Genomic DNA, 57,671 nt, shown 5'->3' on the forward strand with positions numbered 1-57,671 from the left:
GTGTTGATGTTATGTCAATGGGAATGTTAATGGAAGAAGGTCAAGCTCTTATTTGGAGAGGTGCTATGATTATGAAAGCAATCCAACAATTATTAAGAGATATTTTATGGGAAGAATTAGACATTTTATTTATTGATATGCCTCCAGGAACTGGTGATGCTCAATTGACATTAGCTCAAAGTGTACCTGTAAGTGCCGGTGTTAATGTTACAACTCCTCAACATGTGGCTTTAGATGATTCAAGAAGATCTTTAGATATGTTTAAAAAACTTCATATTCCAGTTGCTGGAATTGTTGAAAATATGAGTGGATTTATTTGTCCTTCATGTAATACAGAATCAGATATTTTTGGAATGGGAACTTGTGAAGCATTAGCAACTCAATATGATACTCAAGTATTAGCAAATTTACCAATTGAACCTGCTATTAGAGAAGGTGGAGATAGTGGTAAACCAATCGTTTATTTTGCTCCTGAGTCAATTTCTGCAAAAAGATATATGATGGCTGCTGATAAATTAATTCAATTTTTAGCAAGTATTGATGATAACATTGATAACTCTGCAATTCAACCAACAACACCTCCAGGTGTTAGTGCATGCTCAACAGCTGCTGCTAAACCAAAAGAACAACCAAAAAGTTCTGGTGAGAGTTGTGGAACTGGATGTGGTTGCCACTAGTAGTATTTAGTTAAAAAGCCTTTTGGCTTTTTACTAAGTTTTAATAAAATAGAAAAGTATTTACTTTTCTACTCTTGAATTTTTTTCTTCAATTCCTGAAATCCCAAATCTTCTTGCTAATTCCTGTTTTACTCTATCTGGACTTATGTTTTTTGATGCAAGTGCAACTAAAACATGATATGTAATATCAGCTGCTTCATAGATGATTTCTTCAGTATCATTATCTTTTATAGCAAAAGTAAATTCACCTGATTCTTCAACAATTTTTTTAAGCATTGAATTTTGTTTGCCTTGAAGAAGTTTTGCAGTATAAGATTTGCTTGGATCATCATTCTTTTTTTCTAAAATAGTATGATATAAAGTGTCTATTACACCATATGCACTACTTGTATCAATTTGGATATCACAAATAGTTTCATTAGTATTTAAATCTGTAAAGAAACAAGATTTTCTTCCTGTATGACAAGCAACACCTTCTTGATTTACTTTTAAAAGAATTGTATCATTATCACAGTCTACTAATATATTTACGATTTCTTGTAGGTGATTTGAACTTTCACCTTTTTTCCAAAGTCGTTGTTTACTTCTACTATAATAATGGGCATAGTTTGTTTTGATTGTTAATTCTAAAGCTTCTTTATTCATATATGCTAACATTAAAACTTCATTTGTAGTAGCATCTTGAGTGATAACTGGAATTAATCCATCCATCTTTTCCCAATCAATTTTATTTACTTGTTCCATAATCTTTTCCTTTTAAAAGTTTGTACCAACATCTAACTTTAAACCGTCAATTGTCTTTAGCTCTTTATTGACATCCACATCAACTCCAAAATCATAATCTGATTTTGTATCTTTCTTTTTTGATTCATTATATTTGTTTATTTCTTGATATTTTAGATTTTCATCATATTTAATTGGAGGTTTTATTTTTAAGATTGAATCTATATTTGTTTCTTGATTAATAAAATGGTCCATAGCATATAAAGATAGGTTATTTAAAAGAAATAAGATAAAAATAGATGAAATAGAATATTTTTTCATATTATTACGCTTTATGATAAAGAAGCAGTTTCCTGCTTCTTTTATTGATTTATAGCTGTGTCTCTTGATTTGTCTTTTGTGTCAACCCAAATATTTGGAGTTGATCCACCAGGTGTTAGGAAGATTTTCGCATCTTTATTTTCTCTAAGTGCTTCGTTGAATTTACCTTGAACTTCAATTTGTTGCATATGTAATAAATTTGGAGTCAAAGATTGAGCTATTGCTTTATTCGCTTCTGATTGTGCTTTTGCTTCAATAGTTACAGCATCCGCTCTACCTTGTGCTTCAATTCTTTTAGCTTCTGCTTCTCCAGTTGCCTGTGCAGCTCTTTTTTCAGCTTCTTGTTTTGCTCTTAAAACTTCGTATCTTACTCTTTCAGATTCTTGGTTTGCTATTTGAACTCTTTCAATTTGTTCTTTAATTTTTACAGGAAGAACAATTTCTCTTAATTGAACTGATTCAATACTAACAGGTTTACCTTCAAGATTTTCAATTTGTTCTCTAATCCCTTGTTCTATTAAAGTAGCAATTTCGTTTCTTTTTGTAGGTAAATCTTCAGCATTAAATCCTCCAACAACATTTCTTACAACATTTCTAACTACTGGGTTTACGATTTTATCTTCCCACGAAAGTCCCCATGTTGCTATAGTTGCAGGTGCTCCTGTTGCTGTTAATCTATATTGAACAGTAAGTTCAATAGAAACAGGTAATCCTCTAGCATCTAGAATATTAATAGCAGGATTAACTTTAATTCCTGAATCAAATCCACTCATCTCCTCAACACTTCTATAGTTTAATAGTCTAACTTTTGTATCAACTATAATAACTTTTTGAAATACTGGAATATATAAATGGAAACCTGGATTTAAAGGCATTTCATCATATTTACCTGTTGTTGCTTTAATTCCAACTTGACCTGATTCAATAATCACAAATGGTTTAAATATGAATAAAGCAGCGATAATAATAATTACTACATATAACATACCTGCTTTTTTCCCAAAGTTTTTAAAGAATTCAGGTGTTTCAAAAGGAGGTTGAAAGTTTCCTCCTCCACCATTATTGTTGTTATTTCCACCACCATTGTTCTGTTGTCTGTTCTTAAAATAGTCGTTATCTATTGGCATAATTTCCCTTGATTTAATTAATTATTTAACTAATAATAGTAAAGATTAGTTAACGTATGTTAAATACTTAACATATTTTTCATTTTTACCAGCTACTACATCGAAATAAGCTGATTGAATTTTTTCTGTTATTGGTCCTCTTGAACCACATCCAATAATTCTTGCATCAACATCTCTAATTGGAGTAATTTCAGCAGCTGTTCCTGTGAAGAATGCTTCATCCGCAATATAAATTTCTTCTCTTGAAATTCTTCTTCTAACAACAGGAATTCCTAAATCAGCCGCCAAATCAATAACAGTTGCTTGTGTAATTGATTCTAAAGAGTTATCATTTGGTGGTGAAATTAATACACCATCTCTTACAATAAAGAAACAAGCACCACTAGCTTCTGCAATATAACCTTGGTCATCTCTTAATAATGCTTCATCATATCCAGCTTCAACAGCTTCGTATTTAGCCATTTGAGAATTTAAGTAGTTTGCAACTGCTTTGGCTTTCCCCATACCTGAAGTATTTGGAGTTCTTGTCATTGATGAAATTTTTACTCTAACACCTTTTTTAAGACCTTCTTCTCCTAAATAAGCTCCCCATTCCCAAGCAGAAACAGAAACTTTTACAGGTGCATCTTTGTGATATAATCCCATAACACCGTAACCTAAATAAACTAATGGTCTAATATAAGCACCTTCAAATAATTCATTCTTTTGTAATAATTCAATTTGTGCTTTATTTAATTCTTCAACTGTAAAAGGTACATTCATAAGTGTCATTTTTGAAGAGTTTAATAATCTTTTAGTATGTTCATTAAGTTTAAAAATAGCACATCTACCATCTACTGTTTTATAAGCCTTAGTACCCTCGATAGCACCGTTTCCATAATGTAGAGTATGACTTAAAACATGCACTTTAGCATCATGCCAAGCTACAAATTCTCCATCCATCCATATATATTTTGACTCAGTCATTTTATTAATTCCTAATGGTTAAATTTAAAAGCTTTATTTTAGCTAAGATTTTATTAAAATTTACTCTTAAGAAAATCCTTGTTAAACTTTTAAGAAAAATAATTTTTATAGGCGTAGTGAAAAATGACATTTAAAAGCATATTATTAATTATTCTACTCTCTTTATTTATTACGTCGTGTGCCACAAAAGAAACAATAGAAGAAGATGTAATACAAAGTGAAGAGAAAACTTTCTTCTCAAAAAAAGAGTTAGGACGAGAAGCGGTAAATGAAGTATTAATAAGTGATATTAATTATATTTTGTTTTTATTAAAAAATGAAGATTTAGATACATTAAATAGTAGATTTATTAACAAAAAATATGGATTATATGAAGTTTTTAAAAATAGTGAAGATAATCGAATATATTTTAAAAGTAAACTACAAATTGATGAAATAAGCGCTAATGTAGATTCCTTTGATATAAAACAAGAAGAAGCTATTTTTAACTGTAGTCCTTATGATGATACATATTATGGTTGGGATAAAGAAGGTATTTTTATAAGTGATAATACTAAACCTTATCTATCAGACATAATGAAAAAAACAAATTTACTAAGTGCAAATAGTTTTAGTGTAGATGAATTAAAATTAGCAGAATATATTGAAAAACATAGCTACGAAGTGGTTGTTCCTTATAATATTGTTTTTTATATTACAAAAATAAATAAACAATGGTATATAACATTAATAGATAAAGTAAAAGATGATTGTAGTGAATGAATTTAATGCAACTAAGTTGCAAGTAAGAATTTAATTGCTAGAATCTTTTTAAAATAAAAAAGTGAATAATTTATATGAATTTAGAAATATCAAAAACAGCAAATCTTCCAACAGAATATGGAAATTTAAAAATAAAATCATTTAAAGAAGGTATAAAAGAACATCTTGTTGTTTTTACAGATACTTTACCTACAATTCCAACAGTTAGAATTCATTCAGAATGTTTAACAGGAGATGTATTTAAAAGTAAAAAATGCGATTGTGGAGAACAGTTAGATTATGCTTTAAAACAAATTTCAAAAGATGGTGGAATGGTAATATATTTAAGACAAGAAGGAAGAGGTATAGGTCTTTTAAACAAAGTTAATGCCTATCATTTACAAGATTTTGGACATGATACAATGAAAGCAAATGAACTTTTAGGTTTTAAACAAGACTATCGAGATTATAAAATAGTTGATGAAATTTTACAACATTTTAATATTGAGAAAATTAATTTAATGACAAATAATCCTTTAAAATTAAATGCATTAGAAAAAACAAAAATTGAAAGAAGAGTTCCAATTGTAATGAATTCTTGTAAATATAACTATGAATATCTAGAAGTTAAAAAAGAAAAAATGGGACATCTTTTATAAAGTAAAATCTTTAAATAGTTTTATTCTTTTTAGAAGATATAATCAAAACAATAAATAAAAAACAAGGGTATAAAAATGAGCCAACAATTATTTTGGAATAATAAATTTTCTAAGGTTGATTATTTTTATGGTACGAAACCAAATGAATTCTTAGCTTCAAAATTAGAGTTAATAAAACATAAGAAAACACTTCTTTGTTTAGGTGAAGGAGAAGGTCGAAACGCAATATTTTTTGCCCAAAATGGTTTAGAAGTAAGTGCCATTGATGCTTCTGATATAGGTTTGAAAAAACTTGATAGGAAAAGTAAAGAAGAAAATCTTAATATAAAAACTTTTTGTATGGATTTAAATCACTGGGAAGCAAAAGAAAAATATGATGTAATAGTTGCTTCATATTTACATATGTTTAAAGATGAAAGAGAAGAGTTATTCAAAAAAATAGAAGATTCATTAAGTAAAGATGCCTATTTTATTGGAGAGTTCTTCTCAACTAAACAATTAGAGTTTAATAGTGGTGGACCTAAAGACTTAGATTTACTTTATACTATTGAAGATTTTCTTAATCATTTTAATTCATGTGAAAAAAATATCACAGAAGAAATAGCAGTTTTAGATGAAGGAATTGGTCACCAAGGTGAGGCTTGTGTTATTAGAGTTGTTATTCAAAAAGTTTAAAAACTTTTGTTTAACAGCTTTTTAACCACTATTTAAGTACACTCTTCAATAATAAATATCAAAAAATAATAATAAAAATACAGAGAAAAAAATGTTAGAAACAATCAAAGATTTAATAAAAAATAGAGTTTTAGTAATAGATGGAGCTATGGGAACACAGCTTCAACTAGCTGATATAAAAAAAGAAGAGTGGATTTATGAAGGTGCTGATTTAGAAGGGTGTAATGAACTTCTAAATCTTACAGCTCCTCATATCCTTGAAACTATTCATGATGCTTATGCAGCAGCCGGTGCTGATTTAATAAGTACAAATACATTTGGTTCGATGCCATGGGTTTTAGATGAATATGATATTGGTCATACCTCTTATGAACTTTCAAAGTTAGGGGCAGAGCTTGTAAAGAAATCTTGTGTTAAATATAGCACACCAGATAAACCAAGATATGTATTAGGTTCTATTGGACCTGGAACTAAACTTCCATCATTAAATCATATCAAATATGATGAAATGTATGAAGGTTACAAAGTTATGGCTTCTGGACTTGCAGATGGTGGATGTGATATTTTCTTACTTGAAACATGTCAAGACCCACTTCAAATAAAAGCAGCACTTCATGCTTTAAATGACACAGCACCACAAATTCCTATAATGGTATCTGTTACTATTGAGTTAAGTGGTACGATGTTAATTGGAACTGATGCTTTAACAATTGCTGCTATTATGGCTCCATTTAATATTTTATCTTTAGGGTTTAACTGTGGAACTGGACCAAAACAAGTTCATAAACATGTTAAAACTTTAAGTGAAGTTTGTAGATTCCCAATATCAGTTCACGCAAATGCGGGACTTCCTCAAAATAGAGGTGGAAAAACTTATTATCCAATGCAACCAACTGAGTTTGTAGAACTTCAAAAAGAGTTTTTAAATATCAATGGTGTTTCATTTTTAGGTGGTTGTTGTGGAACAACACCTGAACATATTGAAGCATTAGCAAAGGCTATTGAGGGAGTAACACCACTTAAACCTTGTGGATTTTTAAAAGCTTCATTAGCTTCACTTTTTGGAACAGTTCCTTTAAAACAAGAACCAGCTCCACTTTTAATTGGTGAGCGTTCAAATGCAACAGGAAGTAAGGCTTTTAGAGAATTATTAAAAGCAAATGATTATGAGGGAACACTTAGCGTTGGACAACAACAAGTAAGAGCTGGTGCTCACGTAATTGATGTTTCTGTAGGATTCGCAGGTAGGGATGAAAGATTTGATATGGATGCGGTTACCGCTCTTTATTCTCAAAAAGTTGCACTTCCTTTAATGCCAGACTCTACTCAGATTTATGCCCTAGAAGCAGCACTAAAACAAATAGGTGGAAGAGCTATTATAAACTCTGTTAACCTTGAAGATGGTGAAGAAAAATTTGATGCTGTTTGTAAATTGGCTAAAAAATTTGGAGCAGCACTTGTTTGTTTGGTTATTGATGAAGTTGGAATGGCAAAAACAAAAGAAGATAAAATCAGAATAGCTGAAAGAATATTTGACTTATGTGTAAACAGACATGGTTTTGACCCACATGATTTAGTATTTGATATGCTTACATTTACAATTGGATCAGGTGATGATGAGTATAGAACAGCTGGTGTTGAAACAATGGAAGCAATTAGAGAATTCCAGATTTTACATCCAGAAGTTGGAACTACTCTAGGACTTTCAAATATCTCTTTTGGTCTTGATACAAAAGCTAGAATTTATCTTAATTCGATTTATTTAGATCATTGTGTAAGAGCTGGTCTAACATCTGCTATTGTAAATGTTAAACATATTATTCCACTAAATAAAATAAGTGAAGAAGATAGAAAGGCTTGTGATAATTTAATATTTAATAATCATGAAAATGGTGACCCATTATTTGCCTTTATTGAACACTTCTCAAATGTAGAAGCACAAGAAGAACAAACAGATGAAGAGTATCAAAATATGCCTCCTCTTGAAAAAGTACAAAAACTTTTACTTGATGGGGATAAAGATAGACTTCTTCCTTTGGTAGATGAGTTAAGACACACTGTAAACCCTGAAATTATTGTAAATGAATGGTTAATTGATGGTATGAAAATTATTGGTGAATTATTTGGAAGTGGACAGATGCAGTTACCATTTGTACTTCAAAGTGCTGAAACTATGAAAGCAACTGTTGATGCATTAAATCCATACTTACCAAAAGAGGAAAAAGATAGTGAAACAACACTGATTTTAGGAACTGTGAAAGGTGATGTTCATGATGTCGGTAAAAATCTAGTTGATATTATTCTAAGTAATAATGGATTTAAAGTTGTAAATATTGGTATAAAAGCTGGTCTTGATACTTTTATTGACAAACTTCAAGAGCATAAAGCACACGCAATTGGAATGAGTGGATTACTTGTAAAATCAACAGCTGTTATGAAAGAAAACTTAGAAGAACTTCAAAGACTAGGAATCAAAGTTCCTGTACTTTTAGGTGGTGCAGCACTTACTAAAAACTTTATTGATGAGTATTGCCGACCTTATTATGATGGTCCTATTTTTTATTGTAGAGATGCTTTTGATGGTGTTGTTTCTATGCAAAGAATTGAAAAGGGTGATGAAAATAATACAGCCCTTGCAGCTGATTTAATAAAAGTAATTGATACAAGTGACAGAGTTGAAGAAGAAGCAGTAGAAATTCCTCCTTATGAAGAGATTCCACTTCCTGCAGCAAATACATTTACTTTCCCTCCACTTTGGGATAGAGTTGCAAAAAGTGGAGCAAAACTAGATAAAGAACTTATTTTTAAATGGATAAATCATAGGGTTTTATTTAGACAAAGATGGGGATACAAAAGAGGAAAGCAAGATTCAGCTAAATTCTTACAATATGAAAAAGATGTAGTTGAACCAACTTATGAAGCTTTAAAAGCTGAATTAATTGATAAAGATATTTTTGACCCAATTGCTATTTATGCTTATTATCCTTGTATCTCCCATGATAATAAACTTTATATCTTTGATAAAAAATATCTGTTTAATACACTTGAAGAAGCAAAAAATGTACCACCATTAGAAGAAGCTATAAAGGTATTAGAATTCCCTAGACAAAAAAGAAAACCGTTTAGATGTATAGCTGATTTCTTTGCAAATGATAGACTTGATGTAGTTGCCTTTACACTTGCAAGTGCTGGACTTAAAATAAGTGATTATGAAAGAAGTATTTATGATAAGGGTGAATTTACAAAATACTATCAAGTTCACGGTCTTGGAGTTGAGTTAGCTGAAGCTTTAGCTGAGGTTTTACACAAACAAATAAGACTTGATTTAGATATAGTTCCAAAAGAGGGACATACTTTAAATGATGTTCAAATGAAACAATATGTAGGTTGTAGATATTCACCTGGATATGCAGCTTGTCCTGATTTAGCGATGAATAGAGATATTTTTGATTTATTAAAACCAGAAGAGTTTGGAATAGAGTTATCTGAAACATTTCAAATGCATCCTGAACAAACAACTTGCGCTATTGTGGTTACTCACAAAGAAGCAAACTACTATAATATTTAAAAAGAAGAGATTTTCATCTCTTCTTATTTTCTCATAGGATTAAAAACTTGTCAAATAATGCTAAAGGTTTAGCTCTTACCTCATTGGGTGTTTTAATAATGAGTTTAGAATCTCTATTTATTAAATTTACTTCAATTTCATCATTTCTTTTCTCTTTTTATATGGGGATTTTTATGTTTATTTCAATGGCTTCAACACTTTTATTTAAAGAGAAGAATTTTGTTAAAAATGCAATAAAAAGCTCTTATGTTGTTTTGATAGTTTGTGCTATTTTAATGGCAGTTTCAAATATACTTTTTATAAGTGCCGTAAAAACAACAACAGTAGCAAATGTGGTGATTATCTTTAGTACAGCAGCACTTTTTTCAGCACTTTTTGCCTATTTATTTTACAAAGAGAAAATCACAAAAAATATCATTATTGCTTCATTTTTTATGTTTGTAGGTTTATATATAATTTTTAATGACCAATTAGATATTGGAAGTAGTGAAGGAAATATATACGCACTTTTATGTACGGCTTTATTTTCAATATTTTTTGTTTTATTATCTAGATATAAAGAAATGGATAGAGTAGTACTAACTGCTTTAAGTGGAGTAGCATTAAGTGTGATTGCTTTCTTCTTTTGTGATGATTTGGCTATTGATTTTAAAACTTTACTTATAATAATGGCAATGGGATTGATTATAAGCCCATTTTCAAGAGTTTTAATAGGAAATGGAGCAATTTATATAAGTGCTAGTGAAGTTAGTCTATTAATGATAATTGAAACAATAATGGCACCTATTTGGGTTTGGCTTTTTTTAAATGAGATACCTAGTTCTTATACATTTATTGGTGGAAGTATAATAATATTAACTTTAATAGTTAATTCATTATATACTTTGAAAAAAGATATATCTTATAAATAAAAAAATAGGGAGCTTATATGTTAGTAGATATTGTAATCATCTCAAAAAATATTTATGATGAAATCATAGAAAAAGAGTTAGAGCAATTAGAAACTAAACTAAAAGTATATATCCAAAAAAATTTACAATAACAGATTTATTGTAAATCGCGACATAACCTTGCAATGCACAAAGTTATAATTTTCTAAATATAAAAATAAAAGGAAAATAACATGGCATTGGTAAAATGTGAAGAGTGTGGGAAAGAGATTTCATCAAATGTGAAAGTGTGTCCACATTGTGGATATAAAAGAAAAAGAGGTATTTGGTTTTATATTATGATTTTTTTAATAGCTATTATTATATTAGCTGTTTTAGGAAGTAATAATGATGATTCTAAACTTGGAACAAATTCAAGTGAAAAATCAAGTTCATCAACCGTAAAAAAAGAACTATATCTAACTGAAATAGAAGCAAATATATTTCATACTTTGATACAAAATCAAACAGAAGCTTTAATAAATAGTGGAGAACCAATATTTTCAAATGATGAGAATATTGTAATACCTAGTGTTGTTTCTGCAAATACAATTCAATTAGAATATGAAAAAAATGAAATTAATGCTGATAATTTGTTTAAAAATAAGTTGTTATTGGTTAGTGGAAAAGTTATAAATATTGGTAAAAATTCATCAAATGAACCTTATTTATCTCTATCAGGTGGAAGCAATCCATATATGACTCCAAGTGCTAAAATGAAAAAAGAGTATATCGATTGGGCATCAAATTTATCAAAAGGAACAGAAGTTCAAATGATTTGTAAAATTAATCATTTCATTATGGGTTCTGTTAAACTACATAATTGTATACCTTTTGATAGTTGGTTTTCAGAACAAGATTGGGGTAAAATAACATTAGATGCTTATAAAAATAATACAAGTAAAAGAGCAGATGAAATGATAGAATTTGTGAAAACCGTTGCATCAAAAATAGATGTTAATAATACAGGTTGTAAAGATGCCACTTTTGATAATGGTGAATGTATAGATGAAATTGGTACTATTAGAGATTTAATTGAAGAAGAAAAACGAAAAACATCTGTAAATACCCAATCAACTGATATAAAAAAATAGAAGGATAGATATGAAAAGTCACGATAAAATTGCAACTAGGTTAGCTCTAATATTAAATAAATTCAACTCAGGTGAAAAGTTTAGTATAAATAATCTAGTTGAAGAGTTTAATGTCACAAAAAGAACTATTCAAAGGGATTTATCGGAAAGACTTTCATATTTACCAATTAAAAAAGAGAATAATCTTTATTATCTTGAAGAGTATTATCTTGGGAAATTGAACTTTGATGATATAAAAAACTTTGCAGTTTTGAGTGGTATAAAAGAGTTGTATCCATCTTTACAAGAGGATTTCTTAAAAAATATCCTTGACGATACAATCTCTAAAGCCTATATTATAAAAGGGCATAACTATGAAGATGTAAGTGATAAAACAAATGAGTTTAAATTAGTTGAAGAATCAATTTTGTCAAAAACTTTTATTAACTTCACTTACAATGATAAAGCAAGAATAGTAAAACCATATAAGTTACTAACTCAACTTTCGCACATAGAAAATCGTAAATTTCCTATATAAAAAAGCTTCCTAAAATCCCATAAATAGGCACTTTTAGCTATAATGGTATCGACCAAAACACCATTATAGAAGGCTTTTTATGGGACTTGACAATTTTATCGAAACAGCTATGAATAAAGTATTAAAAAATCCAATTATTGAAGTTTTAAGAGATATAAATTTTGCTTCTATTTTGAAGCAAAGTAATTTTAAAAAGCGTGATATTGGTGTAAAACCATATATGATAATTTTACAATTTTTATATATGTTCATTATCAATAAAAAAATATCAACTTTTATGAAATACAGTAACGATAGTTATAAAAAAGATGTTTATTATAGACTTTTGAAAAATGGTCGTTATAATTGGAGAAAACTATTACTTTTAACATCTGTAAAACTCTTATCTAAACTTGTATATTTTCAAAATTCTACAGATACAAAAGTTCTTATTATCGATGATACAGTTGAAATCAAACGAGGTAAGTATATAGAGGGTAGTTGTAAAAATCTTTGGAGCAATAAAGAAAAAAGAGTTGTTAAGAGGTTGAATATTGTGTCAATCAATTACAGTGATTCATATACTGATTTAATGCTAGATTTTTCACTAAATTATAATAAAAATCAGATTGTAGATTTTACAGATACAACAATTCATCATTCAAGTAATGCTTACAAACGAAGGATTGAAGGGATTAATGGTAAAAACTTACAAGCTATCAATATGATAAATAGAGCTTTGAATGCAGGAATATATGCTGATTATCTTCTTGTAGATAGTTGGTATGCAAAACCAAATTTTATCAATGAAGTCAAACAAAATGGTCTTGATGTGATTGCAAGAGTTTCAAAATCAAACAAAATTTGGCAATTTATAGGGAATTCAAAAACCCTTGAATCACTTTATAATCAAGCTAAACATCATAAATGTTCAAAACTAGGTAACTATAATTCTATCAAATATAGCTATGTTTCTGCTATTGTTACTCATAAAACACTTGGAAAAATCAAAATAGTTTTTATAAAAACAAAAGATAATCTTATACCAATTGGTAAAGAGGAGAATCGAATTTATGAAGCTTTAATAGCTAGAATAACTCTATCATTCCTTGCTTATAATCTAACAAGCTACATTAACCGAATCAATAATGAACCACAAACTCTTGGTAATCTTTTTAGAGATTTGGAGTGCCAACTTGAAACTTTAGCTATATCAATGGAAATATTCCTAAAAATATTAGAACAATTGATACAATCAGCTCAAATTGTCAAGAGAAATAAAGATTTAGAACAGATTATCCATATGCTAAGGGTTTACACCAAAAAACAGTTAGGTTTTATGTGCGAAAGTTGAGTTACTAAATACTAAAGGTATTTGGTATCTTATAGCAACTCAAGAGGATGAAATTAAAACTTTTAGCTTCAAAAAAATCACTAAGCTAGAAAAAACATCTCAAACTTTTCAAATAGAGCAAAGCATAATTGATAAAATTAATAACGATGATAATGTTTGGTTTAGTAATAGTGAAATAGAAGTAGTATTAAAAATAAAAAAAGAAGTAGCCAACTATTTTTTAAGAAGAAAAATCATTCCTAATCAAATAGTTTTAAAAGAACTGGATGATAAAGGATTACTAGTTTCTTGTAAAGTATCATTTGATGAAGAGATACTAAAAATAGTTAGATACTGGATACCAAATGTAGAGATTATCTCACCTGATTATCTAAAAGAAAAACTTGAAAATGGTTTGAAAGAGTATTTGAAAATTTAGAAAATTATTTTGACAAAAGAAAATGATTGTAATATAATCGAACAAATAAAAAAGGAGTAATTTATGCCACTAAGTGAAGATAAAAAATCTAATTTTATAGAAATAATAAAATCTCAATTATCGCAATTCTCTGAAATCTCAAAAATAGTTTTATTTGGCTCTTTTGTGAAATCATCAGAACCAAATGATATAGATATAGCCATAGTACAAAATTCAAATGATAATTATTTAAAATTATCTTTGAAATATAGAAAAGTTTTAAGAGATTTATCAAAACAAATTCCATTGGATATTGTTCCTATAAAGCAAGGAGCAAATGGTATTTTTTTAAACGAAATAGATAAAGGTTTGGTTATTTATGAAAGATGAAACAAAACTTTGGCTTGATTATGCAAAAGAAAATCTTCTTTCTGCTCAAATACTTTTGGAAAGTTCCCTTTATAATACCGTTTTACAAAACACTCAACAATCTATAGAAAAAGATTTGAAAGCTCTTTTTATAGAAAAAGGTATAAAACTACAAAAAACACACAGTATTTCATCTTTAGTGGAAACCTTAAAACAAAATAATATTATTATTGATATTAGTGAAGATGATATGGATTTAATTGATTCAATTTATTTATCATCGAAATACCCTTTTGGTTCTGTACTTCCTGATTTTGAACCTGATAATAGTATCTGCGAAACCTGTATAAATATAGCAATAAACATAAAAGAAGATGTGAAAACTTACCTTTAAATCTAAAAATGACACAACCTTACTCTTCTCATTGGTAAAATTATAATAGTAGAAGAGAATAAAGGAAAATAAATTGAAAATCTCAAAATTGAGTACATTACTTAAAGTCTGGCTTAAAAATAATAGTTTTTCAATGGCTGATATATGTACTAATTCCAAATTTGAAAAATTTAAAGAAAATAATATAGAAGAACAGGTATTTAAATTAGATTTATTTACAAGGAGTGATAGTGAAACTATACCTAGATGATATACGAATTCCTAAAGATGATGATTTTATCATTGTTAGAAGTTTCCAAGAAGCTGTAAAATTTGTACAACAAAATGGAATACCAAATTATATATCTTTCGACCATGATTTAGGTTGTGATGATTTAAATAATATCTATCCTAGTGGATATGACTTTGCAAAATGGCTAATTGAAATGAATTTAGATAATTTGTATAAATTTCCAAAAGATTTTAAATTTAATGTTCATTCAGCAAATCCAATTGGAAAAGCAAATATTGAGGGGATATTGAATAATTATTTAAAGAAATTTTAAAAATTATTATTAAAAATCAAGAATGAGTCATTTGTGAGTCATTTGGTGGGTATAATTATTTCAAAGGTTCAAAGAAATCACAAATATTGACATCTAAAATTTGTGATATTTTTAGTAGATGTTCAAGATTAAAATGTTTACCATTGTAATAAATTTCAGCACTTGAAACAATAGATACTGATTTGTAGACCATTTGTAATGAAAGATCAAGTTGTGATAAGCCTTTTTCTTTTCTTATTTTTGCTACATTTCCCCAATGATTTGGTAAAGCTAATCCGTTGAGCTATTTTGTGTGTTATGTTTATAGTCTACATTTATACAATGTATAATAAAAAATAGGAGAATTAAAAATGGAAATAAATAAAGAACAAGAAGCATTAGCTAAAAAGAAATTTGAAGATGATATCAAAAATGTTGATTCAGATGATGTTGATTATGCATCTAAAAAGGGAAAAACAAAAATTGATGAATTGGATAAAAATCCTCCTAGCGTATTAATGAAAGTATGGAATGATTTAAAATTAATGATAAATTTAATAATAGATTATGTAAAAGGAGACTATACGAATGTTCCTTGGAATACAATTGCTGCGATTACAGGTGCAATAATTTATTTTGTTTCACCAATTGATGTAATTCCAGATTTTATACCTGTAGTAGGATATGTTGATGATTTAACTGTGATTAAATTTACATTGGATTTAGTAAGTGAAGATTTAATAAAATATAAACAATGGAAAAATAATTAATACATATTAAGGAAAATATTATGCCAATACCAAAAGTAAAAACTGGACCAACAGCTGGGCAAGAAAGAAGTAGAAATAATTATGGGGTATGGAGAAGAAAGAGAAGTGATACGGGTTCAATAAGAGAAAAAAACGATTATTCATCTTCTGAAAATTCTAACACATTGCAAAATATAGTTGCAATAGTTACTACGGTAGGTATGGCTGTTGGTGGAATAGTTAAGTTTATAAGAAGATTAAAAAAATGAAAAAATACTAATGTAATATTATTTTAGGATAAGAAAAATTATGAATGAAAATTTAGAAAAAATAAACCCGAATAAGCTTATTATTGGGACATTACTTGTTATATTTTTAGTAATAATGATTTGGAAAATATTGTACATACAAAATAGTTATTCTTTACTCATTCCCTTTTTTGTGTTGATTACTATAAGTTATAGTTTTATTGAAATAAAGATTTATGAAAGAAGTTGTTTTATTTCTTGTTATTTTAATGAAAAAACATTATTAGCAACAATTTTAACTGGACGCATATTTTTAATTCTATTATTTGTTATATTTTCAATTATGATGACAATAAGTTTGATGTATAGTTTAATAGATTATGAGATGAAAATGTGGATTTATTTAATTGTTCAGATAGTATTTATGGTAATTTTATATAAATTTTTTCTTAGAAAATTCAGCAAAATTATTAAGGAACATTTTTTAGAAATATTTGTTAGAGAATTAATAATTAAAATCTCCCATATTTTTTTACTGGGATTTGCTATTTATTTAATAATGAATGGATTTGAACCAGATTACTTAACCCATGATTTACAAAGTTCAATCTCAAATGCTACAAATTCTATAAGTTCTAAATCTGAAATAACTGAATATATTTTTAGATTAAAAAGAGAAATAGATGCAATTTTTTGGTGGAGTATTGTTAATTCAACAGAAAAAATGCAGGAGGGGGTTTATAAAACTTTGATTTGGTCTAGTTTTATAATAATAAATTGTTTGGCAATATTAGGAATTAACCGATTTATAGGTCAAATAATATATTTATTGAATAAATTATTTAAGGAAAAGAGATAATAAATGGAAAAAGATTCTGAAATGAAGCAAATTGAAGATGCAAAAGTTGATGTAGTTTTTGAAAAGAAAAATTTTTTTTCAAAAATGTCACTCTTTGAGAAAATATTTTGGTTAGTAATAATTATTATGTCTATTATTTATTTGGCAGCTCAATTAGTAGCATTTAAAAATATGGAAAGAATTAGTGATAAAAAAATACCAATTATTACTAAATATGTAGCAAAAGAAAATTTAGAAAAGTATAAAGATAATATATCTATTGACTTACAAAATAGAGTATCAATAATGGAAAGTACAGTAGATAATGAAATAGATAGATTATTCAATAGGGTAGAGAATAATTTAGATAATTTCTTAGACTTTCATTATTCTATAAAAGGAGAATATATTGAATTATCAGCAATGATAACGGAGGATATTGGAGAATTGATAACAGATAAATTGTTTGGACAAGAATTTAATGATGAAGTACAGAATTCGTTAAAAACAATGAATGATATGTATAAGTTAAATATGAAAGAACATTTAAAATTAATTGATAATTATGCTTTAGAAAATGTAGATTTAGAATTAAATTCAAATTCATTACAAACATTACGTGATGAAATAAATACAAATAAAACTATACAAGAAGGAAAAGCTGGAGTTCTTCTTCTTGCTGGATTTAGTTCCAAAGTTATTCAAGCGATAACTACAAAACTGGCTGCAAAAGTTGCTTCTAAAGTTGCTTCTAAAGTTGCAATTAAAACTGGAAAATTTGCGGCTTCATCTGTTGTAGGTGCTTCTGGAATTGTATGTGGTCCTCTTGTTGTAGTATGTGCACCAACTGCTGCAATTATAACTTGGTTTGCAACTGACGCAATAATAATATCAGGAGATGAATATTTTAATAGAGAAGAACTGAAACAAGAATTATTAAAAGAATTAAATGAAAATAAACTAATATTTAAACAACAGTATAACTCTATATATTTTGAGACTATGAATCAAATATCGCAAGAGAGTAAAAAAAGCTATGAAGATACAAAAGTTTTAGTAAAAGATAAGTTTTAGAATAATAAGGAGCAAATATGGGAAAAAATGAGAATTTATCAAAAAAATCTAAACATGAAGATATAGGAAGAATAGTTGAATTTAGCAAAAGATTAGAAACTTTTTTACAAGAAAATTATAAAGCAGAAGGTAAAGGATTACACGAAAAGATAAGTAGTATAGAAGATAAATTATTAGCAGATTTTATTGAAGTTAGAATATTAAGAAAAATAGCTACGATAAGAAATAAAATAGTTCATGATGATAATTTCGAATTTGAAGGAATAATTGATGAATTTGAAGATTTATTTCAAATAGTTTTTAAGCAATTAGAAATAGCAAAAAATAATAAAGAAAGAAAAGTAAATAATCGGAATAATCCAGAAGATAAGTTTATTAATAAAAATAAATTAAAAGATGAAGATAATAAATATTCAAAATTTATAAAAATATTAATAGGAATTACAGTTGTTTTATTTTTATATTATTCTGTATTTAGTGAAAATCCTGAAATAATAAAAGAAAATATAAAAGAAATAAATAAAATAATATTATTGGAAGAGGAAAAACTAAATAATCTACATAATAAATTAAAAAAAGAACAAGAAAAACAAGGTACTCTTCGAACATTTTTTTATGATAATGAAGTAGTAAATGATTTAGAAAAACAAATTAAGATGCAGAATGATAACTTGAATATATTTATAAAAGAGCTGAATAAAGAAGAAAAAAAATTATAGCTTGTTTGATTTACTATAAACTCCATTTCATAATAAACCTGATTTTATTATAAACTATATTTTATAATAAGAGAAAAACATGGATTTAGCAACACTTCAAAAAATAACAAAATCCACTTTGGCTTATGGGATTTTTATATTAATATAAAAAACAACTAAAGGTTTTTTAGTTGTTTATCGTGATATTTTCGCAAAATTATAAGTGCTAAAATAGAACCAAATAACGCCCAAAACATATCGCTTTGTGTATCCCAAATATAACCTTGTGTTCCTAAAAAATCATTTGCTGCCTCATTTGTAAAAATTGCAACCCACCACTCTATTAACTCATAAAATGCTGAAAATGCTAAACAAAAACAAACTATAAAAAAATTTCTCCAAGCTTCTATTTGAATTATATTTTTTCTAATGATAATTTCCCTTGCAATCATCGCTGGAACAAATCCTTGGGCTAGATGACCTACTTTATCATAGTTATTTCCTGACTTTCTCATTTTTATCAAAAATCAATTTTTCTAAAAGTGATATCCCTTATTAAAGGGCTTTATAGACTATAAAATTCATAAAAGTGTGTGTCCTATAGTCTAAAACCTGCTACAATTTTAGTATGAGTTTACATATTAGACAGAAGAAAAATAGTAGTGGAACAATCAGTATTCAGATTATCGATAGAGTTCATAGGAAATATAAGGTTATAGAAACTATTGCTTGTGTAAAAAATGATTTAGATTTACAAATTTATTTAGATGTTGCAAATAAACGTTTAGAAGAACTGCGTCAACAAATGTATCCTACTTTATTTGATGAAAATAAAAATGAAGAGTTAATATTCATAGAACTTGGAAATAATGATTTAATACCAATAGGTGATGAATTAATCTATGGAAAATTATTTGAACGATTGGGATGTTCTAGTGTAGATTTGGATTGTAAAAGACTTCAGATGTTTAAAAATCTTGTTGTATCAAGATTACTGTATCCTGGTAGTAAATTATATTTGATTGATTATCTTGAATATTTTAAAAAAGAGAGTGTAGATAAAAATGCTATCTATAGATTTTTAGATACACTTTATGAAGAGAATTTAAAACTACAAATTGAAAAATGTGTATTTGATCATACTTATGCAAAAATGAACCAAACTATTGCATTTACATTTTATGATGTTACAACCCTGTACTTTGAATCTGAGAGTGAAGACGATCTTAGACGTATTGGATTTAGTAAAGAGGGTAAATTAGCACGTCCTCAGATACAACTGGGATTGTTTACAACACTACAAGGATATCCATTAAGCTTTGAGGTTTATGAGGGTAATAAATATGAGGGACATACTTTAGTTGATGTACTTAAAAAGTTTCAAAATAAATTTCAATTAAAAAATAAACCTGTAGTTGTAGCTGATAGAGGAATGCTAAACAATAATAATCTAGTATATCTTGAAAATAATGGATATAAATATATCCTTGCAGCCAAAATAAAAAATATATCAAATGATTTAAAAGAGCAAATATCAAACTTGATATTTTTAAATGATGGAGTAACTCATACACTTAAATTTAATAAAGATATACCATATACTGATGAGAATGACAATAAACAATCCATAAATATCAATCAAAGGTTAGTTCTTTCATATTCAACGGCAAGAGCTAAGAAAGATAAACATAATAGAGATAAAGCACTTGAAAGATTAAAGAAAAAAATTGAATTCTCAAAATCTATCACAAAAAAAGATTTAAAACTATCATACTATGCTAAATATCTTAACATCGATGATCATAAATGTGATATCACTTTTAATATCAATAATCAAAAAGTTGATAATGATTCAAAATTAGATGGTATAAAAGGTTTTATTACAAATGATTTTACACTAACACCAAGTGAAATTATAGAACACTATAATAATCAATATGCAGTAGAACAAGCATTTAGAATATCAAAAACTGATCTTAAAATCAGACCCATATACCATAGGCTAGAAACCAGAATAAAGGCTCATATTCTTATTTCATTTGTATCATACTCAATTTATAAAGAGTTTGATTCAAAACTTAAAGAAAATAATATTAAATTTAAATTCTCACAAAAACTTTTAAGAGATATAATTAAACATATGTTTGCACTTAGAACAAATGGAAAATTAGTCTACTTGAAATTTGATGAAATTCAACAACAAGTTTATAATGCAATTAAAAATAGTTAAAAAGTGTGTGTCCATATGAGAAAGTCAGGAGAAAAACATGGATTTAGCAACACTTCAAAAAATAACAAAATCCACTTTGGCTTATGGGATTTTTATATTAATATAAAAAACAACTAAAGGTTTTTTAGTTGTTTATCGTGATATTTTCGCAAAATTATAAGTGCTAAAATAGAACCAAATAACGCCCAAAACATATCGCTTTGTGTATCCCAAATATAACCTTGTGTTCCTAAAAAATCATTTGCTGCCTCATTTGTAAAAATTGCAACCCACCACTCTATTAACTCATAAAATGCTGAAAATGCTAAACAAAAACAAACTATAAAAAAATTTCTCCAAGCTTCTATTTGAATTATATTTTTTCTAATGATAATTTCCCTTGCAATCATCGCTGGAACAAATCCTTGGGCTAGATGACCTACTTTATCATAGTTATTTCTGTCTTGATTAAAAACCTCTTTTATAAAATCAAATAAAGGAACTTGAGCATAAGTGTAGTGACCACCAATCATTAAAATAATACAATGAACTAAAATCAAAGAATAAATCAAAGTTGTTAGTTTGAATTTTCTATAAGTAAGTACTAAAACAATCAAAGCAATAATTGCTGGGATTACTTCTAAAAACCAAGTGAAGTAATCTTTTGGATTGATTGCAGACCAAATAAGAACTGCAAAATATAAAAGAAAAAATATTTTCATTATTGTTATCCTTTGTAATTCAAATTATCCTATAATATAGATTAAAAATTATTATAAAGGATTTTATTTGGAGTATTCATATTATAACCCAACTGCTATTCAGTTTGGAAAAGGTCAAATTAAATCAATCGTAAATTTTATTTCTAAAGACCAAAAAGTGCTAGTAGTTTATGGTGGTGGTTCTATTAAAAAAAATGGAGTTTATGATCAAGTTGTAAGTGCCCTTGATGGTTATACTTGGAGTGAATTTTCTGGAGTTGAACCAAATCCTAGCGTGGAAACTTTAAATAAAGCTGTTGAGATTATAAAAGCTGAAAAAATTGATTTTATTTTAGCAGTTGGTGGAGGTTCTGTTATTGATGGTTGTAAATATTTAGCAGCAGCTTCACTTTATGATGGTGATGGATGGGATTTTTTAGAAGGTAAGCAAGTAGAAAAAGCTCTTCCTTTAGGAGCTATTTTAACACTTCCAGCAACAGGAAGTGAATCAAATGTAAATAGTGTAATTTCAAAAAAAGCAACAAATGAAAAAAGATATTTTGGGTCACCACTTCTATATCCAAAATTTGCAGTTTTAGACTCAAGTGTAATGAGTACACTAGATGATAGACAACTTGCAAATGGTTTGGTTGATGCATTTGTTCATACTTGTGAACAATATTTAACATACCCAAATACTTCACTTTTACACGATGGTTATGCACAAACTATTTTAAAAGGTTTGCACACCTTAGCTCAAGATTGGTCAAACAGAAAAACTGAACTTTGGCAAGAAAATCTTATGCTTTTAGCAAATCAAGCATTAAATGGTTTTATAGGTTCAGGTGTTCCACAAGACTGGGCTACACATATGATAGGACATGAAATTACAGCATTTTATGGACTTGACCATGCACAAAGTTTAGCAGTTGTTCAGCCCCATCTTTTAAGAGTTATGATTGAAGATAAACAAGAAAAATTAACTTTGATGGGAAAAGAAGTTTTTGATATGCCACATAATTATGAAATGGTTATTGAAGCAATAGAGTATATGTACCAAAGTATTGGAGTTCCTACAAAATTAAGTGCTTATAAAACAGATGATAATGTAATTTCAAATATCACAAAAGCTTTAGAATCACATGGTATGACAGCTCTTGGAGAAAAAGGGAATGTTACTTTAGATAAAGTATCTAGAATTTTAACAATGTCTTTAAAATAATTGAATGCAAACTATTTTCTAAAAGAGAGTTTATCTCTTTTGAAATAGTTTATTTTACATGCTCATTAGCTTTGTGCTTCTTTCTTATTTGTTATTTGTTATATTTAACGGTAAAACCAGCTCAAACAAAGCACCTCTGTATGTTTTAGAATTAAATATAAAATCAATATTTTTAACTGAAATCTCTCCAATTAAATGTTTTTCAACAATTAATTTACTCATATAAAGACCTATTCCTGTGCCATTAAATTGGTGTTTTGTTGTAAAGTATGGTTCAAAAATTTTATCTATTATTGAAGAATCTACACCACCTGCATTGTCTTTGATTTTAATAACTAGATTATCTTCAATTTGTTTTATTACAACAATTATTAGTTTCTCTGATTTTCTATTTGCTAAAGCATCTTTAGCATTAATAAAAATATTCATTAAAACCTGAATTAATTCATTTTCATATGATGTGAAGTTAATATTCTGAATATTTCTTATTAGTGTAATTTCTTCTTTTGCTAGAGTTGAGCTCATTAAATCAATTGTTTTATTTAAAGTATTTCTGATATTTATATTTGAAGGAATTTTATCTTTAACAAAAAAGTTTCTAAAATCATCAATTGTATTAGATAAATATTGTGTTGCATTTTTTATATGTTTAAGAGAATCACTCAATTCTTCATCATTTAAGATATTTAACTCTTTTTTGATCTCAATTCCTGATGCAGCAACACTTATAGTTGATAATGGTTGTCTCCATTGGTGTGCAATATTCTCAAGCATCTCTCCCATTGAAGCCATTCTTGATTGTTGAATTGAAATTCTAGTTTTTTCTTCATTCTTTTTTATTTCAATTTTTATTTTTTCATTGAGTTCTTCATTCATCTTTTTTAAAAGATACTGTCGATAAAATAAAATAAAAATAAGAATAAATCCAATAATAATAAATAATAATTTACTCAACTTTCGCACATAAAACCAAGTTGCTTTTTGGTATGAATGCGTAAAACATTGATAATAAGCTCTAAATCTTTATTTCTCTTGACAATTTCTGTAGTTTGGAGCAAGTTTTCTAATATTTTTAGGAATAGTTCCATTGAAATAGCAAGGGTTTCAAGCTGACACTCTAAGTCTTTGAATAAGTTTCCTAAAGTTTGTGGTTCATTATTGATACGATTGATATAGCTTGTTAAATTGTATGCAAGGAATGATAGAGTGATTCTAGCTATTAGGGCTTCATAAATGCGGTTTTCCTCTTTACCGAATTGAAAGTATTCCCTTAGGTCTTTATATCCTTGCTCAATATTCCACCGTTTTTTGTATGTATTTATAATCTCTAAATCTGATAAATGTATATTGGTTGAAAATATTGGTATTAGATTTTCTTTGGTTCTTATAAATACAATCTTTACTCTTCCAAGTGTTTTATGTGTAGTGATAGTTGAAACATAGGAGTATTTGATGGAATTATAGTTACCAAGTTTTGAAGTTTTATTTTGTTTTTCATGATTATATAGAGCTTCAAGTGTTTTATATTTCCCACTAAACTGCCAGATTCTATTGCTTTTTGCAACCCTTGCAATCGTATCCAAACCATTATCTCTAACCTCTTTGATAAAATTTGGTTTTGCATACCAGCTATCGACAAGTAGATAGTCTGCATATATTCCTGAACTTAAAGCTCGTTTTAGCATATTTATTGCTTGGATATTTTTACCGTTTCTCCCTTCAATTCTTCGTTTATAGGCATTGCTTCTATGGTGATATTTATTATCAATAGAATCTATAATTTGATTTTTATTATAGTTCATGGAAAAATCTAGCATCATATCGGTATGAGTATCACTATAGTTTAGTGATACAATATTTAAACCCTTAACTACTCTTTTATCTTTATTGCTCCATAAATTCTTACAACTGCCTTCTATATATTTTCCACGCTTAATTTCAACTGTGTCATCAATGATAAATACTTTTGTATCAGTTGGCTTTTGCAATGATGAAAGTTTATTGATTAAGTTCACGGATGTGAGCAACAATAATTTTCTCCAGTTGTATTTACTATTTTTTAGTAATCTATAATAAACATCTTTCTTAAAACTGTCATTACTATATTTCATAAAGGATGAGATCTTTTTATTAATAAGGAACATATATAAAAATTGTAAGATCACCATATACGGCGGCACACCTACATCACGCTTGATAAAATTACTTTGTTTTAAAATACTGCTAAAATTTATATCTCTTAAAACTAAAACTATAGGATTCTTTAACACACTCTTCATAGCAGTTTCGATAAAATTGTCAATACCCATAAAAAGCCCTTATATATTAATGTTTGTGGTGAACAATTATAGCTAAAAGTGTCTATTTATGGGGTTTAATGAAGCTTTTGAATATAGTGAGTTTATGATTTTCTATGTGCGAAAGTTGAGTAATTTATTTAAAGAATCATAATTAGTTTCTTTTTGATAATTTACATATACCCATTTATTGTAAATCTCTTCTCTTTTTTCTGAATCAATAGAATCTAAAGCTTTTTGGAAAATAGAGTTTAATATAGGTTCGTCATTTCTTGATGAAATTCCAGCTTCTAAAGTTTCATTAAGTTTAGCAATAATCTTTATTTGTCCAATATAATTTTTCTGAATTGCAAATCCAATTGTTGTTAGATTTTCTATAAAACCAGAAATCTGTCCTTTTTGTATTTGTTCAAAGCCATCTTTCATATTTTCAACTTCTACAAAATTTAAGTGTGGATATTTAGCTTTTAAGATTTCTCCAAATGCGTAATCTTTTGAAATCCCAATTTTTTTATTTTTATATTGATTTATATCTTCGATAAAAGAGTCTTCAATTCCTCCTGCCATAACTAAAGGAAGTTTTATATATGGTGATGTAAAGTTTAGATATTTATCTCTATTATCTGTTTTTACAATAAGAGGAATAATATCACAAACTCTTTCTTTTGCCTTACTTAGACTTTCACTCCAAGATTTTGTTTGAACTAATGTAATTGGAACATTTAGTTTGCTTTTAATTATATCTACGTAGTCAGCAGAAATACCAATATGTTTATTATCTTCAATTTTTTCAAAGGGCATCCAATCAGGATCTATACAAAATTTAATCTCTTTTTTGTTTTCCAAATAATCACTTTCTTCTTTACTTAAAGTGAATGAATTATTTAAATGTTTCGTATAGATTAAATCATCAATATCAATAGAATTTTTCATTAATCCTAATACTTTGTAGGTATTTATTATTAAATTAATTCTTTCTTTTGTAATAGTTCCAATTCTATTCTCTTTGTCATAAACTAATTTTTTCATTTCCTTTGCTTCATCAATCAAACTAGCTAAACTTTTATTTTGAGGGTTGTATTTTTCATAAATTAATTGAGCTGTTTCATCAATATTTTCAAAAGCATAATACCACCCTGAAATTGATGCATCGTAAAAATCTTTTACTAGTTTGGGGTTATTATTAGCGAATTCTTTTGAAGTAAATAGTATCTCTTCGTAGAAATCAAATCCATAATCTTTTGGGTGAAATATCTGACTTTCATATCCTTTTTCCTTAAGTAAATAGGGCTCATTTGTAGTATATGCCATCATAAAGTCAGTTTTTTTATTTATTAAGTCATCAACATTAAAAGAGTGATCTATTAAATTAATACTTTTTAAAGATATATTCTCACTTATTAACATTGATTGTAAGGGTGCAGCTTCGTATTGCTCACTTGTCATCATAAGCTTTTTATTTTTTATATCATGTATATTTTTGATTCGTGAATCTTTTAAAGCAAGAATAATTAAAGGTGAAGATTGAAAAATTGAACCCAATATTACAATATCTTTCCCAAGTGATTTTTTTATAATTAAAGAGCTTGAATTTACGCCAAAATCTGCTCTCTTTTCTAAAACTTCATTTAATACATTTGTAGATAGATTATATTTTTTTATTTCTACATCTAGTCCTATTTTTTCATAAAAACCTTTTTCTTTTGCCATATAAAAACCTGCAAATTCAAACTGATCCACCCACATTAACTGAATTGATGTTTTTTGCAAGTTTTGCGAATATGCAGATGGTAGTAAAAACATTGATAAGAGTATTATGATTAATAATAGTTTTTTAATTATAAGACCTTTTTTAGAAATTTTTTATACTTAATTAACACAACATTATAACAAAGTAAGATAAAATATGTATCATTAAATTTAGGAAAATATTATGTCTAAAGAAAAAACGATTAAAAATAAAATATTAGAATATGTTTACACAATATCAAAGCAACCAATTTTACTAAAAGATTTACTTATTGCTAATAGACAACACTCAGATGGAATGCATGTTGATCCTGCAAAACTTGGATTTAGAATAAGATTAGTTCGTGCATATATTGTTTATATAGGTTTAGTTTTAGCTGTAGTAGTACCAATCTCACTACTAACACATAAGCCTTTAGCAAAGATTGATGCACATATCTCAATTATTGGAGCTATGATAATTACAGCTGCAATTTTTATTGGATTTAATTTTTTTCGAGATAGAATGAGAGATAGTATTACTAAAGAGTTGATAAAAAGATCTTGGAAGTTACATTTCCCATATTTTTCATATGAAGAATATTCTGAAAAAATTGAAGAGATATTTGAAAAATCTATAAAAGAAGAGATTTCAAAAAGAGATTTAGAAAAATATATTAAAGATAACCTTTCAAAATAAAAAAGTAGAAAAGTAGTTTACTTAAACTACTTTATCATACAAAGCCACAGCCTCTTTATTTCTCTGTTTTTTTAAATCCATATCCACAAACTTTCCAATTGTTTCTTGCTTTTGTTTAAAAGCTAATGTGATTTTTCTTTTAAGTGGTCTATGTTCATAAATATAAAAAGAAGCTTCATTCATAGATAGCCTAATAGGCGTGGCAATTGCATAAGAACTCATAACACAATCATCTTTACAAAGCTTATAAATATCATCAAAATACTCTTTTGTCCATAGCTCAAAATTTACATCACTTGAAAATGCATCTTGATAAACTATATCAAAAGAGTCAAGATTTAAGCCTTTAATATGCATTCTGGCATCACCAATATAGATTTCTATATTAATTTTGTCATCTTTATATTGCCCTGTTTGTGCTACAGATTTTATTATATGTTTTATATTCTCAAACTCTTTTGGAAAATCAAAGCTATCAAGTGAGTTCACAAGTTTTCCATCAAGTTCAGGTGAATAAATATTTAACTTTATATCAAGATTGTTTTGTAAAACATAATAAATAGTAGAGAAAGTGTTATATCCAATGCCAAAACAAATATCTAAAATAGTTAGTTCTTTTTTATCTTTGTGAAATGTAAAAGCAGGAATGATATGTTTACTCAAAGCTTCGTTTATAGCTCCATCATCAGGATTATGATAGTGTTGATTATAAAGTTTTGAAAATAGGGTATTTGAGCCATCTTTTGTGGCTACTATTGAGTTTATATTGTTTTGCAAAATTAGTTATTCACTTTACTTTTTTTGATTTAATTTTTTGATTTTATAGCCCATTGTCCCAATGATGCATTTTTTTAGCTGTGAAAATATATGTATCATCAAAAAGTTCAATACAATTTGGTGCTTGAAAACCAATATTTTCTAATAAGTCTAATAATTCATATCTATTATCATTTGATATTTTTTCTAAGATAATTATATTTCCTGAGTTTTCAATGGCTTTATACATAAGCTTTAAAATAGCTTCTTGATTAGAACAGTATGTTAGTATATTTCCTAAAACTATATATTCATATTCTCTTGCAGTTGCTTTTAATTTTGCGCTATTTTCATCAACAAAAGGAATATATCTTATATTCCCTTCATTTTGCTCTCTTACTTCTTCAAGTGCTGAATCAACAAGTCCCAAAGAGTTATCAATATGTAAAATAGCAATATTTGTATAATCTGCAAATAACTCTTTAAAAAGTTTTAGCTTTTGTTGCACTTTTTTAGTTTCCTAAAGCGTTTAGTTTTTCATCACTAAGATATAACTCTTCATTTGACATAACACCAATGTCAGATTTTAAAATATCTCTTGCAATATCTTTTGCCTCATCAAGTGAATGCATTGCACAAGTTCCACATTGGTAGATATTTAATTCTGGAATATCTTCTTGTTTCTCAACAGCTAGAACATCTTCCATCGAAGCTCTCCACGCTGCTCCCACAGTTTTTTCATCTGGATTTCCAAGTAAACTCATATAAAAACCAGTTCTACAACCCATTGGTGAAACATCGATGATTTCTACCTTGTCAGAGTTCAGATGATTTCTAATAAAACCTGCAAATAAATGCTCTAGTGTGTGAATACCTTTTTCACTTAACATAGATTGATTAGGTACACAAAATCTTAAATCAAAAACTGTAATAATATCTCCCGATGGTGATTTCATAGTTTTTGCAACTCTTACTGCTGGTGCTGGCATGATAGTATGGTCAACTTTAAAGCTATCTAATAATGGCATATTTATTCCTTTTTTATTGTTTATAAAATTTATTCAAATTTTTGTTTTTTATTAAGTGCTGATTGTATCAAAAGTTATATGAATAGGTGGTGAAATTTTTTTAAGAAAGTTGTTGAGGAATATTTTTAAGTTCTAGTTTGTATCCTATCCCTGAGTAGTTTTTTATGATATTTTTAAAAGTTTTTTTTCTTAAATCTCTGATTAGTGATTTTAGTGCGGCAGTTGTACACTCGTTATTCCAAATATGATATTCGATTTCTTCATAGGTGATTATTCTTCCTTGGTTTTGAATGAATAAGTTAATTAATAAACTCTCTTTTTTATTTAAAACATATGATTCATCATTTTTTATAATACTTTGAGTTTGGAAGTTAAAAAAGATTCCATTTGCAAGTTTGAAATTACTATATATTCTTCTTTCAATAATTTCCATACATTTATTTAAAGCTTCTATTAGTTTATCCTCACTAAAAGGTTTTATGATATATTTTGTGATGTAAAGTTCTAATAACTCACTTAGATATTGGTTATTTTTGTTTTTTGATAAAACAATAAAGGCAGTTTTTATATCATCACTTCTTAGCTTGATTAAAAAATCAATAATATCTCTATTTTCAAAATCACTATCAATGATGATTAAACAAGGTGATTGTTTGATGTATTGTTGTTTTGATTCAAGTATAGTTGAAGTACAAGTTACTTTATTTACAGTATTGCAAAGAAGAGAGTATAAATTCTCTTCTTTATCTTGATTATCCATGATATAAAGTACAGATAAATCACTTAATTCCATTTTACGCCTTATAATAATTCTAAAATCTCATTTGTTGTTTCAACTTTTGCATAAGCAAATTGAAGTGCTGCCATGAATGCTGCGTGTGCTATTGCTGCTTCAACTTTAATACTATTAAATTCCACATCACTTGTAGTACAAGCATCGTGAGCTACAAAACACTTATATCCAAAATCACTAGCTGCTCTTGTAACTGCATCAATACACATATATGACATTGCTCCTACGATAATAACATTTGTAATATTAGAATCATCCAAGATTTCTTTTAGATTTGTATCTTTAAATGCATTAACATTGTGTTTTAAGATTTGAGATTCATTTTCTTTTGGTGTTAAAGTATCGTGAATTTTTGCACCTTGTGAGTTTGGGGCGAAAAATGGTGGATTCTCAATAGCAAATTCATGTCTTACATGAACTATTTTCATGTTCTTTTCTCTAAATTTAGTCAATATTTTTAAAGCATTTGAAGCTGCTTTTTCTGTTTCATTTAGTTGCCATTTTGCACCTTCAAAGCTTCCAAAGTAGTCGTTTTGTAAATCTATTAATATCAATGCTGTATTTTCCATAATCAATCCTTTTTTTGTTTATACAAAAGTATATAAACTAATAGAAGGAAAAAAGAGGGATTGAAAATAAATTTAGTTTATGGTTTATATATTTAAACTTAAATAGTGGATTTGTAATTGTGTATCAATTCTTTCAATTGTTTTGTTGCAACAAATTTTTGATAAAAAGTAAAACCAATAACCAAAATGATTCCCAATCCATAGGTTAAAAGGATTGATAAGATTATAAAAATAGTTAATAACAAAGTATCGTGAAGTTGACCATTTACTGTGATTTCTGAAATATTGTCTTTTTTATTTGTTTGGATATTTATGTCTAGGTTGTATCTTAGTAAAGTATTTATACGACATTTTTCTATAGTTAATGTACTTTCTTCTATTCTATTTTGATAAGTTTTATTTTTTTGAAGTTGTTTTTTCAAAAATTCAAATAGATGAATATTTCCATAACTTGATTTAATTTTATTACTAAATTGAATATCAAACATTCCCATAACTAAAACCTACTTTTTATTTAGATTATATCTAAAAGTTGAAAATTGATAAGCTAAAATTTGTTTAATTAGTACACAAATGTATATAAATTCACAGATTATCATAAAAGAGCATTTAAATAAGTATTTAACTATGATTAGTAATAAAATAATACAAAAAGAGTTTTTATGGAATTAGTTTATCTTTGGGTTGAGGATTATAAGAATATACAAAAGCAGGGGTTTAATTTTTCGCCTAGGTTTAGGTGTGAGTATGATGAAGATACAAAAGAATTAAAAATTGTTGATAAAGAAGAAACTGGAGAATTTTATCCTAAAAACTTTTTTGGTGATAATATAAATATTACTGCTATTGTTGGAGAGAATGGGAGTGGGAAGAGCAGTATATTTGAAGTATTATCAAAAATACTAATAGTTAATAGCGGGTTAGAAGTATTTAACTATTTTTTTGTTTTAAATGATGGTTTGAAAAATATTTGTTATACAAATAATATAGATATCTTAAATACAGATATAACTATAGAAAAACATATTCCAAGACAACTAGTAGATGGAAAATTAAGTCGTGGAATAACTAATCACAATATAGCTTTAAAAAAATATTTTGATGTAAGTTATCTCAACATATCTCATTTAGAAAGAGATGGCATTATAAAAAATGACTATCCAAGCCCCGATGACCTTATAAAGTATTATGGTATTTATAGAAAAAATGATTCTGAATTATATAAAGAAGATAGTTTGTATCCAACTTTTTCAGGATTTAAACTTTCACAATTTAACTTTTTTCAAACTTTTGCAATAGGTAATTTATTGATTGATGATAAATACAAAAAGCTTTTTTTTGAACTTTTTAAAATAAAACAGCCACATAGTATTAAAATTAACTATGATAAAACAAAGCTTAATGATATAAAAATTTCTAATACACCAAATGGTGATTCAGCAAGAGCAATAGATGCAAGTGTCCCTGATAAGATTGATAAAATAGTAGAGTTTTTAAACAAAATAAAAGACAATTTAATTATTGAAAGTGATGATTATAAAACTTTTTTTACATTGATTTCATCTGTATATAATTTAGAAACAAATTTTCAATTAACTTTTCAAACAGAAGATGGTAAAGATATAAAATTAAGTGCAGGTGAAAAAACAATTCTATTTTATTTGGAAAGAATAGATTTGATGTTATCAAGATTTGAAAAAGATAAATGCAATATATTACTTTTTGATGAAATAGAATTATATCTTCATCCAAATTGGCAAAAACGAATTTTAAAAATAATACTTGATTTTATTAAAGAAATAGGATTGTCGAAAAAACTACATATCATTATAACTTCTCATTCCCCATTCATCCTTTCAGACCTACCAAAAGAAAATGTAATATTCTTAGAAAATGGAAAGCAAGTAGATGTAGATATAAACCCATTCGGAGCAAATATTCATACTTTACTTTCTCATGGTTTTTTTATGAAAGATGGACTTATGGGTGAGTTTGCGAAAAGTAAAATTGATGATGTGATAAAATATTTAAACAATGACAAAAAGAATACCATAACAACTGATAAAGATGCTCAAAATATTATAAATATAATTGGTGAACCAATCATAAAAAGAGAACTTCAACGAATGCTAAAAAATAAAATGGAGTTGTCAAATAAAACAGAAATTGATACAATAAAAGACAAGATAAAACTTTTAACTGAAAGATTAGAAAAATTAGAGCTAAAGGATGATAAATGAGTATAAATGATATTTATGAAAAACTAAGACTTATTAAACCAATTCTTTCTAATGATGGCATAAATATTCTTGGAGTTTTTGGTTCGTATGCTAGAGGTGATTATACAAATAATAGTGATATAGACATACTTTATGAGATAAAAGATATAAAAGAGTTTATGGAAAAATACAAAGGTTTTAGTGCATTTTCAAAACTTGCAGATACAAAAGAGTTTTTAAAAAAAGAGTTAAATAAAGAAGTTGATTTTGTGGATAAAGACTCCTTAAATGAGATAGGAAAAGAGTTTATTTTAAAAGAAGTGAAATATGTCTAATCTTTCGGTTTATGCGAAAACAAAATTTATCTTAAAAATGATAGATAATATTAAAAGAATTATCACAAAACATGGTGGAATAGTAAAAGCTTTAGAAGATGAACTTGAAGCACAACCTGCCATTTTAATGGCCTTACTTCAAATTGGCGAAAGTCTAAATAAGATTGATAAAGAGGTAATCAAAAAATATGATTTAGAACAAGAAGCCAAAGGCTCTTATGATGTAAGAAACTTTATAGCTCACGATTATGAAAGAGTTAGATTAGAAATAGTTGAAGATATTTTAAGAAGTGGTTTAGAAGAACTTGAAGAGAAGATTTTAAAACTTAGTGCTGATTTTGAGTAATGATTAAAATAAACCTTGAAAATGAAGAAGAGATTTTAAAAAATCATGTAGAAAAAGTACAGCAATATATAAATTATGAAGCTTTACAAAATAGAGAAAAATCTTTTATAAAGCAAAACATTGAATATATTTTAAAAGCTAAACCTGAAGAATTTGAAGATGTTATATTTAAAATCAAACAAAATAATATTGATAATAATAGATTAAAAAAAGCATTTGTTGGCGGAAAAGATTATGGTGGAAGTTTTGGATACAGTAAATTTTCATCAAAAGGTACGACTACTTATAATGCTTATAATTTAGCTCGAAAATTAAAAGTAAATGTTTGTCCTTATTGTAATAGAAATTATACTTTTACAATAAAAGATAAAAATAGTAAAAGTACTAGACCTGATTTTGACCATTTTTATGACAAAGGAAGCCATCCTGTTCTAGCCTTGTCTTTTTATAATTTAATTCCATCTTGTATTTTGTGCAATTCACGATTAAAAAGTACGGCAAAATTTTCAACGATTAAACATCTTCATCCTTATAAAGATAGTTTTAATGATTATGCAAAATTTAAATTAAAAATTTTAAATAGTAAATTCTTTTACGATGAAAATGGATTTGATTTAAAACTTGAAACAAATAATTTAAAAGCTGAAAACATAAAAAAAGATTTTGCTTTAGAAACTTTATATCAAGAACACAAAGACATAGCCTTAGAACTAATCCAAAAAGCACAAATCTACAATGAAAGTTATATAGATGAACTTTATCAAAAATATGAAGGAACACTATTTAAAAATCGTGAAGATGTTTTACGACATATAACAGGCGGTTACATAGACGACATCGATATAAACAAACGCCCACTATCAAAACTAATCAAAGACATAAGCGAAGAGTTAGATTTGATATAAAATCACAACATCTCGAGATTTTTTCTAACCATATCCTTATAAGCTTTCATATGAATTTTTAGCATATTTGGGATTATCTCTTCTTTACATGCGTGAACAATACTTGCTAGTTGGGGTTTTGAGTAGATTGTTTTTCTATCTCTTGCTGATTTTATAAGATGATTTACATCATCATCTAAGTTTATATCGGCTCTATCACAAAGGGCATCGTAGATATTGAAAAAAACTTCTCTATCATGAGAGTTCATTTGACAGCAATCATCCAACATTTTAAGTGCTAATTTAGAAGCATACTCTATATCAATATCTTCAAAATCATAAGTTGATGCCCAATCATAGGCTTTTTTAAATAAGTTCATGGTTTCTCCTTTTTAGTAAATTTGTATATGCAATTTTTATACCTTTTTATAAACACTCTTTTAATGCAATTAATGCGAACTATATGCTAAAATCTAAAATAATATCCATGTTTTAGTTTTGATGGAAGGATGAAGTTTTTTATGAGAGATTATGATTTTGAAATAAAAGAATTAGCTGATAATAATTTTGAACTAATATTACTAAATACTTGGAATAAAGAGACTCTTAATAAAAATATTCAAGCTTTAAATAAATTAAATATTAAAAAAAACTCAAAACTAATAGTAAATTTTCAAAACCTAAAAGAGTGTGATAACTCAGCAATAATCTATCTTATATCTTATTTTAAAACTTTTCAAGAAGAAAACATTACATTAGAAAACCTTTTAAAGCATGAAAGAAAATATAAATTTTATGAAAAACATTATCAAGATAATAAGCTAATAGAAAAGAAAGAGATTCATTTTATAGAAAATATTGGTAGAGCAGCAAACGATATTTTTTTATCTTTTGTGGATTTTACAAAATTCTTAGGAAAAATATTTTATTTTTTCATATATTCTTTATTTAATCCACGTAAAATGAGAATAAAAGCAATGTTTAAATACATAGATAGCTCTGCTGTTAATGCTTTATTTATAGTTGGAATCACCTCTTTTTTAGTGGGAGTTGTTATTGCTTATCAAGGGGCTGTTCAGCTTGAAAAGTTTGGTGCAAATATTTTTATAGTTGAAATGATTACTATTACTATGTTTAGAGAAATTGCTCCTTTGGTAACTGCAATTGTAATAGCAGGGCGAAGTGCTAGTTCTTACACTGCTGAAATTGGAGCTATGAAAATAACCGATGAAATAGATGCTATGAGAACTATGAATTTTGAACCAATGCTATTTTTAACACTTCCTCGGATTTTTGCTTTAGTAATATCTTTGCCATTATTGGTTTTTTTTGCTGATATTGTGGGAGTATTTGGTGGTATGGTTATTGCCTATATTGATTTAGATGTGACTTTTAGAGAATTTATTATACGAATTGGAACAGAAGTACCACTAAAACACTTTTTACTTGGAATATTTAAATCAATATTTTTTGGAATGGCAATAGCAATAATTGGATGCTATAGAGGGTTTCAAGTACAAAACAATACTACAAGTATAGGAAAATTTACAACTATTAGTGTGGTAAATGCGATTTTTGTGGTTATTGCTTTAAATGCAATTTTTTCAGTAATCTTTACTCAGATAGGTATATAATGGAAATCATAAAAGTAGAAAATTTATCCACTATATTTGGTGAAAATATTGTTCACAATAATATTTCGTTTTCAATAAATGAAAAAGAGATATTTGGAGTATTAGGCGGAAGTGGTTCGGGTAAAACTGTACTTGTAAAACAAATAGTAATGCTAAGTGGAATTCAAAAAGGTAGTATTAAAATCTTTGATAAAGATATTTCAAATTTAAATTTAGAACAAAGCCAAGAAGTAAAACAGCAGTTTTCTTATCTTTTTCAGTTTGGGGCTTTATTTTCTTTTTTAACTGTTATTGAAAATATTGCAGTGATGCTAAAAGAGTATACAGATTTACCTAATGATTTAATAGAACAAATAGCATATACAAACCTAGAAATTGTAGGACTTCCAAAAAATTGTGCAAATTTATATCCTTCTGAAATAAGTGGTGGTATGAAAAAAAGAGTAGCACTTGCAAGAAGTTTAGCCCTAGAGCCAAAGATTTTATTTCTAGATGAGCCAACAAGTGGTTTGGATCCTGCTAGTACTCAAATGATAAATGAATTGATATTATATTTAAGGGATGTGTTAAATATAACAATAGTTATAATAACCCATGATTTAGAAACAATAAAAACCGTATTAGATAGATTTATAATACTAAAAAAAGATATTATCTTTGATGGAAATATCAAAGATGCTATGAACTCAGATAATGAGTTTATAAAAGATTTTTTAACAAATAAAAAGGCTTTATAATGGATACTAAAATTAATTTTTTTAAAATTGGAATGTTTATAGTCATTTTTACAATAGCACTTTTAGGTGTTATATTTTGGTTAGGAAAATATGGTTTTGAAAAACAAAAGTTTGATGAATACTCAATCTTTTTTGAAGAATCAATTTCAGGTTTAAATATTGGTTCATCTATTAAGTATAAAGGTTTTGAAGTAGGAAATGTAAGCGAAATCAAAATCAATCCAAATAATTCAGAAGAAATCCAAATCAATGTTCTAATAAAAAAAGGAACTCCTATAAAAGAAGATAATTACGCAATGTTAGGAAATTTAGGAATTACAGGACTTAAATATATTGAGCTTAAAGGTGGATCTAATGAATCTGCATTACTAAAAGAAAATAAAGATAGAGTAAAATTAATACCTTCACGAACATCTGCATTAACTTCTTTATTTGATTCAACACAGGATATTACAACTGAAGTTATGTTGGTTTTAAATCAAATAAAAAAAGTTTTAGATGATAAAAACATAGATAAGTTCTCACAATTTTTAGTAAAAGGTGAAAGTAGTCTTACAAATATTAATCAATTAACAGAATATTTAGTTGCCAATGAGAAAAAAATAGATGAGTTATTAGATGAAGTTTCAGGATTGGTAAAAAATGGTAATAACTCTTTAAAAGGTGTAAATAAAACAGCTGATAGTTTAACAAAAACTGCAAATTCTTTTAAAGAATTATCAACAGAATTACAAGCTGAATTAAAAAAAGGTTCATTTAACTTAAAAGAATTATCACAAGAGAGTTTTGATAAATTGGATAATGTTTTAAATAGTTTAGATGAAACTCTAATTCAAACACAAAAATTTGTTGATGATTTAAATCAAAGTCCAAGTGATTTAATCTTTAAACAAAAACCTATAAAATATGGTCCAGGAGAAATAGATGAGAAATAGTATAAAGATTTTTATTTATATATGTGTAATAGGTCTTTTAAGTGCTTGTAGTTTAAAACAAGAGACCTATGATACAAACACTTACGCAATTGATTTTAAAGTAATACAGAGCTTTAAAAATAGTGCAAAAACAATATATGTAGAAAACCCAAATGTAAATAAGAGTTTTAATTCAAATTCAATTTTTTATACAACAAAGGCTTATTCATTTGAAGAGTATGCTTTAAATAGATGGATAGATAAACCATCTTCTATGCTTCATAATAATATTGCTCAAACACTTGAAACTAGTAATATATTTAAAAATGTTTTAAAAGAAAAATCAGAAATAAAGTTTGATTATATGCTTAAAACAAATGTAGTTAGTTTATATAATAGTATTGAAAGCAATAACTCTTTTGCTGTATTATCTATAAAATTTGATTTAGTATCAAATGGTGAAGTTCTAAAAACATATACTTATAATAAAAAAGTTTTATCACAAGGTAATAAACCTTATGATTTTGTGGTTGCTATGAATAAAGCTTTTGAAGAAGTTGCAAGTGATTTGAATTTTCAAATTTACAACTTAATCAAATAAAATAGTTTACAGTCCAAAAGTAACTAGAAGTTCTGAATCCTCAATTTTTACATCTTTAACAAAAGAGCCTTTAAATGAGGATTTATCTATTGTATAAACAGGGATATTTGAGAAAATACTATCTATAACTGGTTTCATATTAGTAAATAGCAAGTTAGTAAGATTTTTATCTATATTCATATTTGAAAATTTTAACTCTTCAATTTGAATATCTTTTAAGAAAATTGCTGATTTCTCTTTATCAAAGTATGGATTACCAGATAGGGTAAATGTTCCCGCAGCATTTGGAATAAAAATAGTTGATAAGTTTATATTCATATTTGCATTTAGTCTATTTGTATTTGATATGAAAATATTTGGTTGCTTTATATCAATATTTGCAAATACAAAATCTTGTTTTATTGGAAAATATTCTGATGTTTTGTTTAGTTCTCTCTCATCAATCTTAAGTGTTAATCCATCCGTATCAAACTTCTTTATACATCCAGAAAATAGTAAAATCAAAGATAAGATAGTGAAAATATAAGTTTTTTTGAATAAATACATGAAAATCCTTTTTATAATTAAAAAGATTTTACACTATTCTTTGATTCTTTTAGCTAAAAGAGGAGCTATATTCATAACAATAAATAGTCTAACTATGTGATGAACGGTAATATATGGAATATTTGCAGCAACTAAAATAGCTATTAGATTTATTTCTGCTTGTCCTCCTGGACTAAAGGCTAGAAGTACTGAAATAATAGGAAAATCAAAGGCAAAATAAACAATAGATATAAAAATAGCACTTACAAGTGCAAGTATAACAAAATGGCCAAAAGTTCCAATTAGAGTTTTTAATATCACTTTTAATGTAACACCTCTAAATGTAAATCCAATAATTGTTCCAAAGATTACTTGTACAAACTTAATTAACTCATCGGGTGGTTTAGAGTGAACAAAGCCACTACTAAAAGCGATAATACTTAAAACCATAGGGCCTATTAAATAAGCGGCTGAAACATTTAGCTTTTTTGCTGTGTATGCTCCAATAATTCCAATAATTCCTAAATAGAAGAAATCAGGTAAATATACCTCTCTTAATGGAATAGTAATTAATCTGTTTCCACTTATATCTATATGAAAAATATATTGAATAATAAAAGGAAGAGTCAAAACTATAAATAAAAGTCTAGAAGATTGAACTAGGGTGATTTTAGAAGTATTTGCTTTTAACTGCTCCCCTAAAATCACCATTTCAATAACACCACCTGGCATTGAAGAAAAAAAGGCCGTTCTTTTATCAAAGTGTAAAACTTTATAGTAGTAATACATTCCTGCAAATGCAACAATTATAGTATATGGAATAATAAGTAAAATACTAAAAAAATATATATGAAGATTCCCTAAAATTTCCGGAGTAAAAGCACTTCCAATAGTAAGTCCAATTATAATTCTAGCAGGAGTAGAAAATATTTTAGGACTAAGTATGGGAATATTTTGAAATCTCATAGCAATTGATGAGGTAAATATGGCTCCTAGTAACCAAGGAAGTGGCAAGTGAAGATAAATAAACAAAATAGAACCTAATGCACCTATAATAATTGCAAGAAGCATTTGTCGAAGGTTTTGCATGGTCGGCATTTATTTCTTTCCTAGGTGTTAATATTTCAAGTCTTTTATATAGAATTTATAAATGAATGTAATGTAAATAGAATTAAAAAGAGTTAAATTTCTATAAGAAATCCAACTCTTTTTTGTAAGGATTTTTAAGCTTCAATACTTTTTAAAACTAAGTCTTGAGCTTCTTTTATAATCAATTCTAAGTGCTTTTCATTTATAAAACTTTCTGCATAAATTTTATAGATATCTTCAGTTCCTGAAGGTCGAGCAGCAAACCAACCATTTTTTGTTGTAACTTTTAGTCCACCTATACTTGCATTGTTTCCACTGGCTTTCGTATAAATATTTTCAATTTGCTCACCTGCTAAAGTCTTAGATGTAATATCTTTTACACTAAGATTTTTTAGTTTTGCTTTTTGCTCATAGTTTGCAACTGCATCAACTCTTTTGTAATAAGCTTTTCCAAATTGTTTTTCAAACTCTTGATAAATAACACCTGGATCTTTTTTTTCTTTTGCAGTAATTTCAGCAGCTAAAAGATTTAAAATAATTCCATCTTTATCTGTTGACCAAACACTTCCATCTTTTCGTAAAAATGAAGCACCAGCACTTTCTTCTCCACCAAAAGCCAAGCTTCCATCAAATAAACCTTCAACAAACCATTTAAATCCAACAGGTACTTCATAAAGTTTTTTATCTAAAGATTTAACAACTTTATCAATCATTGAACTTGAAACTAAAGTTTTACCAACTCCTAAATCATTTTTCCAAGATTTTCTATTTGAAAATAAATACCAAATAGCAACAGTTAAATAATGATTAGGATTCATAAGTCCTACACTTTTTGTTACAATCCCATGTCTATCAAAATCAGGGTCATTAGCAAAGGCAATATCATATTTGTCAGCTAACTGAATAAGTGAAGCCATAGCATAAGGAGAAGAACAATCCATTCTTATTTTTCCATCATGGTCGCATGACATAAAAGAGAAAGTAGGATCAATTATTTCATTTACAATATCAAGATTAAGACCATAAATTTCATTTATTTTTTTATAAACATTTAATCCAGAACCACCCAATGGATCTACACCAATATTTAGATTTGCATTTTTTATAATATCCATATCAATAATAGTGTCTAAAGCTTTTACATAAGGTGTAATAAAATCAGCGACTTCTAAAAATTTAGATTCAAATACATTTTCTTTAGGGATGAACTTAACATCTTTTAAACCATCTTTTAATATTTCATTTGCTCTTTTTTCTATAACAGATGTAACATCAGTATCAGAAGGCCCACCATTTGGAGTGTTGTATTTAAATCCACCATCACATGGTGGATTGTGAGATGGAGTAATGATTACACCATCATTTAAATCTTTTGAATTTTTATTTGATTCAATAATTGTAAAAGACATAACTGGCGTTGGAGTGTATTCGTTTTGTGCTGCAATTTTACATTGAACTTCGTTTGCTAAAAAAACTTGTAATGCTGTTATTTGTGCAGGTGTAGACAAAGCATGAGTATCAATTCCTATATGCATAATACCACTAATAGAAGCACCTTTTCTATATTCACAAAGGGCTTGAGTGATTGCTAAAATATGATCTTCATTAAAACTTGATTTTGTAGAACTTCCTCTATGTCCAGATGTTCCAAAACTAACTTTTTGACTTTGAATATTTATATCGGGCTTATTAGTATAATAGGCTTCGATTAATTTTTCAATATTTTCTAGTATTTCTTTAGGTGCTTTTTTACCTGCTAATTCATTCATCAAGTTTTCCTTTGCTATTTTAATTGCTTTATAAAAAGATTTATTATTTTATCGAAATTAGCCTTTTATATGATTTTTAATTATCTATTTTTTATTCATCTGTTTAAAAAAACTAAATTTCTATAAAAAATATAGCACCATCAATTGAATTTTTCGCATATACTAAACCATTCATTTTATCTTCAACAATCATTTTTGTCATATATAATCCAATTCCTGTTCCATATTCATACTTAGTTGTAAAATAAGGATCAAATATTTTATTTATAATTTCTTCATTTATACCACCTGCATTATCTTCAATGCAAAGGATATTTTTCTTGTTTTTTTCTAGATAAATTTTTATTTGAGGATTTTTAATGTTTTTCTCTATTAGGATATCTTTAGCATTAGAAATTATATTCATAACGGCTTGAGAATATTCATTTTTAAAACCATTTATTTTAGAAGATTCATTAATTTCGATATCTAATTGGATTTGATAAAAATCAAGATTTGATTTAACAATTCTTACAGCATTTTCAACTGCTTCTTTTATGATAAATTCTTCTTTTATAGAGTTTGGATTAAAGAAATTTCTAAAATCATCTATTGTTTTTGACATATATTCAAGTAAATCATTAGCTTCTTCAACAGTATTATTTAAGTACTTTTTATCTAACTCTTTATAATCATAAGCTGATTTTATATCAAAAAATAGCCCAGATAATTGACTTAGTGGTTGTCTCCATTGATGGGCAATATTACCAATCATTTCTCCCATAGAAGCCATTTTTGACTTTTGTATTAAGATATTATCTTGTTTTTGTTTTTCTTCTTTTAGTAAAGTTCTTTCTGTTATATCTCTAATTGAAGCAAAGACAATATTTTGTTTATTCTCTTCATATATTATAATACTTACCTCAATAGTTTTTATAAAGTTATGTTTTGTTTTTAATTTTACAGTATCTAAAAATGCTTTTTCTTTTAATATTTTATTTATATCAATATTTATAAATAAATCAAATAAGTTTTTATCAATCAATTCTTCGTCATCATACTGAGTAACCATAGATGCAGTTTGATTATAACTAGTTATTTTAAGATAATTATTTTCTTCTAGTTGTGAAATAATAAATGCATCGTTACTGTGATTAAAAAGCATTCTATATTTATCTTCATTTAGAATTACATTTTCTTTATATTCTTTAAAAATATTTTCAATTCTTTTAGTAAAGAGTAAAGAAAATATAAAAAATATAATAGTCATTATAAAAATAATAATGCATAATACAATGATATTCTTGTACATATTTTCTAAAGAAATATTTCTTTCTTTATTTACTATTTCATAAATATTTGAAAGTCTTACTCCCATTGCAATAAAATATCTATAATCACTTAAGTATGTTCCATAAATGAGTTTCTGATTATTATTATAAAATAGATATTCATTTCCTTTGTAATTTGTATTTGTTAAAAGGTTTTTCATCGCTTTTATTTCAGATTCATCGGGCTGTATCAATCTTTTTGTAACTAATTTATTTTCATTTATAATATCATTTAAACTGTTGATTTTATAAATAAAAAGATACTCTTCTTCATTGAAATTTTGGTTCTTAATTTTTTGAATAAGTTTATCTGTTACTTCACTACTTTGTTTTTCAAGAAAAGTACCTGAGCCAATTATTATTCCTAATTCTTTTAAATGTCTTGAATAAGTAATCTTTTTACTTGTAATACTACTATTGGGTATATACCAAAAGTAATCTAAAAAATTTTGCTTTTCTTCTGTTTCTTTTATCATTTCATTAATAAATTTCTTTCCATGTATATCTTCAAAATTATAAAAATTCTGTGATTCATCAATTTCATTCTCACTATTTAAAATAAGTTTTCCACTTGTATCTAAAATAAAATAGTTTATATCATTTTTCTTTTGGGCTATTTGGTTTATGGAAGTTTTTATTAAGTTGATTTGTTCTTCTTTACTTAGATTTTTAGTCTTTTCATAAAGAGAATAAGCAAGATTATAGGCTACTATTGATTGATTTTTAACTCTATGCTTTTTATTTGTTATTATTGAAATTTCTTCAAACTTTATGTCATTTTTTAGATTATCAAGAGAATTTTTTATATAAAATTTTTCTCTTTCAATTAGAGTTGTTTTAAAATTATTTATATGATTTTTGAAATTATCATATTCTATTTTTATTAAGTTATATCCTGTAATTGTTGCAACAATTAATATGATAATAGTTGAGCTAAGTAAGGTGGTTTTTTTAATACCTTGTTCTAATTTGAGATTATAATTTGTTTTCAAGATTTAATTTATAACCCAGATTTGAGATGTTTTTTATACAATTAAATGGAATTTTCTTTCTTAAAAATCCAATACTTGTTCTAAGTGAATTTAAACTCATATATTCATCTTGCCAAATATTTTGTTCTATCTCTTCATAAGAAACAACTCTATCTTTATTTAAAGTTAGAAGTTTTAAAAATAGTAACTCTTTTTTAGTAAGATTTATAGTTTTATCTTCGTAATAAAATAAAGAAGTTTTATTATCAAAATAAAAATCATCAGATAAGAAGATTTTAGAATCTTTTTGCTCTTCAAGTGATTCTACCGCTTTTATAAGAGCAGGCATTAAGTTCCTACTTGTAAGTGGTTTAATAATATATTTTTCAAGGTTTAATTCAATGGCATCTAATAAATAGTTTTTTTCACTAAAAGCAGTTGAAATTATGATTTTTGTAGTTTTGTCATTTTCTCTTATTTTTTGTGCAAGTGAAATGCCATCCATTTTTGGCATTTTTATATCAGTTAGAATAATATCAGGATGATATTTTTTATATAAAACTAAGCCTTCTTCTCCATCTTTAGCCTCATATAATTCATTGAACATACGATTTAAAAAACGTGAATTTATAGTTCTTACACCTTCATCATCTTCAATATATAAAATAGTGTATTTTTTAAAGTCATCCATTGTAACCTCTTTTTATAAGAGAAAAGAGATTAACTCTCTTTTCTTTTTTTCATTCTATCTAAAAACTCACTTATTATTGGCATAAGTAATAATATAAGGGTAAGAATTAAAATTGATAAAGTAATAGGTCTTTCCCATAAAAATGAAAGTGAACCATCACTAATTGTTAGAGCTCTTCTTAAATTGTCTTCCATCATTCCACCTAAAATAAATCCTAAAATCATAGGAGCCATAGGGAAGTCAACAATTCTTAGAAATAGTGCAACAACTGCAAAAGTTGTCATCATATAAATATCAAAATTGTTAAATGTAACTAAGTAAACTCCAACAAGAGAGAAAAACATAATTAGTGGTAATAACAACTGTTTCGGAACTGCCAACAATTTAGCAATATATGGAATCAATGGTAAATTCAAAACTAATAATACAAAGTTCCCAATATACATAGAAATAATTACAGACCAAAACAGTGCAGGATTATCAATATACATTGTAGGACCTGGTTGAATTCCATAAGACAATAATGCACCTAAGATAATAGCTGTAGTTCCACTTCCTGGAATTCCAAGTGTTAATAAAGGAACAAATGAACCCGTACAAGCAGCATTATTCGCACTTTCAGGAGCTGCTAATCCTTTTAAACTTCCTTTTCCAAAACCTAATTTATCCTTAGCGCTTGCAAAACTTCTTTCCATTCCATAGGCTAAGAATGAAGCAATAGTAGCACCTGCACCGGGAAGAACTCCAACGAAGAATCCTAAAATAGAAGATCTCCCAATAGTTGGTACAATCTCTTTTACTTCTTCTTTTGTTAACTTTAAAGTACCAATATCTTTTTTTAATTCATCTTCTTCTTCTTTTGAAACTTTATGGTTTTCCAATACGTTCATCAAAGCTTCTGATAATGCAAAAGCAGCCATTGCTAAAAGTAAGAATGAAATTCCATCAATTAAGTCCATTCTTCCAAAAGTAAATCTTGCAATTCCTGAATCAGAATCAGTTCCTACTGTTGCTAACATTAAACCAAAAACAGTCATAATTGCTGCTTTTAAGAACTTACCTTTTCCCGCAAATGCAGCAACTGCAGTAAGACCTAAAACCATTAAAGCAAAATAGTCAGATGATTGAAAACTTAAACTCACCGATGCAAGTGCAGGTGCTGCAAAAAGTAAGAAAATAGCTGCAATTGTTCCACCACTAAAAGAGGCATATGCTGCAATTGCTAGAGCTTTTCCAGCTTGTCCTTTTTGTGCCATTGGATAACCATCAAATCCTGTAGCCACAGTTCCAGCAACTCCTGGAGCATTAATTAAAATAGATGAAGTTGAACCTCCAAAAATTGCACCATAATAAACACCTGAAATTAAAATTAATCCAGATGATGGGTCCATCCCATAAGTTATTGGAATCATAAGTGCAATTGCAGATATAGGTCCAAGTCCTGGAATCATTCCAATAAATGTGCCTGCAAAACATCCTATAATTACCATCAAAATATTATACATAGAAAATGCAGTTGCAGCTCCTAATAAAATACCATCCATCATGATAAGGCTCCTACTAAATTATCAATTAAAGTACCAGCGTCTATATAAACACCCATTACGTTGTTTAATAGTAAATAAAAGCCTACAGATACACTAATTGAAATTATAAATATTCTTTTTAAATTCTTTTCTTTTAATATTAAAAATCCTATTGCTAAAAATACTGTTGTTGCAATAATAAATCCCCATGCTTTCATAGTGTAACCATAAAAAAACATCGCGATTATAAAATATAATGCAGTTTTTAAATCTAATGATTTTATGTATTGTAATGATAATTTAGCTTGATCTTTTTCTATAAATGACAATATTATTAGTATAATTGATATTATAATTCCAGTAATTGCAATATAAAAAGGAAAAGTTGAAGCTGTCATAATTTCAAATTGATTTCCTGGCATCTTTTTTATACTAAAAACTCTATAAAAATAAAAAGTTGAAAAAGCTAAAAAGAATATTGATCCGATTCTGTTTTTTGTCATAATTAATCCTTTATACAAATAGAGCAAAAGCTCTATTTATTTTATAGGAACCCCATTTCTTTCATTAAAGATGAGATACCTTCTTCTTGTTTTTCTAAAAATGTTTTAAACTGAGTTGTAGGTTTATATAAATTAGACCAACCATTTCTAGCTCTAACTTCTTCCCATTCTTTTGTTTTATACATTTCTTCAAAAACTTTTGCATAAGCATTAATTTTTTCTTCTGCTAAATCAGGTGCACCAAAGAATCCTCTCCAGTTTGCAAAGTACGCATCAGCTCCCATTTCTTTGAAACTAGGAATTCCATCAATATCTTCATCAGATGTAACACCAATAATTCTTAATTCACCTTTTTTATGTTTTTCTAAAACTTCACCAAGTCCAGTTGAAAGAATATCAACTTCACCTGTTAATAGTCCTGCAAGTGCTTTCCCTCCTGCATCATAAGGAACATATCTTACATTAGTTGGATTTCCACCTGCTGCTTTAAATATTTGTGCAGCAACTAAATGGTCCATACTTCCTCTTGAACTTCCTCCTGCAATTTTTAATGCAGTTGGGTCTTTTTCAAAAGAAGCTTTCACATCAGCCCAAGATTTGTATTTTGAATCAGAAGCAACTACAAGAACTCCATAATCAGCAACAACAGCTGAAACTAAAGATAAATCTCTAAATGATTGAGGGAAAACACCTTGTAATGATCGAATTACAATAGGAGTAGAATTTATCATTAAAGTATTTTCTTGTTTTCTAGCAGTTTCAATCATATAAGCAATAGCGGTACCTCCACCACCACCTGACATATTTTCATAAGATGTTTCACCAACAAGATTAGCTTTTTTTAGTGCATCTCCAACACCTCTTGCTGTTCCATCCCATCCACCACCTGCACCACCAGGAATTAAGAAATGTATTTTTTCAACATTAGAAGCTATTGAAGAGCTTGCAAACCCTGCAACTAAAAAGCCAGCTAATGCAACACTTTTACAGATTTTTGAAAATTGATTTTTCATTTGTGATCCTTTATTGTTTATCTATTCTAATGGTAAAAGAAAAAAATGTAAGAAAAATAAAATAAATAAAAGATTTTGAAATTTAGAAGAAAATCCCCATTTCAAATAGGAGGCAAAAATATGAAATGGGAATAGGAAAAATTGTTAGTATTTATTGTAAGTCGTATAAAAAAAACAGGAGGGAATTTTAAATAGACAAGATTATAGTAGTAAAAAAAAATGTAGTATAAATGTAAGAAAAACAGAATCTTTAAAAAAGTTCCTATTTCTCTTTCATTTAATTAATTACATTCTAATTTCTTCTCTTTTTTGTAAGAATGCCCATCTTTCGTCGATTCTTTTTTGCCATTCTTCAATTAAGTACTCATATTCAGGTTTAAATAAATGTTTAAATCTTGGTTGTGCACCTAAATAATCTCTAACTGGAACAATGTTTTTTGGTCTATAAGTGATGTTTAATTCTCTTCCATCAATAATTTCATATAATGGGAAAACTAAAGAATCAACTGCTAAATCAGAAACTTCAATAGTTTGATTTGGGGCAAATTTCCACTCAGTTGTACATGCAGACATTGCATTTATAAATACAGGCCCTTTTGTATCAAAACCTCTTTGGATTTTTTTAACCATATCTTTCCATTTATTTGGAGCAACTTGTGCAACATAAGGTGAACCATGTGCTGCCATAATTGAAATAATATCTTTTTTCTGTCTTTTCTCACCATAAGAGTGAGTTCCAGCTGGTGCAGTTGTTGTACTTGAACCAATAGGAGTTGAAGATGATCTTTGACCTCCTGTATTTGCGTAAACTTCGTTGTCTAAACAAACATACATAAAGTCATGTCCTCTTTCAAAACAACCTGAAATCCATTGGAATCCAATATCGTAAGTTGAACCATCTCCACCAAAAGTTACAAATTTTGGTTGAGGAGTATCTTCACTTATTCTTCCTTTGTTTCTTAATGCTTTATTCATAGTTTCAACACCTGCCATTGCAGTTGAAGAGTTTTCAAATCCAATATGAATCCAAGAACAATCCCATGAAGTATGAGGATAAATAGCTGTACAAACTTCTAAACATCCTGTAGAAGCTGATACTACTAGGTTATCATTAGTAGCATTTAAAACTTCTCTTACAATAATAGAGTGAGCACAACCTGGACATAAAAGGTGTGAACCTTCAAATCTTTCAGCAGCTGTTGAGAATGCTTTAAGATTTTTAATTTCTTTTTGTGTATTAACTAATGCACTACTCATTTTTGTACTCCTTGCGCTTCATAAAAGCTAAGTTCTGGACCTCTTACTCCAACAAATCTTTGGATTTTTCCAGCTAGTTTACCGTCTTTTGCTTCTTTATCTAATGTTTTAAAAATATTTTTTAATGATGCAACTGTCATATCTCTACCACCTAATCCATAGATTAAGTTAGATACTGTTGGTCGTGCAGGTGAATTAATTAATGCACCAGAAACTTCATTAAATAAAGCCCCAACAGTTCCTCCAGGAGCTGATCTATCCATACAAGCAACTGCTTTAACATTTTGTAAAGCCTCTGCAACTTCTTCAAGAGGGAAAGGTCTAAATACTCTAGGTGCAACAACACCAACTTTAATACCTTCTTCCTCTTTGATTTGATCAATAGCTAGCATAGCTGTTTCAAATGTAGAACCTAAACAAACGATTGCAACATCTGCATCTTCCATTCCATAAGATTCAACAAGTTTATATTCTCTACCTGTTAATTCTTTAAATTGTGCAAATGTTTCTAAGATAACTTTTTTAGAACCCATTAATGCAGCATGTTGTTTTGCTTTATGTTCAAAATGCCAATCTTGCTCAGTTTGTACACCATGAGTTACCGGTTTGTCAAAATTTAATAAGGCATTTACTTGTAAGTAAGGTCCTACAAAATCACATGCAACTTTATCTTCTAAAGGTGTAACATTTTGTGCAGTATGAGAAGTCATAAATCCATCTTGATTAGAAATAACAGGTAATCTAACAGCTGGATGCTCAGAAATTTTAAATGACATTAAAGTCATATCATAAGCTTCTTGAGGATTAAATGCATCAATTGAAATCCATCCTGAATCTCTTGTTAAGTATAAGTCAGAGTGGTCACCATTTACATTTAAAGGTGCTGCTAATGCTCTATTAACTAAACATAAAACAACAGGAATTCTCATTCCAGATGCTTGGTATAAAACTTCAATCATAAGTGCTAAACCTTGAGAAGAAGTAGCAGTTGCAACTCTTCCTCCAGCAGCTCCTGCTCCAACACATGCAGACATAGCAGCATGTTCAGATTCAGTCATAATTACTTCACCATCAACATATCCATTTGCATGGAACATACAGTAATTTTCAACAGTAGCCGTTGAAGGTGTAATAGGATAAGCAGCAATAACATCTACATCAGCTTGTCTTAAAGCTTGAGAGTTTGCCATGTTTCCATCCCAAACTTCTACTTTTTTTAATTCCATTACTCTTTTATTCATACTTATTCACCTTTCTTTTTTTTCTCAGGCCATTGTGAAAGTGCATCTTCCACTGTTTCAAACTCATTGAACATTAAAAGAGATTTTGGATTTGTAGGACAAACACTTACACATAATCCACATCCTTTACAGTGTTCATAATCTACACCTTTCATCTCTTTATTTCTAGCGATAATCGATGTATCTGGACAGAATATCCAGCAATTTTGACAGTCAATACAAGTTTCAGAATTCCAAACTGGTTTTATAACTCTCCAGTCCCCAACAGACATACTTTTTGAACTAGTTTCTGAATACATTCTATCTTCTGGTTGAATATCTGCAATATTATAATCTATATTTCCATCGAATGTGTAAAGAGCAGCACCAGGTACTAACTCATCCCATCCCATTTCATTAATTGGTTTACTCATTTTTTATCCTTCTACTGAACTTCGTCGTAAGCTCTTTGGATTGCTACCATATTAGCTTCAATCAAATTTGGTGGTAATTTTTTTAAAACACTTACCATTTTTTCTTTGAAATAATCTAATTCGTACATTCCACTAACTTTCATAAATGCTCCAAGCATTGGAGTATTAGGAATAGCTTTTCCAATAGTATCTCTTGCTATTTGAAAACAGTCAAGAATAAATACTCTGTCTTTAATATCTTCTAATTCAGGAACTAAAGATATTAATTCTTCTTTGCTAAGGTGTGTTGTAATAATATATTTTGTTGTATCTTTACCATTAGCAGTAAAATCATCTGTTAAAGCAAGACCTGGATCAAGTATAAATACATAATCTGGACTCATATATTTTTCGTGGTTTAAAATTACTTTATCGTCTATTCTATTGTAGGCTGTCATTGACGCACCTCTTTTAGCTGAACCATAGAATGCAAATGCTTGTACTTGTTTACCAGATTCGGCAACAATTGATCCAAGACCCTTAGCACCTGTTACAGCACCTTGACCTGCACGGCTATGCCATCTAATTTCTAACATAGTGGCTCCTTAATTAATATTAAATTTGACTTAAAAAATTTAATTAGTCTGTAGTATTATAGATAATCTTAACTTATAAGGTACTTTTATTTAATATAAAATGAAATTCATGTAACTTTTTGAGACACTGATTCTTAGTAAAAAGATTATTTTTTCGAAAAAATGTAAAAAATAAAAAGAATATCATATATCTTCAAATACCAAAAAATAGACGTTCTTTATAATATAATGAAATAATTAAACTTAAAATAATTATAGGAGTAAAAACTTAATTAAATATATTATAAAGTAGCTAACAACATAAGTTAAGCTATATTTAATTAGTATTTAAAGTATTTTAATTTTGATTTTTTAGATTTTTAAGGAAATTAATGGCACTGAATGCATCTTTTTGAATAAAATTTGTATATTCTCTTAACTCAAGTTCTTCACCATATCCACATAAAAGACCAATTGAATTCACATTAGCAGCATTTGCAGCAATCAAATCAAGTTTTGTATCTCCTATCATCCAAACATCATGTAAATCTTTATTGTAATTCATTTGTTCAAGAGTTATTAAAATAGGTTCAGGATGTGGTTTTGGATTTTCTACATTTTCTCTACCTGTAACTATCTCAAAAAAATGTGCTATTCCAAAATGCTCAAGTAAAGGCATAGTATACATTCTTGTTTTTGTTGTAACTACACTAACTCTTCCTATTTGAGATGCTAGTTGTACCGCTTCAAGAGCATTTTCTAAAAGTGTTGTTTGTTCTTTTGAAATAACTCTATATCTATTTTTATATGAATTAACAAATTCCCAAACTTTTTCATCTTCAACACCTAATTCTTTGTACATGATATCAAGTGGATAACCAATTAATGATTTAATATCATCTATAGAATATTTAAAATCAAAATCTAACTCTTTAAATGTATGCAAAAAAGTTGAGATGATTGCATCTGTTGATTCGATTAATGTTCCATCTAAATCAAAAAGTATTATTTTATTTTTACTCATATTTTATTTTTCCTTCAATGCAATTATTTATTGTTCTAATTCCCAATCTTTTTGGTTATGCATAATACCAATGAAACTTGGTTCTACATTTTTTATTTCTTTATTAACTACTGTGATTCCATCTGGAATATATAAAAATAAATATGGTAAATCATCAGAAATGATTTTAAAGATTTCTTTATATATTTTTCCTAATTCCTCTCTATTTATTGTGTTTATTCCATCTTCAATTAATTTATCAACTTTCTCATTTTTATATGATACTAAATTAAATCCACCCAGTTTATCACTTGAACTATGCCACAATGGATAAGCATCTGGCATTAAGCCTAAAGACCAGCCAAGAATTACTGCATCAAATTTTTTTGGATGAACAACAGTATTTAAAAACGCTTGCCATTCCATAACTCTTATTGTCATTTTAACACCTACTTTTTCAAGCTGATATTGTAAAATTTGTGCTGTATTAATTCTTGTATCATTTCCGGTATTTGTAACAACTTCAAATGTAAAAGGATTGTTTTCATCATAACCAAGCTCTTTTAGTAGCTCTTTTGCTTTTTCTATATTTTGAGTAATTGGTTTAATTTTTTCATTATATGCAAAAGAGTCTGGTAAAAAAGGTCCATTACATATTTTTCCATAACCAAAAAATAAGATATCAACTAATTCTTGTCTATCTATTGCTAAAGATAATGCTTGTCTAATTCGTAAATCTTTAAATTTCTCATTATTTAAATTAAATCCTAAATATGTATAAGCAAAACTAGGTTTTTGAATTATTGTAAATTTATTTTTAAAATCATCATCAATTTGTCTATCAATTTGAATGGGAGTTAATCCTCCAATATCTAGTTTCTTTTGTTTTAGATATAAAAATGAAGTATTAGGATCAGGAAGAAATTGATATAAAATCTTATCAATTTTTGGAATTCCTTCAAAATAGTTCTCATTTGCAATTAGTTCTATATCTTGAGCTGTTTTAAACTCTTTTAGTTTATATGAACCTGTTCCTATTGGATTTTTATTAAAAGAGCTTGTCATTAGATTTTCTTCATCTTTTAAAAGATGATAAGGTAATATTCCAACCATCCAAGTTTCAATTGCTTTAAAGTAAGGTTGTTTATAGATTATTTCAAGTGTAAAGTCATCTATTGCTTTTACACTTTGTACTTCTTGAAAATTTGATTTAATAGAATTAAATACTTTTGGATCAATTATTTTTTCATAAGTAAATACAACATCTTTTGAAGTAAATTTTACTCCATCATGCCATAAAACATTGTTTCTAAGTTTTATAATAAGTTTTGTTGGTGTTTCAAATTCATATGATTGCGCTAAATCAACTGTATGATTTCCATTTTTATCATATTTAAATAAGCCATTAAAAAGCCAATCAGATATTTCACTACTAGCACTATCGTTTGCTAATATAGGATTTAATCGACTAGGACTTGAACTCATTGATAGATTCAATGTGCTTGCACTAAGGTATGTAATAAGTAATAAATAGTAGGTTAATAATTTCATAGGGTATTGTATAGTTTTTTTATATAAATAAGCATAAAAAAGTGCATAAAAAAAGGAGCAACAAAGTCGCTCCTTTTTTTGAGAACAGTAAGAAATACTCTTCGAAAATACCAATTATCTTTTTGAGAATTGAGAAGATTTTCTTGCTTTTTTCTTTCCGAATTTTTTTCTTTCAACAGATCTAGAATCTCTTGTTAATAAACCAAATGGTTTTAACACAGCTCTGAACTGCTCATCAAAAGCAACTAATGCTCTTGAAATTCCGTGTCTTGCAGCATCAGCTTGTGCAGAATATCCACCACCAAGAGTTTTTACTACAATGTTTACAGAAGTTTCTTGTTTAGAAACATTTAATGGTTGCATAACTCTTTTTTTGATTGATTCATGACCACCAAGCCATGCGTCTAAAGATACACCATTAATTGTTAATTGACCATTACCATTTTCTAGCCATACTTTAGCTACAGCTGTTTTTCTTCTTCCAGTTGCGTATACTTTTGCCATTACTCTTATCCTTTAATTTGCGCAGTATGAGGGTGTTCGCTACCTGCGTATACTTTTAATTTTTTTAACATAGCTTTTCCAAGAGTTGTTTTTGGAAGCATACCTCTAGCAGCTAGTTTATATAATTTTTCTGGATTCTTTTCAAACATTTCAGACATTTTGTGAGTTTTTGTACTACCAAAATAACCTGAGTGTGTAAAGTAATTTTTAGTTTCTAATTTTTTACCAGAAAATTTTGCTTTTGATGCATTTATAATAACAACAAAATCTCCGCAGTCTACATTTGGTGTAAAACAAGGTTTGTTTTTCCCTCTTAAGATAGTAGCAACTTCTGTAATAATTCTTCCGAATACTTTATCAGTTGCATCAACTACTATCCAATCTCTTTCGATTTCGTTAGCATGTGCCATTTGAGTAAATTTCATTTATTTTCTCCGCTTTTTTAATGAGGTGGAATAATAGTGTAGTAATACTTAATTATTACTTAAATTAAGTATATATTAATATTTTATGCAAAATTTAGAACCTTTTCCAAATTCTGAGCTAATTTCAAGGCTAAAATTATGTAAAGAAAGAACAGCTTGTACAATAAATAGTCCAAGACCTAGGGAATTATTCCAACCATTATTTGATACCCTATAAAATTTGTGATTTATATTTTCTAATTCAAGTTCTTCTATTCCAATACCTTTATCAATGATACAAATTGAATTTTGAGAAATTTCAACTGTAACATCATCCTCTGAGTATTTTAAAGCATTTTCAATTAAGTTAGATATTGCCATGGAAATTAGAGTTTCATCAACTTTTAAAGTTATATCATCTCCTGAAATTTTAATCTCTCTATTTTTATATTTATCATTTAAATCACTTATACAATTTTCAACTAAAGTTTTAATAGAACAAGGCAATAGCAATATTTCTTGTTTACCTTCTTCTAGTTTTAGCGTGAGCCTTAGCTTATCAATTATTTGTGACATTTTATTTGCATTTGTATGAATTTTATTTAAAAATTTTTCTTTCATGGGCTGAGGCATTTGCTCATCATTCAAAATGGTTTCACTATAACCTGAAATAATTGCAATTGGATTTTTAAATTCATGGGATAATGCTGAAATTATTTCATCTTTTTGTCTATTAGCAAGTTTTAATTTTGCTGTTTGTTTTGCTTTTTGTTTTTCTTTCTTTTGGAGTTTTTCACCTACTTTATTTAGTAATTTAGCAATTTTATTAAATTCGTATGTATAATCTGAATTCAGTGTAAAAGATTGTTTTTTATTTGATAATTGTGTTAAAAAATATAAGATTGTATCAGTCTCTTTTTTTATTCTTAAACTAATAAAATATGTTGCTATAAAAACTATTATTAAGAAAAATGTAATAAATGAAAATATCTCAAGAGAAAGTTTTGTAAATTGATTATTTATTTTATCCGTATAATCAGCCATTCTAATAAAATATATTTTATTCTCAATAATGGTTTTTTTTGCAACATAAATTAAATCTTTTTTTACAGTATCAGATAATCTAGTATCTTTTCCTAAGCCTACATTTCTTGCTTGAATGATTTCTACTCTATTTGCATGATTTTTTATTTTTGAAATATCTTTGTCACTTTCAGCAATTACCTCTCCATCTTCAGCAATGATTGTAATTCTTAAGTTTAATTTAGAGTGCAATTCTTCAACAATGTTTGTAATATTGTGAATATCTTGCTTATCTTTTAACACAATGGATAAGGTATCAATATTTTGAATAAGATTTTTTTCTATTTGATCAAGATAAAGATTCTTTGTCCAAAAATATATTAAAAGACTTAATGTAATTAGGATTGCAAAAAATATTGAAATATATGTTCTAAAAAAAAGTTGATGAATCTTTAACAAAAAATATAACCTTCCCCTCTAACTGATTTAATATACTCTTTTGTTCCATCAGGATCGATTTTTGCTTTTAATCTTTTTATTGCCACATTTACAGTTTTAACTTTTTTATCAAAAGAGTCTTTCCATACACTATTTAATAAATGCTCTCGTGACATTAAAATATCTTTGTTTTTTACAAATTCTAATAATAAATCATGCTCAAGGTGAGTTAAGTCTATTTCATCATTATCAATATAAAATTTTTTATTTGATGCTTTGTAAACTATATCTTTTACTTTTAAAATTTCAATATCATGAGAAGTTCTTTTTATAACGGCTTTTACTCTTGCAATTAATTCTTTTAAGTTAAATGGTTTTGTTATATAATCATCAGCATGTGAATCAAAACCTTCTATTATATCTTCATCATTATCTTTAGCAGTTACATAAATAACAGGATTAGAATAACCTTGTTTTTTTATTTCATTTATAAAAGTAGTTCCTTCAATTCCTGGAAGGTTTCTATCCATTAGTATTAAATCAATTTGTTCTTCATCTAATACTTTTCTTACGTTATTATCAATAGTTAAAAAACCTATTGTTTCATAACCTTCTTTTTGAAGTGTATATTCAAGTAATTCTAAAATATCTTCTTCATCTTCTATTATTAATATAAGTTTATTATTCATTCGAATTTGACTCTTTTGTTGTTTGAATTGTTTTACTAGGTCTATCATCATCATATTCGATTACTGTATCTTTAGAAATTTTAATAATGCCTGGTGAGAATTTGATTGCAAGTATTCTAAATATGAAAAAGACAAAAATTACAAATAATAAAAAAGATATATCAAAATAGTCTCTATTCTTATTTGTTGTTAGAATAATAACATCTCTAATTAAAAAAATGATAAAAATATCAATTACATATCTTAGTCGTAAAGTTTCTCTTTTAATAAAATCTGAAATCATTTTTACAACTTCCATAATAACAATAAATTCTAACATCAGGATAATTGCTTTATAGAAATCTATACCTGCAACAAGAATTCCCATAAAAATTATTGTTGCAGCTAGTACCTCGAAGTTTGTGCTAAAGTAGTTTTTTATTTTATTTATAGCTTTTTTCATTCCTAAAGTATATCATAAAAATTATGATTGTACTATATCTCCTCCAACTTGAGCAAACTGTAATAGATTAGCTATAGATACAGCTCTATCAGCTATTTTCTCCAGTCTTCTTAAAGCACTTAATATGTCAAAATATTCTTTTGATAAGTCTAAATTTTTAGAGATTAGTTTTAAAATATTTTTTTCAACCATTAGATATAAATCATCTGTTTTACTCTCTTCAACTATAACTCTATGATATTTTTCTTCAATATGTTTAGAGTTTGTTTCATCAATAATTGATATTGATGTTTGTAATGACAATAATGCAGATTTTAATAAAGGAATTGCATATTCTAAAATTGTACTCGTATTTAAATCTTCACTAAATGATTTTTTAAATTGTTTTGCAAAATCTTTTGCATTTGAACCTGTTCTTACTAATTCATTTGTAATCTTTAAAAATGAAACCAACTGTCTTA

General features: G+C 27.3%; 66 protein-coding genes (2 of these 66 only partly in view). 30 read left to right on the top strand and 36 right to left on the bottom strand.

All coding sequences use genetic code 11. The features are described 5' to 3' along the window. A protein-coding gene (locus AACT_RS00910) for an Mrp/NBP35 family ATP-binding protein (RefSeq protein ID WP_172124104.1) crosses the window boundary here: on the top strand, nt 1-677 show its 3' portion. The gene continues 499 nt to the left of window position 1, outside the view; only the last 677 of its 1,176 coding nucleotides appear in the window; its start codon lies off the left edge, out of view; the stop codon is at nt 675-677. Nucleotides 678-737: 60 nt separating this feature from the next. Here the strand turns inward: AACT_RS00910 and hisIE are convergent, their stop codons facing one another. The 4 genes from hisIE to AACT_RS00930 are packed head-to-tail and all read right to left on the bottom strand — an operon-like array spanning nt 738 to nt 3,814. Next, a complete protein-coding gene (gene hisIE, locus AACT_RS00915) occupies nt 738-1,421 on the bottom strand; it encodes a bifunctional phosphoribosyl-AMP cyclohydrolase/phosphoribosyl-ATP diphosphatase HisIE (RefSeq protein ID WP_172124106.1) in 684 nt (227 codons plus the stop codon). 12 nt (nt 1,422-1,433) lie between these two features. Continuing rightward, nucleotides 1,434-1,721, bottom strand: a complete 288-nt coding sequence (locus AACT_RS00920; RefSeq protein WP_172124108.1) for a hypothetical protein — start codon at nt 1,719-1,721, stop codon at nt 1,434-1,436. 41 nt (nt 1,722-1,762) lie between these two features. After that, complete coding sequence (locus AACT_RS00925) at nt 1,763-2,848, bottom strand: SPFH domain-containing protein (protein ID WP_172124110.1); 1,086 nt, start codon at nt 2,846-2,848, stop codon at nt 1,763-1,765. A gap of 45 nt (nt 2,849-2,893) precedes the next feature. Further along, the gene (locus tag AACT_RS00930; protein WP_172124112.1) at nt 2,894-3,814 is read right to left on the bottom strand and encodes a branched-chain amino acid transaminase; all 921 of its coding nucleotides are present in this window, start codon (nt 3,812-3,814) and stop codon (nt 2,894-2,896) included. A 123-nt stretch (nt 3,815-3,937) separates the two neighbouring features. Between AACT_RS00930 and AACT_RS00935 the strand changes: the two genes are divergently transcribed. From AACT_RS00935 to AACT_RS01020, 18 genes are all read left to right on the top strand, one after another. Further along, nucleotides 3,938-4,576: a hypothetical protein gene (locus tag AACT_RS00935; RefSeq protein WP_172124114.1), complete on the top strand. Its 639-nt coding sequence runs from the start codon at nt 3,938-3,940 to the stop codon at nt 4,574-4,576. A gap of 74 nt (nt 4,577-4,650) precedes the next feature. Beyond that, complete coding sequence (gene ribA, locus AACT_RS00940) at nt 4,651-5,214, top strand: GTP cyclohydrolase II (protein ID WP_172124116.1); 564 nt, start codon at nt 4,651-4,653, stop codon at nt 5,212-5,214. Between the two features lie 75 nt (nt 5,215-5,289). Continuing rightward, entirely contained in the window at nt 5,290-5,889 is a 600-nt protein-coding gene (locus AACT_RS00945; protein WP_172124118.1) for an SAM-dependent methyltransferase, read from the top strand. Nucleotides 5,890-5,980: 91 nt separating this feature from the next. Further along, nucleotides 5,981-9,457, top strand: coding sequence for a methionine synthase (gene metH / locus AACT_RS00950; protein WP_172124120.1), 3,477 nt, complete (start codon nt 5,981-5,983; stop codon nt 9,455-9,457). Nucleotides 9,458-9,504: 47 nt separating this feature from the next. Then, the gene (locus AACT_RS00955; RefSeq protein WP_172124122.1) at nt 9,505-10,368 is read left to right on the top strand and encodes a DMT family transporter; all 864 of its coding nucleotides are present in this window, start codon (nt 9,505-9,507) and stop codon (nt 10,366-10,368) included. 212 nt (nt 10,369-10,580) lie between these two features. Further along, a complete protein-coding gene (locus AACT_RS00960) occupies nt 10,581-11,480 on the top strand; it encodes an OB-fold protein (RefSeq protein WP_172124124.1) in 900 nt (299 codons plus the stop codon). A gap of 10 nt (nt 11,481-11,490) precedes the next feature. Further along, the gene (locus tag AACT_RS00965; protein ID WP_172124126.1) at nt 11,491-11,997 is read left to right on the top strand and encodes a DeoR family transcriptional regulator; all 507 of its coding nucleotides are present in this window, start codon (nt 11,491-11,493) and stop codon (nt 11,995-11,997) included. A gap of 79 nt (nt 11,998-12,076) precedes the next feature. Continuing rightward, nucleotides 12,077-13,330, top strand: a complete 1,254-nt coding sequence (locus AACT_RS00970) for a transposase (protein WP_172124128.1) — start codon at nt 12,077-12,079, stop codon at nt 13,328-13,330. 175 nt (nt 13,331-13,505) lie between these two features. Beyond that, nucleotides 13,506-13,748 carry a WYL domain-containing protein gene (locus tag AACT_RS15755; protein WP_488153809.1) on the top strand — a complete coding sequence of 81 codons (243 nt, stop codon included), beginning with the start codon at nt 13,506-13,508 and terminating at the stop codon, nt 13,746-13,748. A gap of 63 nt (nt 13,749-13,811) precedes the next feature. Continuing rightward, nucleotides 13,812-14,117, top strand: a complete 306-nt coding sequence (locus AACT_RS00980; protein WP_172124130.1) for a nucleotidyltransferase domain-containing protein — start codon at nt 13,812-13,814, stop codon at nt 14,115-14,117. After that, a complete protein-coding gene (locus AACT_RS00985; protein WP_172124132.1) occupies nt 14,107-14,490 on the top strand; it encodes a HEPN domain-containing protein in 384 nt (127 codons plus the stop codon). Before AACT_RS00980 ends, AACT_RS00985 begins: the two co-directional genes overlap by 11 nt. Before the next feature lie 73 nt (nt 14,491-14,563). Next, a complete protein-coding gene (locus tag AACT_RS00990) occupies nt 14,564-14,740 on the top strand; it encodes a hypothetical protein (RefSeq protein ID WP_172124134.1) in 177 nt (58 codons plus the stop codon). Continuing rightward, nucleotides 14,721-15,035 carry a cyclic-phosphate processing receiver domain-containing protein gene (locus AACT_RS00995; protein ID WP_172124136.1) on the top strand — a complete coding sequence of 105 codons (315 nt, stop codon included), beginning with the start codon at nt 14,721-14,723 and terminating at the stop codon, nt 15,033-15,035. Before AACT_RS00990 ends, AACT_RS00995 begins: the two co-directional genes overlap by 20 nt. 350 nt (nt 15,036-15,385) lie before the next feature. Continuing rightward, complete coding sequence (locus AACT_RS01000) at nt 15,386-15,784, top strand: YkvA family protein (protein WP_172124138.1); 399 nt, start codon at nt 15,386-15,388, stop codon at nt 15,782-15,784. Nucleotides 15,785-15,804: 20 nt separating this feature from the next. Then, nucleotides 15,805-16,032 carry a hypothetical protein gene (locus AACT_RS01005; protein WP_172123745.1) on the top strand — a complete coding sequence of 76 codons (228 nt, stop codon included), beginning with the start codon at nt 15,805-15,807 and terminating at the stop codon, nt 16,030-16,032. Nucleotides 16,033-16,072: 40 nt separating this feature from the next. After that, complete coding sequence (locus tag AACT_RS01010; protein ID WP_172124140.1) at nt 16,073-16,870, top strand: hypothetical protein; 798 nt, start codon at nt 16,073-16,075, stop codon at nt 16,868-16,870. A gap of 3 nt (nt 16,871-16,873) precedes the next feature. Next, nucleotides 16,874-17,923, top strand: coding sequence for a hypothetical protein (locus AACT_RS01015; protein ID WP_172124142.1), 1,050 nt, complete (start codon nt 16,874-16,876; stop codon nt 17,921-17,923). Nucleotides 17,924-17,940: 17 nt separating this feature from the next. Then, entirely contained in the window at nt 17,941-18,642 is a 702-nt protein-coding gene (locus AACT_RS01020; RefSeq protein WP_172124144.1) for a hypothetical protein, read from the top strand. Nucleotides 18,643-18,797: 155 nt separating this feature from the next. Here AACT_RS01020 and AACT_RS01025 read toward each other — a convergent pair whose 3' ends face one another. Then, a complete protein-coding gene (locus AACT_RS01025; RefSeq protein WP_172124146.1) occupies nt 18,798-19,136 on the bottom strand; it encodes a DUF2238 domain-containing protein in 339 nt (112 codons plus the stop codon). Between the two features lie 113 nt (nt 19,137-19,249). Between AACT_RS01025 and AACT_RS01030 the strand changes: the two genes are divergently transcribed. Beyond that, nucleotides 19,250-20,851 carry an IS1634 family transposase gene (locus tag AACT_RS01030; RefSeq protein WP_172124149.1) on the top strand — a complete coding sequence of 534 codons (1,602 nt, stop codon included), beginning with the start codon at nt 19,250-19,252 and terminating at the stop codon, nt 20,849-20,851. 113 nt (nt 20,852-20,964) lie between these two features. On the opposite strand, the gene AACT_RS01035 is transcribed toward AACT_RS01030, so the two are convergent. Further along, the gene (locus tag AACT_RS01035; protein ID WP_172124151.1) at nt 20,965-21,552 is read right to left on the bottom strand and encodes a DUF2238 domain-containing protein; all 588 of its coding nucleotides are present in this window, start codon (nt 21,550-21,552) and stop codon (nt 20,965-20,967) included. 67 nt (nt 21,553-21,619) lie between these two features. On the opposite strand from AACT_RS01035, the gene AACT_RS01040 reads away from it, so the two are divergent. Continuing rightward, nucleotides 21,620-22,753, top strand: a complete 1,134-nt coding sequence (locus AACT_RS01040) for an iron-containing alcohol dehydrogenase (RefSeq protein WP_172124153.1) — start codon at nt 21,620-21,622, stop codon at nt 22,751-22,753. Between the two features lie 84 nt (nt 22,754-22,837). On the opposite strand, the gene AACT_RS01045 is transcribed toward AACT_RS01040, so the two are convergent. The 3 genes from AACT_RS01045 to AACT_RS01055 form a co-directional block, all read right to left on the bottom strand. After that, complete coding sequence (locus AACT_RS01045; RefSeq protein WP_172124155.1) at nt 22,838-23,707, bottom strand: sensor histidine kinase; 870 nt, start codon at nt 23,705-23,707, stop codon at nt 22,838-22,840. Further along, complete coding sequence (locus tag AACT_RS01050; RefSeq protein ID WP_172124157.1) at nt 23,704-25,062, bottom strand: IS4 family transposase; 1,359 nt, start codon at nt 25,060-25,062, stop codon at nt 23,704-23,706. Before AACT_RS01050 ends, AACT_RS01045 begins: the two co-directional genes overlap by 4 nt. A gap of 102 nt (nt 25,063-25,164) precedes the next feature. Beyond that, nucleotides 25,165-26,853, bottom strand: coding sequence for an ABC transporter substrate-binding protein (locus AACT_RS01055; protein WP_346726245.1), 1,689 nt, complete (start codon nt 26,851-26,853; stop codon nt 25,165-25,167). Between the two features lie 130 nt (nt 26,854-26,983). Between AACT_RS01055 and AACT_RS01060 the strand changes: the two genes are divergently transcribed. Beyond that, entirely contained in the window at nt 26,984-27,478 is a 495-nt protein-coding gene (locus AACT_RS01060; protein WP_172124161.1) for a hypothetical protein, read from the top strand. A gap of 21 nt (nt 27,479-27,499) precedes the next feature. Here the strand turns inward: AACT_RS01060 and AACT_RS01065 are convergent, their stop codons facing one another. The 6 genes from AACT_RS01065 to AACT_RS01090 form a co-directional block, all read right to left on the bottom strand. After that, entirely contained in the window at nt 27,500-28,255 is a 756-nt protein-coding gene (locus AACT_RS01065) for a tRNA (5-methylaminomethyl-2-thiouridine)(34)-methyltransferase MnmD (RefSeq protein WP_172124163.1), read from the bottom strand. Nucleotides 28,256-28,298: 43 nt separating this feature from the next. Then, a complete protein-coding gene (locus AACT_RS01070; protein ID WP_172124165.1) occupies nt 28,299-28,742 on the bottom strand; it encodes a hypothetical protein in 444 nt (147 codons plus the stop codon). A gap of 4 nt (nt 28,743-28,746) precedes the next feature. Continuing rightward, nucleotides 28,747-29,262 (bottom strand): S-ribosylhomocysteine lyase, encoded by a 516-nt coding sequence (luxS, locus tag AACT_RS01075; RefSeq protein WP_172124167.1) that lies wholly within the window; start codon nt 29,260-29,262, stop codon nt 28,747-28,749. A gap of 100 nt (nt 29,263-29,362) precedes the next feature. Further along, complete coding sequence (locus AACT_RS01080; RefSeq protein ID WP_172124169.1) at nt 29,363-30,055, bottom strand: response regulator transcription factor; 693 nt, start codon at nt 30,053-30,055, stop codon at nt 29,363-29,365. A gap of 8 nt (nt 30,056-30,063) precedes the next feature. After that, nucleotides 30,064-30,624 carry a cysteine hydrolase family protein gene (locus AACT_RS01085; protein ID WP_172124171.1) on the bottom strand — a complete coding sequence of 187 codons (561 nt, stop codon included), beginning with the start codon at nt 30,622-30,624 and terminating at the stop codon, nt 30,064-30,066. Nucleotides 30,625-30,722: 98 nt separating this feature from the next. Then, a complete protein-coding gene (locus tag AACT_RS01090) occupies nt 30,723-31,118 on the bottom strand; it encodes a hypothetical protein (protein WP_172124173.1) in 396 nt (131 codons plus the stop codon). 168 nt (nt 31,119-31,286) lie between these two features. On the opposite strand from AACT_RS01090, the gene AACT_RS01095 reads away from it, so the two are divergent. Genes AACT_RS01095 through AACT_RS01110 form a run of 4 tightly spaced genes read left to right on the top strand, consistent with a single transcriptional unit; the run spans nt 31,287 to nt 34,429 of the window. Then, a complete protein-coding gene (locus tag AACT_RS01095) occupies nt 31,287-32,864 on the top strand; it encodes an AAA family ATPase (RefSeq protein WP_172124175.1) in 1,578 nt (525 codons plus the stop codon). Beyond that, on the top strand, nt 32,861-33,178 hold the full coding sequence (locus AACT_RS01100) for a nucleotidyltransferase family protein (RefSeq protein ID WP_172124177.1): 318 nt from the start codon (nt 32,861-32,863) through the stop codon (nt 33,176-33,178). Before AACT_RS01095 ends, AACT_RS01100 begins: the two co-directional genes overlap by 4 nt. Beyond that, on the top strand, nt 33,171-33,524 hold the full coding sequence (locus AACT_RS01105; RefSeq protein WP_172124179.1) for a HepT-like ribonuclease domain-containing protein: 354 nt from the start codon (nt 33,171-33,173) through the stop codon (nt 33,522-33,524). Before AACT_RS01100 ends, AACT_RS01105 begins: the two co-directional genes overlap by 8 nt. Next, nucleotides 33,524-34,429, top strand: coding sequence for a hypothetical protein (locus tag AACT_RS01110; RefSeq protein WP_172124181.1), 906 nt, complete (start codon nt 33,524-33,526; stop codon nt 34,427-34,429). Before AACT_RS01105 ends, AACT_RS01110 begins: the two co-directional genes overlap by 1 nt. Nucleotides 34,430-34,431: 2 nt before the next feature. On the opposite strand, the gene AACT_RS01115 is transcribed toward AACT_RS01110, so the two are convergent. After that, nucleotides 34,432-34,788, bottom strand: coding sequence for a hypothetical protein (locus tag AACT_RS01115; RefSeq protein ID WP_172124183.1), 357 nt, complete (start codon nt 34,786-34,788; stop codon nt 34,432-34,434). Between the two features lie 141 nt (nt 34,789-34,929). Between AACT_RS01115 and AACT_RS01120 the strand changes: the two genes are divergently transcribed. From AACT_RS01120 to AACT_RS01135, 4 genes are read left to right on the top strand one after another with little or no spacing between them, the layout of a single operon-like run. Continuing rightward, nucleotides 34,930-36,042 (top strand): MlaE family ABC transporter permease, encoded by a 1,113-nt coding sequence (locus AACT_RS01120; protein WP_172124185.1) that lies wholly within the window; start codon nt 34,930-34,932, stop codon nt 36,040-36,042. Then, a complete protein-coding gene (locus AACT_RS01125; RefSeq protein WP_172124187.1) occupies nt 36,042-36,779 on the top strand; it encodes an ABC transporter ATP-binding protein in 738 nt (245 codons plus the stop codon). The genes AACT_RS01120 and AACT_RS01125 overlap by 1 nt, the downstream gene beginning before the upstream one ends. Continuing rightward, nucleotides 36,779-37,714, top strand: coding sequence for an MlaD family protein (locus AACT_RS01130; RefSeq protein ID WP_172124189.1), 936 nt, complete (start codon nt 36,779-36,781; stop codon nt 37,712-37,714). The genes AACT_RS01125 and AACT_RS01130 overlap by 1 nt, the downstream gene beginning before the upstream one ends. Then, nucleotides 37,704-38,294, top strand: coding sequence for an ABC-type transport auxiliary lipoprotein family protein (locus AACT_RS01135; RefSeq protein ID WP_172124191.1), 591 nt, complete (start codon nt 37,704-37,706; stop codon nt 38,292-38,294). Before AACT_RS01130 ends, AACT_RS01135 begins: the two co-directional genes overlap by 11 nt. Nucleotides 38,295-38,300: 6 nt before the next feature. Here the strand turns inward: AACT_RS01135 and AACT_RS01140 are convergent, their stop codons facing one another. From AACT_RS01140 to AACT_RS01235, 20 genes are all read right to left on the bottom strand, one after another. After that, a complete protein-coding gene (locus AACT_RS01140) occupies nt 38,301-38,840 on the bottom strand; it encodes a DUF1439 domain-containing protein (protein WP_172124193.1) in 540 nt (179 codons plus the stop codon). A gap of 33 nt (nt 38,841-38,873) precedes the next feature. Next, on the bottom strand, nt 38,874-39,917 hold the full coding sequence (locus tag AACT_RS01145; RefSeq protein WP_228720509.1) for an AbrB family transcriptional regulator: 1,044 nt from the start codon (nt 39,915-39,917) through the stop codon (nt 38,874-38,876). A gap of 125 nt (nt 39,918-40,042) precedes the next feature. Next, complete coding sequence (gene pgm / locus AACT_RS01150; protein WP_172124195.1) at nt 40,043-41,677, bottom strand: phosphoglucomutase (alpha-D-glucose-1,6-bisphosphate-dependent); 1,635 nt, start codon at nt 41,675-41,677, stop codon at nt 40,043-40,045. Between the two features lie 112 nt (nt 41,678-41,789). Continuing rightward, nucleotides 41,790-43,979, bottom strand: a complete 2,190-nt coding sequence (locus tag AACT_RS01155) for a cache domain-containing protein (protein ID WP_172124197.1) — start codon at nt 43,977-43,979, stop codon at nt 41,790-41,792. After that, entirely contained in the window at nt 43,963-44,649 is a 687-nt protein-coding gene (locus AACT_RS01160) for a response regulator transcription factor (RefSeq protein WP_172124199.1), read from the bottom strand. Before AACT_RS01160 ends, AACT_RS01155 begins: the two co-directional genes overlap by 17 nt. A 29-nt stretch (nt 44,650-44,678) precedes the next feature. After that, nucleotides 44,679-46,196 carry a tripartite tricarboxylate transporter permease gene (locus AACT_RS01165; RefSeq protein ID WP_172124201.1) on the bottom strand — a complete coding sequence of 506 codons (1,518 nt, stop codon included), beginning with the start codon at nt 46,194-46,196 and terminating at the stop codon, nt 44,679-44,681. Next, nucleotides 46,193-46,678 (bottom strand): tripartite tricarboxylate transporter TctB family protein, encoded by a 486-nt coding sequence (locus tag AACT_RS01170; protein WP_172124203.1) that lies wholly within the window; start codon nt 46,676-46,678, stop codon nt 46,193-46,195. Before AACT_RS01170 ends, AACT_RS01165 begins: the two co-directional genes overlap by 4 nt. A gap of 41 nt (nt 46,679-46,719) precedes the next feature. Beyond that, nucleotides 46,720-47,691 (bottom strand): tripartite tricarboxylate transporter substrate binding protein, encoded by a 972-nt coding sequence (locus AACT_RS01175; RefSeq protein WP_172124205.1) that lies wholly within the window; start codon nt 47,689-47,691, stop codon nt 46,720-46,722. Nucleotides 47,692-47,976: 285 nt separating this feature from the next. Then, nucleotides 47,977-48,948, bottom strand: a complete 972-nt coding sequence (locus AACT_RS01180) for a thiamine pyrophosphate-dependent enzyme (RefSeq protein ID WP_172124207.1) — start codon at nt 48,946-48,948, stop codon at nt 47,977-47,979. After that, nucleotides 48,945-50,189, bottom strand: coding sequence for a 2-oxoacid:ferredoxin oxidoreductase subunit alpha (locus AACT_RS01185; protein WP_172124209.1), 1,245 nt, complete (start codon nt 50,187-50,189; stop codon nt 48,945-48,947). The genes AACT_RS01180 and AACT_RS01185 overlap by 4 nt, the downstream gene beginning before the upstream one ends. 2 nt (nt 50,190-50,191) lie before the next feature. Beyond that, nucleotides 50,192-50,602, bottom strand: coding sequence for a 4Fe-4S dicluster-binding protein (locus AACT_RS01190; RefSeq protein WP_172124211.1), 411 nt, complete (start codon nt 50,600-50,602; stop codon nt 50,192-50,194). Between the two features lie 11 nt (nt 50,603-50,613). After that, nucleotides 50,614-51,177 (bottom strand): pyruvate flavodoxin oxidoreductase subunit gamma, encoded by a 564-nt coding sequence (locus AACT_RS01195; protein WP_172124213.1) that lies wholly within the window; start codon nt 51,175-51,177, stop codon nt 50,614-50,616. 337 nt (nt 51,178-51,514) lie between these two features. Then, complete coding sequence (locus AACT_RS01200) at nt 51,515-52,180, bottom strand: HAD family hydrolase (protein WP_172124215.1); 666 nt, start codon at nt 52,178-52,180, stop codon at nt 51,515-51,517. Between the two features lie 27 nt (nt 52,181-52,207). Continuing rightward, complete coding sequence (locus AACT_RS01205; protein ID WP_172124217.1) at nt 52,208-53,710, bottom strand: peptide-binding protein; 1,503 nt, start codon at nt 53,708-53,710, stop codon at nt 52,208-52,210. Nucleotides 53,711-53,824: 114 nt separating this feature from the next. Further along, nucleotides 53,825-54,214, bottom strand: a complete 390-nt coding sequence (gene rpsI / locus AACT_RS01210) for a 30S ribosomal protein S9 (protein WP_172124219.1) — start codon at nt 54,212-54,214, stop codon at nt 53,825-53,827. A gap of 5 nt (nt 54,215-54,219) precedes the next feature. Beyond that, complete coding sequence (rplM, locus tag AACT_RS01215; RefSeq protein ID WP_172124221.1) at nt 54,220-54,639, bottom strand: 50S ribosomal protein L13; 420 nt, start codon at nt 54,637-54,639, stop codon at nt 54,220-54,222. Between the two features lie 75 nt (nt 54,640-54,714). Then, nucleotides 54,715-56,100 carry a sensor histidine kinase gene (locus tag AACT_RS01220; protein WP_172124223.1) on the bottom strand — a complete coding sequence of 462 codons (1,386 nt, stop codon included), beginning with the start codon at nt 56,098-56,100 and terminating at the stop codon, nt 54,715-54,717. Next, entirely contained in the window at nt 56,094-56,768 is a 675-nt protein-coding gene (locus tag AACT_RS01225) for a response regulator transcription factor (RefSeq protein WP_172124225.1), read from the bottom strand. Before AACT_RS01225 ends, AACT_RS01220 begins: the two co-directional genes overlap by 7 nt. Then, nucleotides 56,761-57,210: a phosphate-starvation-inducible PsiE family protein gene (locus AACT_RS01230; RefSeq protein WP_172124227.1), complete on the bottom strand. Its 450-nt coding sequence runs from the start codon at nt 57,208-57,210 to the stop codon at nt 56,761-56,763. Before AACT_RS01230 ends, AACT_RS01225 begins: the two co-directional genes overlap by 8 nt. 21 nt (nt 57,211-57,231) lie before the next feature. Further along, on the bottom strand, nt 57,232-57,671 hold the 3' portion of the coding sequence (locus tag AACT_RS01235; protein WP_172124229.1) for a phosphate signaling complex PhoU family protein. Its footprint extends 229 nt past the window's final position; 440 of the gene's 669 nt are visible here — the last part of the coding sequence; its start codon lies off the right edge, out of view; its stop codon occupies nt 57,232-57,234.

Origin of the sequence: Arcobacter acticola, assembly GCF_013177675.1 — a bacterium.
In the GTDB taxonomy this organism is placed as follows: Bacteria; Campylobacterota; Campylobacteria; order Campylobacterales; family Arcobacteraceae; genus Aliarcobacter; species Aliarcobacter acticola.

Excerpts from the sequence above, each read along its gene's own strand:
- hisIE (WP_172124106.1), bottom strand. The coding sequence starts at position 1,421 with ATGGAACAAGTAAATAAAATTGATTGGGAAAAGATGGATGGATTAATT.
- AACT_RS00920 (WP_172124108.1), bottom strand. The coding sequence starts at position 1,721 with ATGAAAAAATATTCTATTTCATCTATTTTTATCTTATTTCTTTTAAAT.
- AACT_RS00925 (WP_172124110.1), bottom strand. The coding sequence starts at position 2,848 with ATGCCAATAGATAACGACTATTTTAAGAACAGACAACAGAACAATGGT.
- AACT_RS00930 (WP_172124112.1), bottom strand. The coding sequence starts at position 3,814 with ATGACTGAGTCAAAATATATATGGATGGATGGAGAATTTGTAGCTTGG.
- AACT_RS00935 (WP_172124114.1), top strand. The coding sequence starts at position 3,938 with ATGACATTTAAAAGCATATTATTAATTATTCTACTCTCTTTATTTATT.
- ribA (WP_172124116.1), top strand. The coding sequence starts at position 4,651 with ATGAATTTAGAAATATCAAAAACAGCAAATCTTCCAACAGAATATGGA.
- AACT_RS00945 (WP_172124118.1), top strand. The coding sequence starts at position 5,290 with ATGAGCCAACAATTATTTTGGAATAATAAATTTTCTAAGGTTGATTAT.
- metH (WP_172124120.1), top strand. The coding sequence starts at position 5,981 with ATGTTAGAAACAATCAAAGATTTAATAAAAAATAGAGTTTTAGTAATA.
- AACT_RS00960 (WP_172124124.1), top strand. The coding sequence starts at position 10,581 with ATGGCATTGGTAAAATGTGAAGAGTGTGGGAAAGAGATTTCATCAAAT.
- AACT_RS00965 (WP_172124126.1), top strand. The coding sequence starts at position 11,491 with ATGAAAAGTCACGATAAAATTGCAACTAGGTTAGCTCTAATATTAAAT.
- AACT_RS00970 (WP_172124128.1), top strand. The coding sequence starts at position 12,077 with ATGGGACTTGACAATTTTATCGAAACAGCTATGAATAAAGTATTAAAA.
- AACT_RS00980 (WP_172124130.1), top strand. The coding sequence starts at position 13,812 with ATGCCACTAAGTGAAGATAAAAAATCTAATTTTATAGAAATAATAAAA.
- AACT_RS00985 (WP_172124132.1), top strand. The coding sequence starts at position 14,107 with ATGAAAGATGAAACAAAACTTTGGCTTGATTATGCAAAAGAAAATCTT.
- AACT_RS01000 (WP_172124138.1), top strand. The coding sequence starts at position 15,386 with ATGGAAATAAATAAAGAACAAGAAGCATTAGCTAAAAAGAAATTTGAA.
- AACT_RS01005 (WP_172123745.1), top strand. The coding sequence starts at position 15,805 with ATGCCAATACCAAAAGTAAAAACTGGACCAACAGCTGGGCAAGAAAGA.
- AACT_RS01010 (WP_172124140.1), top strand. The coding sequence starts at position 16,073 with ATGAATGAAAATTTAGAAAAAATAAACCCGAATAAGCTTATTATTGGG.
- AACT_RS01015 (WP_172124142.1), top strand. The coding sequence starts at position 16,874 with ATGGAAAAAGATTCTGAAATGAAGCAAATTGAAGATGCAAAAGTTGAT.
- AACT_RS01020 (WP_172124144.1), top strand. The coding sequence starts at position 17,941 with ATGGGAAAAAATGAGAATTTATCAAAAAAATCTAAACATGAAGATATA.
- AACT_RS01025 (WP_172124146.1), bottom strand. The coding sequence starts at position 19,136 with ATGAGAAAGTCAGGAAATAACTATGATAAAGTAGGTCATCTAGCCCAA.
- AACT_RS01030 (WP_172124149.1), top strand. The coding sequence starts at position 19,250 with ATGAGTTTACATATTAGACAGAAGAAAAATAGTAGTGGAACAATCAGT.
- AACT_RS01035 (WP_172124151.1), bottom strand. The coding sequence starts at position 21,552 with ATGAAAATATTTTTTCTTTTATATTTTGCAGTTCTTATTTGGTCTGCA.
- AACT_RS01050 (WP_172124157.1), bottom strand. The coding sequence starts at position 25,062 with ATGGGTATTGACAATTTTATCGAAACTGCTATGAAGAGTGTGTTAAAG.
- AACT_RS01055 (WP_346726245.1), bottom strand. The coding sequence starts at position 26,853 with ATGTTTTTACTACCATCTGCATATTCGCAAAACTTGCAAAAAACATCA.
- AACT_RS01060 (WP_172124161.1), top strand. The coding sequence starts at position 26,984 with ATGTCTAAAGAAAAAACGATTAAAAATAAAATATTAGAATATGTTTAC.
- luxS (WP_172124167.1), bottom strand. The coding sequence starts at position 29,262 with ATGCCATTATTAGATAGCTTTAAAGTTGACCATACTATCATGCCAGCA.
- AACT_RS01080 (WP_172124169.1), bottom strand. The coding sequence starts at position 30,055 with ATGGAATTAAGTGATTTATCTGTACTTTATATCATGGATAATCAAGAT.
- AACT_RS01085 (WP_172124171.1), bottom strand. The coding sequence starts at position 30,624 with ATGGAAAATACAGCATTGATATTAATAGATTTACAAAACGACTACTTT.
- AACT_RS01090 (WP_172124173.1), bottom strand. The coding sequence starts at position 31,118 with ATGGGAATGTTTGATATTCAATTTAGTAATAAAATTAAATCAAGTTAT.
- AACT_RS01095 (WP_172124175.1), top strand. The coding sequence starts at position 31,287 with ATGGAATTAGTTTATCTTTGGGTTGAGGATTATAAGAATATACAAAAG.
- AACT_RS01100 (WP_172124177.1), top strand. The coding sequence starts at position 32,861 with ATGAGTATAAATGATATTTATGAAAAACTAAGACTTATTAAACCAATT.
- AACT_RS01105 (WP_172124179.1), top strand. The coding sequence starts at position 33,171 with ATGTCTAATCTTTCGGTTTATGCGAAAACAAAATTTATCTTAAAAATG.
- AACT_RS01110 (WP_172124181.1), top strand. The coding sequence starts at position 33,524 with ATGATTAAAATAAACCTTGAAAATGAAGAAGAGATTTTAAAAAATCAT.
- AACT_RS01115 (WP_172124183.1), bottom strand. The coding sequence starts at position 34,788 with ATGAACTTATTTAAAAAAGCCTATGATTGGGCATCAACTTATGATTTT.
- AACT_RS01120 (WP_172124185.1), top strand. The coding sequence starts at position 34,930 with ATGAGAGATTATGATTTTGAAATAAAAGAATTAGCTGATAATAATTTT.
- AACT_RS01125 (WP_172124187.1), top strand. The coding sequence starts at position 36,042 with ATGGAAATCATAAAAGTAGAAAATTTATCCACTATATTTGGTGAAAAT.
- AACT_RS01130 (WP_172124189.1), top strand. The coding sequence starts at position 36,779 with ATGGATACTAAAATTAATTTTTTTAAAATTGGAATGTTTATAGTCATT.
- AACT_RS01135 (WP_172124191.1), top strand. The coding sequence starts at position 37,704 with ATGAGAAATAGTATAAAGATTTTTATTTATATATGTGTAATAGGTCTT.
- AACT_RS01140 (WP_172124193.1), bottom strand. The coding sequence starts at position 38,840 with ATGTATTTATTCAAAAAAACTTATATTTTCACTATCTTATCTTTGATT.
- AACT_RS01145 (WP_228720509.1), bottom strand. The coding sequence starts at position 39,917 with ATGCCGACCATGCAAAACCTTCGACAAATGCTTCTTGCAATTATTATA.
- pgm (WP_172124195.1), bottom strand. The coding sequence starts at position 41,677 with ATGAATGAATTAGCAGGTAAAAAAGCACCTAAAGAAATACTAGAAAAT.
- AACT_RS01160 (WP_172124199.1), bottom strand. The coding sequence starts at position 44,649 with ATGGATGACTTTAAAAAATACACTATTTTATATATTGAAGATGATGAA.
- AACT_RS01165 (WP_172124201.1), bottom strand. The coding sequence starts at position 46,196 with ATGATGGATGGTATTTTATTAGGAGCTGCAACTGCATTTTCTATGTAT.
- AACT_RS01170 (WP_172124203.1), bottom strand. The coding sequence starts at position 46,678 with ATGACAAAAAACAGAATCGGATCAATATTCTTTTTAGCTTTTTCAACT.
- AACT_RS01175 (WP_172124205.1), bottom strand. The coding sequence starts at position 47,691 with ATGAAAAATCAATTTTCAAAAATCTGTAAAAGTGTTGCATTAGCTGGC.
- AACT_RS01180 (WP_172124207.1), bottom strand. The coding sequence starts at position 48,948 with ATGAGTAGTGCATTAGTTAATACACAAAAAGAAATTAAAAATCTTAAA.
- AACT_RS01185 (WP_172124209.1), bottom strand. The coding sequence starts at position 50,189 with ATGAATAAAAGAGTAATGGAATTAAAAAAAGTAGAAGTTTGGGATGGA.
- AACT_RS01190 (WP_172124211.1), bottom strand. The coding sequence starts at position 50,602 with ATGAGTAAACCAATTAATGAAATGGGATGGGATGAGTTAGTACCTGGT.
- AACT_RS01195 (WP_172124213.1), bottom strand. The coding sequence starts at position 51,177 with ATGTTAGAAATTAGATGGCATAGCCGTGCAGGTCAAGGTGCTGTAACA.
- AACT_RS01200 (WP_172124215.1), bottom strand. The coding sequence starts at position 52,180 with ATGAGTAAAAATAAAATAATACTTTTTGATTTAGATGGAACATTAATC.
- AACT_RS01205 (WP_172124217.1), bottom strand. The coding sequence starts at position 53,710 with ATGAAATTATTAACCTACTATTTATTACTTATTACATACCTTAGTGCA.
- rpsI (WP_172124219.1), bottom strand. The coding sequence starts at position 54,214 with ATGGCAAAAGTATACGCAACTGGAAGAAGAAAAACAGCTGTAGCTAAA.
- rplM (WP_172124221.1), bottom strand. The coding sequence starts at position 54,639 with ATGAAATTTACTCAAATGGCACATGCTAACGAAATCGAAAGAGATTGG.
- AACT_RS01225 (WP_172124225.1), bottom strand. The coding sequence starts at position 56,768 with ATGAATAATAAACTTATATTAATAATAGAAGATGAAGAAGATATTTTA.
- AACT_RS01230 (WP_172124227.1), bottom strand. The coding sequence starts at position 57,210 with ATGAAAAAAGCTATAAATAAAATAAAAAACTACTTTAGCACAAACTTC.